Source organism: Parachlamydia acanthamoebae (genome assembly GCF_000875975.1).
Taxonomy (GTDB): domain Bacteria; phylum Chlamydiota; class Chlamydiia; order Chlamydiales; family Parachlamydiaceae; genus Parachlamydia; species Parachlamydia acanthamoebae.
In genome coordinates this window covers 1-57,671 of record NZ_BAWW01000005.1, presented here as the reverse complement: position 1 = coordinate 57,671, position 57,671 = coordinate 1, and the positions used below count along the sequence as shown (strand labels likewise).

Annotated in this window: 49 protein-coding genes and 1 pseudogene (1 of these 50 running past the window's edge); 32 read left to right on the top strand and 18 right to left on the bottom strand. The window is 36.9% G+C overall.

Going from position 1 to position 57,671, the window contains the following annotated elements; genetic code table 11:
* From miaA to AOM43_RS02675, 14 genes are all read left to right on the top strand, one after another.
* A protein-coding gene (gene miaA, locus AOM43_RS02745) for a tRNA (adenosine(37)-N6)-dimethylallyltransferase MiaA (RefSeq protein WP_006340845.1) crosses the window boundary here: on the top strand, positions 1-605 show its 3' portion. The gene continues 493 nt to the left of window position 1, outside the view; only the last 605 of its 1,098 coding nucleotides appear in the window; the start codon falls outside the window, past its left edge; the stop codon is at positions 603-605.
* Entirely contained in the window at positions 602-1,135 is a 534-nt protein-coding gene (locus AOM43_RS02740) for an NADPH-dependent FMN reductase (RefSeq protein WP_013924900.1), read from the top strand. The genes miaA and AOM43_RS02740 overlap by 4 nt, the downstream gene beginning before the upstream one ends.
* 258 nt (positions 1,136-1,393) lie before the next feature.
* A complete protein-coding gene (locus tag AOM43_RS02735; RefSeq protein WP_226987371.1) occupies positions 1,394-3,112 on the top strand; it encodes a hypothetical protein in 1,719 nt (572 codons plus the stop codon).
* 52 nt (positions 3,113-3,164) lie between these two features.
* Positions 3,165-3,869 carry an HAD family hydrolase gene (locus AOM43_RS02730; RefSeq protein WP_226987370.1) on the top strand — a complete coding sequence of 235 codons (705 nt, stop codon included), beginning with the start codon at positions 3,165-3,167 and terminating at the stop codon, positions 3,867-3,869.
* Between the two features lie 18 nt (positions 3,870-3,887).
* Positions 3,888-6,074: a glutamine synthetase III family protein gene (locus AOM43_RS02725; RefSeq protein WP_006340841.1), complete on the top strand. Its 2,187-nt coding sequence runs from the start codon at positions 3,888-3,890 to the stop codon at positions 6,072-6,074.
* A 3-nt stretch (positions 6,075-6,077) separates the two neighbouring features.
* Positions 6,078-6,695 (top strand): nicotinate-nucleotide adenylyltransferase, encoded by a 618-nt coding sequence (nadD, locus tag AOM43_RS02720; protein ID WP_059358930.1) that lies wholly within the window; start codon positions 6,078-6,080, stop codon positions 6,693-6,695.
* Between the two features lie 137 nt (positions 6,696-6,832).
* The gene (rsfS, locus tag AOM43_RS02715) at positions 6,833-7,204 is read left to right on the top strand and encodes a ribosome silencing factor (protein WP_006340839.1); all 372 of its coding nucleotides are present in this window, start codon (positions 6,833-6,835) and stop codon (positions 7,202-7,204) included.
* Between the two features lie 25 nt (positions 7,205-7,229).
* Positions 7,230-8,489: a beta-ketoacyl-ACP synthase II gene (gene fabF / locus AOM43_RS02710; RefSeq protein WP_006340838.1), complete on the top strand. Its 1,260-nt coding sequence runs from the start codon at positions 7,230-7,232 to the stop codon at positions 8,487-8,489.
* Positions 8,482-8,910 carry a bis(5'-nucleosyl)-tetraphosphatase gene (locus AOM43_RS02705; protein ID WP_006340837.1) on the top strand — a complete coding sequence of 143 codons (429 nt, stop codon included), beginning with the start codon at positions 8,482-8,484 and terminating at the stop codon, positions 8,908-8,910. The genes fabF and AOM43_RS02705 overlap by 8 nt, the downstream gene beginning before the upstream one ends.
* An 8-nt stretch (positions 8,911-8,918) precedes the next feature.
* Positions 8,919-10,082 carry an aminotransferase class I/II-fold pyridoxal phosphate-dependent enzyme gene (locus AOM43_RS02700; RefSeq protein WP_059358928.1) on the top strand — a complete coding sequence of 388 codons (1,164 nt, stop codon included), beginning with the start codon at positions 8,919-8,921 and terminating at the stop codon, positions 10,080-10,082.
* Complete coding sequence (locus AOM43_RS02695) at positions 10,061-10,813, top strand: methyltransferase domain-containing protein (RefSeq protein WP_006340835.1); 753 nt, start codon at positions 10,061-10,063, stop codon at positions 10,811-10,813. Before AOM43_RS02700 ends, AOM43_RS02695 begins: the two co-directional genes overlap by 22 nt.
* Positions 10,814-11,586: 773 nt before the next feature.
* On the top strand, positions 11,587-12,210 hold the full coding sequence (gene bioD, locus AOM43_RS02685; protein WP_006340833.1) for a dethiobiotin synthase: 624 nt from the start codon (positions 11,587-11,589) through the stop codon (positions 12,208-12,210).
* 9 nt (positions 12,211-12,219) lie between these two features.
* A complete protein-coding gene (bioA, locus tag AOM43_RS02680) occupies positions 12,220-13,509 on the top strand; it encodes an adenosylmethionine--8-amino-7-oxononanoate transaminase (protein ID WP_006340832.1) in 1,290 nt (429 codons plus the stop codon).
* Between the two features lie 153 nt (positions 13,510-13,662).
* Positions 13,663-14,229: a flavin reductase family protein gene (locus AOM43_RS02675; RefSeq protein WP_013924902.1), complete on the top strand. Its 567-nt coding sequence runs from the start codon at positions 13,663-13,665 to the stop codon at positions 14,227-14,229.
* A 68-nt stretch (positions 14,230-14,297) separates the two neighbouring features.
* On the opposite strand, the gene AOM43_RS02670 is transcribed toward AOM43_RS02675, so the two are convergent.
* Entirely contained in the window at positions 14,298-15,362 is a 1,065-nt protein-coding gene (locus AOM43_RS02670) for a hypothetical protein (RefSeq protein WP_006340830.1), read from the bottom strand.
* Positions 15,363-16,374: 1,012 nt separating this feature from the next.
* Between AOM43_RS02670 and AOM43_RS13630 the strand changes: the two genes are divergently transcribed.
* From AOM43_RS13630 to AOM43_RS02655, 3 genes are all read left to right on the top strand, one after another.
* Positions 16,375-17,415 (top strand): tetratricopeptide repeat protein, encoded by a 1,041-nt coding sequence (locus tag AOM43_RS13630; RefSeq protein WP_226987376.1) that lies wholly within the window; start codon positions 16,375-16,377, stop codon positions 17,413-17,415.
* 182 nt (positions 17,416-17,597) lie between these two features.
* The gene (gene rfaD, locus AOM43_RS02660) at positions 17,598-18,581 is read left to right on the top strand and encodes an ADP-glyceromanno-heptose 6-epimerase (protein ID WP_006340827.1); all 984 of its coding nucleotides are present in this window, start codon (positions 17,598-17,600) and stop codon (positions 18,579-18,581) included.
* Positions 18,575-19,888, top strand: a complete 1,314-nt coding sequence (locus AOM43_RS02655) for a bifunctional heptose 7-phosphate kinase/heptose 1-phosphate adenyltransferase (protein ID WP_059358924.1) — start codon at positions 18,575-18,577, stop codon at positions 19,886-19,888. The genes rfaD and AOM43_RS02655 overlap by 7 nt, the downstream gene beginning before the upstream one ends.
* 7 nt (positions 19,889-19,895) lie before the next feature.
* On the opposite strand, the gene AOM43_RS02650 is transcribed toward AOM43_RS02655, so the two are convergent.
* Entirely contained in the window at positions 19,896-21,485 is a 1,590-nt protein-coding gene (locus AOM43_RS02650) for a RasGEF domain-containing protein (protein WP_006340825.1), read from the bottom strand.
* A 170-nt stretch (positions 21,486-21,655) separates the two neighbouring features.
* Here AOM43_RS02650 and AOM43_RS02645 point away from each other — a divergent pair, with 170 nt between their 5' ends.
* The gene (locus AOM43_RS02645; protein ID WP_059358922.1) at positions 21,656-23,008 is read left to right on the top strand and encodes a hypothetical protein; all 1,353 of its coding nucleotides are present in this window, start codon (positions 21,656-21,658) and stop codon (positions 23,006-23,008) included.
* Positions 23,009-23,038: 30 nt separating this feature from the next.
* Here AOM43_RS02645 and AOM43_RS02640 read toward each other — a convergent pair whose 3' ends face one another.
* From AOM43_RS02640 to AOM43_RS02630, 3 genes are all read right to left on the bottom strand, one after another.
* Positions 23,039-24,073 carry a hypothetical protein gene (locus tag AOM43_RS02640; protein ID WP_013924905.1) on the bottom strand — a complete coding sequence of 345 codons (1,035 nt, stop codon included), beginning with the start codon at positions 24,071-24,073 and terminating at the stop codon, positions 23,039-23,041.
* Between the two features lie 104 nt (positions 24,074-24,177).
* Positions 24,178-26,100 (bottom strand): hypothetical protein, encoded by a 1,923-nt coding sequence (locus tag AOM43_RS02635; RefSeq protein WP_059358920.1) that lies wholly within the window; start codon positions 26,098-26,100, stop codon positions 24,178-24,180.
* Positions 26,101-26,112: 12 nt separating this feature from the next.
* Positions 26,113-26,304, bottom strand: coding sequence for a hypothetical protein (locus AOM43_RS02630; RefSeq protein ID WP_006340820.1), 192 nt, complete (start codon positions 26,302-26,304; stop codon positions 26,113-26,115).
* 166 nt (positions 26,305-26,470) lie between these two features.
* On the opposite strand from AOM43_RS02630, the gene AOM43_RS02625 reads away from it, so the two are divergent.
* The 4 genes from AOM43_RS02625 to AOM43_RS02610 all read left to right on the top strand — a co-directional run bounded on the left by AOM43_RS02625 (position 26,471) and on the right by AOM43_RS02610 (position 30,466).
* On the top strand, positions 26,471-27,262 hold the full coding sequence (locus AOM43_RS02625; RefSeq protein ID WP_006340818.1) for an alpha/beta hydrolase family protein: 792 nt from the start codon (positions 26,471-26,473) through the stop codon (positions 27,260-27,262).
* A gap of 19 nt (positions 27,263-27,281) precedes the next feature.
* Positions 27,282-28,976 carry a diphosphate--fructose-6-phosphate 1-phosphotransferase gene (locus AOM43_RS02620; RefSeq protein ID WP_059358918.1) on the top strand — a complete coding sequence of 565 codons (1,695 nt, stop codon included), beginning with the start codon at positions 27,282-27,284 and terminating at the stop codon, positions 28,974-28,976.
* A gap of 109 nt (positions 28,977-29,085) precedes the next feature.
* A complete protein-coding gene (locus AOM43_RS02615) occupies positions 29,086-29,697 on the top strand; it encodes a hypothetical protein (protein WP_059358916.1) in 612 nt (203 codons plus the stop codon).
* Between the two features lie 16 nt (positions 29,698-29,713).
* Positions 29,714-30,466, top strand: coding sequence for a hypothetical protein (locus AOM43_RS02610; RefSeq protein WP_059358914.1), 753 nt, complete (start codon positions 29,714-29,716; stop codon positions 30,464-30,466).
* Positions 30,467-30,987: 521 nt separating this feature from the next.
* Here AOM43_RS02610 and AOM43_RS02605 read toward each other — a convergent pair.
* From AOM43_RS02605 to AOM43_RS02580, 6 genes are all read right to left on the bottom strand, one after another.
* Entirely contained in the window at positions 30,988-32,007 is a 1,020-nt protein-coding gene (locus AOM43_RS02605) for a M48 family metallopeptidase (protein WP_059358912.1), read from the bottom strand.
* 15 nt (positions 32,008-32,022) lie between these two features.
* Complete coding sequence (locus tag AOM43_RS02600; RefSeq protein WP_006340812.1) at positions 32,023-32,619, bottom strand: LemA family protein; 597 nt, start codon at positions 32,617-32,619, stop codon at positions 32,023-32,025.
* Between the two features lie 67 nt (positions 32,620-32,686).
* Positions 32,687-33,946, bottom strand: a complete 1,260-nt coding sequence (nhaD, locus tag AOM43_RS02595) for a sodium:proton antiporter NhaD (RefSeq protein WP_059358910.1) — start codon at positions 33,944-33,946, stop codon at positions 32,687-32,689.
* A 151-nt stretch (positions 33,947-34,097) separates the two neighbouring features.
* Positions 34,098-34,952 carry an alpha-1,2-fucosyltransferase gene (locus AOM43_RS02590; RefSeq protein WP_059358908.1) on the bottom strand — a complete coding sequence of 285 codons (855 nt, stop codon included), beginning with the start codon at positions 34,950-34,952 and terminating at the stop codon, positions 34,098-34,100.
* Positions 34,949-36,091 carry a glycosyltransferase family 92 protein gene (locus AOM43_RS02585; protein WP_006340809.1) on the bottom strand — a complete coding sequence of 381 codons (1,143 nt, stop codon included), beginning with the start codon at positions 36,089-36,091 and terminating at the stop codon, positions 34,949-34,951. The genes AOM43_RS02590 and AOM43_RS02585 overlap by 4 nt, the downstream gene beginning before the upstream one ends.
* Before the next feature lie 11 nt (positions 36,092-36,102).
* Entirely contained in the window at positions 36,103-36,939 is an 837-nt protein-coding gene (locus AOM43_RS02580) for a putative sugar O-methyltransferase (RefSeq protein WP_006340808.1), read from the bottom strand.
* A gap of 305 nt (positions 36,940-37,244) precedes the next feature.
* Between AOM43_RS02580 and AOM43_RS02575 the strand changes: the two genes are divergently transcribed.
* Positions 37,245-37,718 (top strand): hypothetical protein, encoded by a 474-nt coding sequence (locus AOM43_RS02575; RefSeq protein WP_059358906.1) that lies wholly within the window; start codon positions 37,245-37,247, stop codon positions 37,716-37,718.
* Between the two features lie 329 nt (positions 37,719-38,047).
* Here AOM43_RS02575 and AOM43_RS02570 read toward each other — a convergent pair whose 3' ends face one another.
* The 4 genes from AOM43_RS02570 to AOM43_RS02555 all read right to left on the bottom strand — a co-directional run bounded on the left by AOM43_RS02570 (position 38,048) and on the right by AOM43_RS02555 (position 42,664).
* Positions 38,048-39,760 (bottom strand): hypothetical protein, encoded by a 1,713-nt coding sequence (locus tag AOM43_RS02570; protein ID WP_006340806.1) that lies wholly within the window; start codon positions 39,758-39,760, stop codon positions 38,048-38,050.
* Between the two features lie 191 nt (positions 39,761-39,951).
* A complete protein-coding gene (locus tag AOM43_RS02565) occupies positions 39,952-40,863 on the bottom strand; it encodes a hypothetical protein (RefSeq protein ID WP_006340805.1) in 912 nt (303 codons plus the stop codon).
* A 159-nt stretch (positions 40,864-41,022) separates the two neighbouring features.
* Entirely contained in the window at positions 41,023-41,946 is a 924-nt protein-coding gene (locus AOM43_RS02560; protein ID WP_059358904.1) for a hypothetical protein, read from the bottom strand.
* Positions 41,947-42,154: 208 nt separating this feature from the next.
* Entirely contained in the window at positions 42,155-42,664 is a 510-nt protein-coding gene (locus AOM43_RS02555) for a DUF192 domain-containing protein (protein ID WP_059358902.1), read from the bottom strand.
* Between the two features lie 239 nt (positions 42,665-42,903).
* On the opposite strand from AOM43_RS02555, the gene AOM43_RS02550 reads away from it, so the two are divergent.
* On the top strand, positions 42,904-45,012 hold the full coding sequence (locus AOM43_RS02550; protein ID WP_059358900.1) for a helix-turn-helix domain-containing protein: 2,109 nt from the start codon (positions 42,904-42,906) through the stop codon (positions 45,010-45,012).
* Positions 45,013-45,222: 210 nt separating this feature from the next.
* Here the strand turns inward: AOM43_RS02550 and AOM43_RS02545 are convergent, their stop codons facing one another.
* Together AOM43_RS02545 and AOM43_RS02540 are read right to left on the bottom strand one after the other, a co-directional pair.
* Positions 45,223-46,257, bottom strand: a complete 1,035-nt coding sequence (locus AOM43_RS02545) for a hypothetical protein (protein ID WP_059358898.1) — start codon at positions 46,255-46,257, stop codon at positions 45,223-45,225.
* A 113-nt stretch (positions 46,258-46,370) separates the two neighbouring features.
* Positions 46,371-46,589 (bottom strand): hypothetical protein, encoded by a 219-nt coding sequence (locus AOM43_RS02540; RefSeq protein ID WP_059358895.1) that lies wholly within the window; start codon positions 46,587-46,589, stop codon positions 46,371-46,373.
* 217 nt (positions 46,590-46,806) lie between these two features.
* Here AOM43_RS02540 and AOM43_RS02535 point away from each other — a divergent pair, with 217 nt between their 5' ends.
* Positions 46,807-47,451, top strand: a complete 645-nt coding sequence (locus AOM43_RS02535; protein ID WP_059358893.1) for a hypothetical protein — start codon at positions 46,807-46,809, stop codon at positions 47,449-47,451.
* Between the two features lie 52 nt (positions 47,452-47,503).
* Positions 47,504-47,850: pseudogene (locus AOM43_RS02530) on the top strand (DUF488 domain-containing protein).
* An 11-nt stretch (positions 47,851-47,861) separates the two neighbouring features.
* Here the strand turns inward: AOM43_RS02530 and AOM43_RS02525 are convergent.
* On the bottom strand, positions 47,862-48,929 hold the full coding sequence (locus AOM43_RS02525) for a ubiquitin-like protein (RefSeq protein ID WP_059358891.1): 1,068 nt from the start codon (positions 48,927-48,929) through the stop codon (positions 47,862-47,864).
* Positions 48,930-49,040: 111 nt separating this feature from the next.
* On the opposite strand from AOM43_RS02525, the gene AOM43_RS02520 reads away from it, so the two are divergent.
* The 6 genes from AOM43_RS02520 to AOM43_RS02495 all read left to right on the top strand — a co-directional run bounded on the left by AOM43_RS02520 (position 49,041) and on the right by AOM43_RS02495 (position 57,327).
* Positions 49,041-50,345: a YihY/virulence factor BrkB family protein gene (locus AOM43_RS02520; protein ID WP_226987369.1), complete on the top strand. Its 1,305-nt coding sequence runs from the start codon at positions 49,041-49,043 to the stop codon at positions 50,343-50,345.
* Between the two features lie 99 nt (positions 50,346-50,444).
* Positions 50,445-53,216 (top strand): hypothetical protein, encoded by a 2,772-nt coding sequence (locus AOM43_RS02515; RefSeq protein ID WP_059358889.1) that lies wholly within the window; start codon positions 50,445-50,447, stop codon positions 53,214-53,216.
* Between the two features lie 208 nt (positions 53,217-53,424).
* On the top strand, positions 53,425-54,015 hold the full coding sequence (locus AOM43_RS02510) for a tyrosine-type recombinase/integrase (RefSeq protein ID WP_013924920.1): 591 nt from the start codon (positions 53,425-53,427) through the stop codon (positions 54,013-54,015).
* Between the two features lie 41 nt (positions 54,016-54,056).
* A complete protein-coding gene (locus tag AOM43_RS02505) occupies positions 54,057-54,443 on the top strand; it encodes a VOC family protein (protein ID WP_013924921.1) in 387 nt (128 codons plus the stop codon).
* Between the two features lie 103 nt (positions 54,444-54,546).
* Complete coding sequence (locus AOM43_RS02500) at positions 54,547-54,759, top strand: helix-hairpin-helix domain-containing protein (protein ID WP_226987368.1); 213 nt, start codon at positions 54,547-54,549, stop codon at positions 54,757-54,759.
* An 852-nt stretch (positions 54,760-55,611) separates the two neighbouring features.
* A complete protein-coding gene (locus AOM43_RS02495; RefSeq protein WP_059358887.1) occupies positions 55,612-57,327 on the top strand; it encodes a hypothetical protein in 1,716 nt (571 codons plus the stop codon).
* Positions 57,328-57,671: the final 344 nt, after the last annotated feature.

Below are 57,671 nucleotides of genomic sequence, written 5' to 3'. Positions count from 1 at the left end.
CGCCAAGCGGACCTCCCTCTTTACCCGAATTACGCAAAGCTCTCGAAGCTGAACTTGAGCAGAAAGGTTCTGAATTTCTATACGAAAAGCTTAAACAGCTGGATTCTCAATATGCACACAGTATTACAAAACACGACAAACAAAAAATTATCCGGGCTTTGGAAATTCTCACTTTAACGGGTAAAAAAGTCAGCCGTCTCTCTTGGAAAGGAAGGCGCAAACCTAGAAATTACGATTTTCGCTGTTGGTTTCTTTACCGTCCTAAAGAGCATCTCTATCGTCGCATCGATCATCGCTGCGAAAAAATGGTGGAAGCTGGTCTTTTGGAAGAAGTAGAGAAATTGGAAAAAGAAGGGCTTCTTCAAAATCCGTCTGCTGCTCAAGCTATTGGATATCGCCAAGCTTTGGAATATTTTAAAACGCCCAAAACAAAAGAAGATTTCCAGAAATTTATGGATGACTTTAAAAAATCATCTAGACGCTATGCTAAAAGACAATTTACTTGGTTTAGGCAAGAGCCCTTGTTTCAATGGTTGGACTTAGATCTTCATGATTTGGAGGTTGCAGTTGAAATGGTTCGAAGAGACTATGAGATTGGCTTATGAAAATTATTGGAATCTGCGGAAGCCTACGTGTCCACTCTCGAACGAGCATGGCCCTAAAACTGGCTCTTGAAAAAGTCAAAAATTGGGAAGCGACTCCACACATTGTCGAATTACGCGATTTGAATCTTCCTTTTTGCAGCGGCGAGAAAGAATACGCAAACTACCCCGATGTCGAAACTCTACGCGATATGCTTAAAACAGCCGATGGAATCATTTTAGCCACACCTGAATACCACGGTAGTATGAGCGGATCCCTTAAAAATGCTCTCGATTTACTGCATAACGAAGATATTGAGGGGAAAGTGGTTGCTTTAATTAGTGTGCTCGGAGGAGAGATGAGTACGAACGCACTGCAAACAATGCGAATGGTTTGTCGTCATTTACATACTTGGGTAATCCCCGATCAACTCGCGATTTCCAATTCTTTTCAAGTCTTTGATTCTCAAGGAAATTTACTGGATAAGGGAATAGAAGCAAAACTTGAAATGCTTGTCCAAAATTTAGTGAAAGCCATTCATAAGTTGCGCTAAAATTATTTATTTATGCAAAAAATAATTTTTTATTTGAATAAGTTTTCATTTCTTCTCGAGTTGGTTCAGACATTTTCTTTACCTAAAAATGAGGATCTTCTATGATTTAGCCTGAAACCGGCCTACTGCGTAGTTTTGCAGGGTTTTTGGGTCAGGGGGCAATTGTTGACAATTCCTAAAAAAGAATTGTCAATCTTGAAGCGGAGAGTTTCCGCAAAATTGTGGTAATAATTAATGTCCAACAATAAAGATATCTCCATGAACCATTTTGAAAGTACAAATTTACGCGAAGAAGATCCAGAAAAAAGTCATGAACAATCACAGGATACTGATGGTCATCAAGAGACCGAACATTTAAATAAAAACGAACACCATACATCAAGTGATCCGAAAGAACATGATCTTGAATCTTCTCACGATGAAAGCGTAAGAAAACCTTCTCCAGCATTAGAGGCCTTTCAAGCCGAGCTTGCCAATTTCCCAGATGGAGAAGGAAAATTGCAGCATGCTATTTCTCGCATGGAAAACGCTTTAGCGCAATCTGGGAACCCAGATTTTCGTACTTTTTGGGATATTCGAAAAGTCTGCCTAGATTTGTTTAAAGAAAATTCGACGTCTCCCTTACGTCCACTTCTTTGGAATAAATACACTGAGCTATCAAAAGAAGCTCGTCGCTTAAAAGACATTTTGGATGAACAAAGTGCTTTTGCAGCTGAGCAAATTGAAATAGCGATTCAAGGAATTGAAAAAGAGATTATTGAGTTTGAGCAAGCCCTACAACAATTACCTCTTCCTCAATTTTCAATCGAAAATTCTATTTTTCAAGAAAAGCAAACATTCTATCAGCAAATTCAACGAGAACTGAATTTACTAAATGCGCAAGCTGCGAGAATTAATGCTTTACGAAAAGAATTGATTAAAACAGAAATGCGTGTTCGTCAAAAAAATAAATTCTTCCAACGTTTATCACAAGCGGGAGATAGTGTTTTTCCAAGACGCAAAAATTTAATTAAAGAAGTGAGCGATCATTTTCTTGAAGATGTAAATGCGTTCATTGAGGGACACTTTAAAGACGAAATTCACGAAAATTCGCTCTTCAATCTTCGTGAAGACATTAAGCTTTTACAAGGATTTGCAAAAGTTTTAACACTTAACACTTACGCCTTTACAACAAGCCGAACACGATTGAGTGCTTGCTGGGATGAAATTAAAAAGCTTGAAAAAGAACGTAAGAAAGAACGCTCGGTACAAAGAGAAGCATTTAAGCAAAACACAGAAAGTGTCTTGGCTAAGATTCAAGAATTGGATCAAGCTTTTCAAGAGGGCATGTCTCTCGCAGATGCACAAACAGGCATAGATGAAATCACTCACTATATGCGTGGTGTGGAGCTAGGAAGGCATGAAATTAAAACATTAAGAGATGAGCTTCAGATTGTTCGCAAGAAAATCCATGATAAGCAAAAAGCTGAAGAAGATGAGCGCTTAAACCGCGTAAAAGAAAAAGATCGTCAAAAACGTGATGCCTTGAATTTATTGAAGGGTGAGATCGAATCTTTGATGAAAAATTATGCGACAAAAAGTATACAGGAAATCGAAGCTGAACGAGATGTTCTTTTGCAAAAAATTACAGATGCGGCTCCATCAAAATTGGAAAAGCAAGAACTTGAACGTTTACTCAAACCTCTTCGCGATTATATCGCTGAGCTCCGTGAAAATGCTCTCCTTGCTTTATCCGATAACGATAAGCAAGCGATGCAGCAGCTCAAAGAAGTTTTGAAGCAAAAGCAAGAGCGTCGTCAAGAAATTAAAGCTCAGCTCGAAGTGTTACGTAAGGCAAGCAATGCTTCCGGATTCGACATTGAACAATCCTTGAACGTGAATTCCCGCCTAAATGCGGAAAAAGAACGTCTTGAAAAAATCAATGCGGGAATTGCAGAAATCGAAGCAAAGATTGCAGAATTAAAGAAAAAGATTTAGTCCTTTTTCTGGCACTATGCCCCCTCAGGCAAAAATTTGAGGGGGCGCAGTATTGGCGTTATCAACTTCAACATACTTAATTGGATGGATAGCCCATTTTATGATAAAAACACCCACTCATCTTAGTGTTTTTGATCTCGATCATACCCTTCTCACTCAAAACAGCAGTTTTAAATTCGGCGTCTACTTATACCAAACAGGAAAACTTGCCTGCTATAAAATGCTCCTACTCGTCGCGTGTTATGCATTTCACAAAATAGGCTTTTGTTCTTTTCGTAGATTACACATTCTCTGCCTAAAAATTTATTTTCAGTTCATCTCCTTTTCACAGCTGGAAAGCTGGATCGAAGAGTTTTTAGATTGTCATTTTGAAAAAATGATGAATCCCGTAGTTGTCACCAAGCTATTCGAAGCAAAAAAATCCAATCATTATACCATGATTTTGTCGACATCTCCTTGTTTCTTAGTTAAACACGTCGCTAAACGATTTCAAGTAGATTATTGGAACGGGACTTCCTATATTGTCGATAATGACAAGCTGGTAGGAATTGCTTCTGTTTTACTGGGAAGCGATAAAGCTAAGTATGTCAAATCTTTCTCAAACGAGAAAGGGTTGCCGATTCAGCAATGCACAGCTTATACCGATCATATTGCGGATCTTCCTTTGCTTGAAGCCGTTGGAAATGCGGTTGCTGTGAATCCAAGCAAAAAGCTACGCACATTGTGCCTACAAAATAACTGGACGATCCTAGATTAAAAAAACATGGAGACTAGTATGAATCCTCGTTTTAATGCTCTACAACTAACCGGCAAGCGTAATCGATCTCTCGGAAAAGAATTAACCTCCGTCAGTACCTCTGAAATTTTTGCAACACATGTCTTCAATCAACATGTTATGCAAAAAATGTTACCAAGAGAAATCTTTCGAAATGTTCAAGAAGCCATAGCGGGTCGAGAAAAAATCATTCCCGAATATGCTGATCCCATTGCTTCAGCGATGAAAGAGTGGGCTACCAAGCTTGGAGCTACTCATTACTGTCATTGGTTTCAACCCCTAACAGGGGCTGCAGCTGAAAAGCATGACGCCTTTATCGATTGGGAAACTGAAGACCAAGTCATTGAAAAGTTTAGTGGCAAACAACTTTTGCAAGGCGAACCAGATGCTTCTTCATTTCCTTCAGGGGGATTACGTACAACATTTGAGGCGCGTGGTTATACAGGCTGGGATCCGAGCTCTCCGGTCTTCATTTGGGAGGGAGGGGATGGTGTAACTTTATGCATTCCTTCTATTTTCTTTTCTTGGACAGGGGATGTTTTAGACAGTAAAATTCCTCTTTTACGCTCAGATCGAAAACTCAATGAGGAAGTTTTACGCCTTTTAAAGCTCACAGGGATTGAAGCAACCCGAGCTTATTCAACCTTAGGGCTTGAACAAGAATATTTCGTTGTGGATCGGGGTTTACGCAATTTACGACCAGACCTTGTGTTAGCTGGTAGAACAGTCTTCGGAGCACCCTCTCCAAAAGGTCAGGAGCTGCAAGATCATTATTTTGGATGTGTCAAAGATCGTATTTTGGCATATATGCGAGAATTTGAAGTGGCTGCATTCAAGTTGGGAATTCCTGTTAAAACACGGCATAACGAGGTTGCTCCAGCTCAGCATGAAGTGGCGCCTGTATTTGAAAAAGCCTCCGTGGCTGTTGATCACAATATCTTGTTGATGGAATTGATGCGACAGATAGCGCTAAAACATGACCTGTCGTGTTTATTGCACGAAAAGCCTTTCCAAGGATTGAATGGTTCAGGAAAGCATTGCAATTGGTCGATTAGCACGGATACAGGCATCAATCTTTTCGATCCTACCGATTCACCAGAAAACAATCTGCATTTTCTAATTCTATTAACGGCAACTCTATCGGCTGTTCATGAGCATTCGAGCCTGTTGCGTGCGGCTATTGGATCTGCCGGCAATGATTTTCGTTTAGGTGCTCACGAGGCTCCTCCAGCGATTATCTCCATTTATTTGGGAGATCAGTTAGAGTCGATTATCGAAGCGATCACGGCTCGAGGAACGATCTCTTCTTCCCCAAAGCACAAGTATGACCTTGGATTGCAAGTCATCCCAGATCTAACCAAAGATTATACAGATCGCAATCGCACCTCCCCCTTTGCCTTTACAGGGAATAAGTTTGAGTTTCGTGCATTGGGCTCGTCTGCAAATCCTTCTATGGCTGTAACTGTTTTGAATACAATTATGTCCAATAGTCTGCATCAAATCTTAAATGAAATTGAGCAAAATATTGGAGAAGATCGCTCCTATTCCAATAAAACACTTTTAGATGCTTCGATACCGATCATTCGTAAATATCTTCTGGCTTCACAAGCGATTCGCTTTTCAGGAGATAACTATAGTGAAAATTGGGAAAAGGAAGCCGCCAAACGCAATCTGCCTAACTTAAGAAAATCAATCGATGCCTTTGAAGCTTTTAAATTCCCCAGTTCTACCGAAGCATTTAAAGGGATTCTTTCTGGAAGCGAACTAACAAGTCGATATGAAGTACTTTTAGAGAATTATGCCCACACAGTGCGGATAGAAGCGAATTTAATGAAAGACATGTTTCAAACACAGATTTTACCCGTTGCCATCCGTCAGCAAAAAGAAATTGCTAAGACGATTTCTCTTTTGCAACAAATTAATTCAGGATTGGATAACACTCAGCAAAAAGAGTGGCTTTCTAAATTAAATCGATTGGTTGAAGAGGCGCTTCAAAATACCCATTTGCTCGATGAAGAGTGTCATGCTGCTGAAAAACTCTTTTTCAAAGACAAGGCACGCGCCTATTGCGATAAAGTGATTCCTGTTTGCCAAAAATTAAGGGAAATTGTGGATCAAATTGAACCTTTGGTCGATGATGGCCAATGGCCACTTCCGAAATATCGCGAATTGTTGTTCATGGTTTAGCCAATGATTGAAAAGATCGGTATTTATGGAGGGACATTTGATCCTATCCATTTTGGGCATCTCAATCTTGCTATTCAACTAATGGAGAAGCATGATCTAGCAGAAGTGTGGTTTTGTCCGGCTCGAATCAATCCGCACAAATTAGATAAGCAAGTAGTTGATAGTCAGCACCGCCTAGCGATGGTGGCTATGGCAATTGAGCCTATTTCAAAATTTAAGCTTTTAGATATTGAAACCAAAAAAGAAGGACCTTCTTATACAGTTGATACTTTGCGTTTTTTGCATGCACAGGAAATGCTAAGGTCTCACCCTCGCCAGCTCCATTTACTTATGGGGGATGATCATCTAGCCGCCTTTTTCAAATGGAAAGAACCGGAACAAATTGTACAGTTTGCCCCACCGTTGGTTGGTTGCCGGCAAGAGGGCTGTTGTTGGGAAGGAGGGGATGATCCGATTAGTCAGGCCATTTCAAAAGGAATGACGATTACCCCTGTTATGGAGATTTCCAGTACAGAAATTCGCGCAAGAATTGCCAAGGGTCTTTATTGTGGCCATTGGGTCCCTGAAAAAGTACTGGATTATATAGAGAAATATCAGCTATACTCTAAGGATACTTATTAATCTGAATTTTATGTTTGTCTCATTTTTATCAAACAATGTTTTCTGCTGTTTTTATTTTTACAGTTGAGAAATTAAAAAAGAGACTTTTTTAAAAACTCAGTTAACAAAATCCGAGTTTAGGGGCTTAAAATATCAAGATGAATGATTCGAATGAAAAAATTCTTAATGTCATTGCACAAGCAATTTTCGATAAAAAGGGAAGTAATATTTTAGCGTTAGATGTGAGAGACGTATCGACTTTGACAGATTATTTTGTCATTGCAGAGGGTACCGTTGATCGTCACGTGACGTCAATTGCTTCAACCATCCTTGATGCTGTCAAACCTTTAGGGCTAACTCCTTTGCATGTCGAAGGAAAAGATGGGGAATGGGTTATTATCGATTTCGGCGATATCCTTATTCATTTATTTGTTCCCGAACTTCGTGAAAAATATGCACTAGAATCTTTATTCGGCAAAGCGCGAATTGTGGATCTCGTAATCGATTCTAGTCGCAAAATACCAGGGTAAAGTATTAAAAAAAGGGTGAGACACGATGAGTAAAAAACGAATTGTTGTAACTGGAATGGGTCTTGTTTCATGTTTAGGGCATGAAGTCGATCTCTTTTATCAAAATTTATTGCAAGGTAAAAGCGGCATCACCCCCATTACTGGATTTCCTTGTGAAGAATATCCAACTCGTTTTGCTGGTGAAATTAAAGATTTTGATCCCGGTGAATACATCGATAAAAAACAAGCAAGACGTATTGATAAATTCATTGCTTACACTATTGTCGCAGGTAAAAAAGCCCTTGAATTGGCAGGATTAAACGCTCAAAAGCAAGAAGAATTAGACAAAGAGCGCTGCGGAATTATCATTGGCTCTGGCATGGGTGGAATGAAAACCTTCGTCGATGGAGTCCAAAATCTAATCGAAAAAGGTTACAAAAAAGTTTCTCCTTTCTTCGTTCCTTACATCATTACGAATATGGGCGGAGGCCTTTTAGCTAAAGAACTTGGCTTCATGGGACCAAACTATTCCATTTCAACAGCGTGTGCGACCGGTAATCACTCGATTATCGCGGCGGCTTCTCATATTCGCAGCGGTGAAGCTGATATTATGCTTTGCGGGGGAGCCGAGGCAACTGTTCTTCCTATTGGACTCGCAGGATTTAGTGCTTGTAAAGCACTATCAGAACGCAATGATGAACCGACAAAAGCTTCTCGCCCTTGGGACAAAGATCGCGACGGCTTTGTTTTGGGAGAGGGCGCTGGCGTTCTTGTTTTAGAAAGTCTTGAGCATGCTTTAGCACGAGGCGCAACAATTTATGCAGAGTATTTAGGCGGATCATCCTCATGCGATGCTCACCACATTACAGAGCCCCGACCTGACGGAAAAGGGGTTGCTTTATGTATTAAAAAAGCCTTAAAGGATGCGGGAATTTCTGCCGAAGATATCAACTACGTGAATGCGCATGCAACCTCAACTCCTGTTGGCGATATGGCCGAAGTCAATGCCTTAAAGCTGATTCTTCCAAACCCTTCAAAAGTTGTAATGAATGCAACAAAGTCTATTATTGGACATTGCTTGGGTGCTGCTGGAGGAGTAGAAGCGATTGTGACTGTAAAAGCAATTGCTGAAGGCAAAGTACATCCCACGTTAAATCTTGAAAATCCAGAACCTGGCTTGGATTTTCATGTTCCTCGAACAGCTGAAGAACTCACAATTAAAGCCGCTCTCTCGAATTCATTTGGATTTGGAGGGCACAATGCGACTCTCGTTTTTGCACCCTACAACCCGAATACTCATGACTGATTCTACTCAACTCGATTTAAGCTATGGTGTGATTCCCCTCCAAAAAAAGGATGGGGAATGGCACGTTTTTTTAATTCAAATGCTCGCGGGCTACTGGAGCTTTCCCAAAGGTCATCCTGATAAAGGGGAAACGGATATTCAAGCAGCTAAACGAGAACTTTTTGAAGAAACAGGGTTATCTATTTCTCAAATTCTCTTTCCTCAGCCACTTGAAGAACATTACGAATTTCAGCGATCCGGATGGCGAATACGAAAAAGTGTTTACTATTTTGTCGCGGAAGTAACTGGACAAGTTGCTTTACAACCAACAGAAATTCAGAACGGAAAGTGGGTTTTGCTGTCAGAAGCCATTCAGCATGTTACCTTTCCGGAAGGTAAAGCTCTCTGTAGGCAAATCATTCAGCTACTGTCTCAACGATAAGAATAAAAATGGCATGGGCAGACTTTTTTTTGGCACAACAAAAAAAACGAGAAGAAAGCCATCGGAATCGATCTATAAAAAAGTTTGAAAAAGCTGATGGAGCGATTCTTTCTTATGACACAAAAACTCTTATCAATTTTAGTTCGAATAATTATTTAGGCCTTTCCACCCATCCTCATGTGATTCAAAAATCTCAATTATTTTTGAAAACATATGGCGCTGGCGCCACGGCTTCGAGAATCGTGTGTGGCTCTTGGCCCTACCATCAGGAAACCGAACAAAAACTTGCAAAATCAATTGGAAAAGAAGATGCACTTCTTTTTTGCAGTGGTTTTCAGGCTAATCTGACGGTTTTGCCTGCTTTAGCGGACAGACAAACTCTTATCCTGTCTGATAGATATAATCACAATAGTCTCCTTCAAGGTGCCAAACTATCCCATGCAAAGTGCTTGCGCTACAATCACAACGATTTACAACATTTAAAGCGTTTGTTAACACAATATACCACAAGTTTTCAGCGTGTCCTAATTGTCTCTGAATCTTTTTTTGGAATGGATGGCGATCAAGCTGATTTAGATGGCCTAAGCCAGCTCGCTAAAGAATTTAAGGCATTGCTATACGTGGATGACTCCCATGCTTTTGGAGTATTAGGCCCAAATGGAATGGGGCTTGCTGCTAATAGAGAGGATGTCGATATAGTCATGGGAGCCTTTGGAAAAGCTGCAGGATGTTTTGGCGGTTTTATTGCGGGCTCACACATTCTTAAACAGCATCTTGTTAATCAATGTTCGGGTGTGATGTTTAGCACAGCTCTACCGCCCGCTATGGTAGGCGCTATTGCGGGGGCTTTAGACATGATTCCTAATTTAAATAAAGAAAGAGAAGTGATCCAAAATTTAAGTCTTTTCTTGCGTAATGAAATAAGAAAACTAGGATATGATGTTGGAATAGCTAAAAATCATGTGATTCCTGTCTTGATTGGGGAAGATGAAAAAGCGTGCTCTCTTTCTACATTTTTAGAAACTCAGGGGATATTAGCACTTCCCATAAGACCTCCTACAGTTCCAGAGGGCACTGCGCGTCTTCGGTTATCTCTATCATCGGCTCACACGACTTTCCACATTGAAAAACTCTTAGAGGCTCTTTGCGTATGGAAAACATTAAAAAATTGATCGCTCAAAATTTTTCAAAGGCAGCCATTCAATATGAACAAGAGGCTATTCTACAGAAAATGTGTGCGGAGCGACTTGCTCAGATAATAAAGAATTATCAGGCCATAATTGTGCCTGGAGCTGGTGCCGAAATTGGATGTGGAACCGGTTTTTTAACGAAACAGCTATTAACACTATTTCCAAGCAAACCGATGGATATTACAGATTTATCCGTTCAAATGGTGGAACAGTGCAAATCTAATTATTGCCATTCCAATTTAAGCTTTTCAGTGCAAGATGGAGAAAACTATCCCCAGAAGGCCTACGCATTTATCGCTTCTAATTTGGCTTTTCAATGGTTTAGTCGATTCAAAGAAAGCTTCTCTAAACTGCAAGATTCCCTAAAACGAGAAGGCATTCTCTTTTTTTCGACCCTCGTTGAGGGGAGCTTTGCTGAGTGGAAAAACATCTGTCAGGCTTATCATCTTCCTTATACAGCGAATCCTTTACCAAAAGTTGAAGACTTGGAAAGTATTTACCCTGAGGGAGTATTCGAAATACAAACCTATTCTCTATTTTATCCTTCAGCCCTTCATTTTTTTCGCCATTTGCAAAATATTGGGGCCTCAACCTCTGTGGGCAAACAACTTGCACCTCTAACCTTAAAACAATTGATTAAGGCCTGGAATCACGAGAGTCCTTCTGAAATTACGGTTTCTTATCGAGTGGTTTTTGGAGTAATAAAAGTTTAATAGAAAAACCCAATTGATATTTTGGGTGTTTTTATTAAATTAAGGCTAGGATATGAAACAGCCAACCCGCTTTGATGTCCTTCATTCTCTTCTATCTAAATTTTCCTTTACGGCTAAGGAAGCAAAAGCGCATGGCGTCTCTTCTGCAATTCTGGCTTATTAAATGGATATATTTTTTGCATTAAGTAAAGATTTTTCATTACGTTTTCTTCGCTAGTTCTATCCCCCAATTTTTTTTCTGCCTTTATGTTAGCTTTTCTCTCATTTTCATCTTTTTGAATTTGGCGAAATTCGGAATTATGGATTTCTTGGTTTTCGAAAAAATCTTAAAGCAAATTCATTAATGCTACTTTTTGTATATTGTCCGATCGTTAAATCAGCTTTTTGATCGTGTATTTTTTTTCCACCAGATTCAAATGAAATGACTTTACCTTATAATCCCTTCGAATACCATCTTCACCCAAAGCAATCACACGTCTATTATCAAAACGCACAAGATGTAAACATAAGGAAAATGAGAGATCCCCTTCCAATAGTGTAAAAGATGAATTTTGACCTTCGGCATCTCTATTAAAAAAATAGAAGGATCCATCCAATTTGATGAAACAGGATTTAAATCGCTTAAAAATTTATGGGTTGCTCATTTAAAAAATTTGGGAAAAATAGCGCTAGACCTTAAACTTCCCCAAGATATTCACGAAATTATTCAAGAAATCAACTCCTATTTGATTAAACAAAGGGTAATTTCGAAGAAATAACCATGGAGAATTCTCATGCACAATGCATTTCCTTCCCAATTTTTTGTGACTGGAACAGGAACGGATGTTGGAAAAACAGTCGTATCCGCCATTTTAACCTATGGATTAAAAGCGGCTTATTGGAAGCCTATCCAAACAGGTTCAGAATATGGAACGGATACCTTTTTTGTCAAAAAGGCAACTCAATTACCTGATCATCATTTTTTTTCAGAGGCCTATTGCTTTTCTAAACCACTTTCCCCACATGCTGCTGCAAAACTTGAAGGAGTGGAAATTGACTTAGATTTAATTAAAATTCCACAGACATCTCTGCCGCACCTGATTTTAGAGGGCGCGGGGGGAATACTCGTTCCACTCAATTCGGATCAAACTCTTTTAGATCTATTGCGTCTTTTGAACATACCCATATTAATTGTTGCTTCAACCACTCTTGGAACGATTAACCACACCCTAATGACCATTGAATGTTTACGAAATGCCGGTATTTCAATTTTAGGCGTGGTCATGAATGGTCCCAAAAATGATGTCAACGCGCATGCCATTTCTCACTATGGAAAGGTCACTATTTTAGCGGAAATCGAACCGCTTGCATCTGTCTCTCCTCAACATTTACTTCACGCATACCAAGCTTTTTGCTAAAGGTTCTCTATGAAAAATTCTCCGATTTGGCATCCCTTCACCCAAATGAAAAATACTTTATCTCCTTTGAAAGTTGTTAAAGGGGAAGGTCCATATTTAATAACAGATGAAGGTCAAAAGATTTTTGACTGCATTTCTAGTTGGTGGGTGAATATCCACGGACATGCACATCCTCGCATAGCTGAAGCCATTTATGCCCAAGCTTTACAATTGGAACATGTGATATTCGCCGGATTTACGCATGAACCTGCTGAGCAGGTAGCTGAAATGGTATTAGATGTTTTGCCCAATCATTTTTCAAAAGTGTTTTTTTCTGACAATGGTTCGACGGCAGTAGAAGTTGCTTTAAAGCTGGCCTATCAATATTGGCGCAATCAAGGGGAGAATGATAGACGGCTTTTCTTATGTTTTGAGGGAAGCTATCATGGCGACACTTTAGGTGCTATGTCAGTCGGTGAGCGTTCACTCTTTACATCACCGTTCCAGGATTTGTTATTCAAGGTTCATTTTGTACCCTACCCAACCACACATATCGATGATGAAGATATCGAAGATAAGGAAGCTAAAGCTTTAAAAGCTGTTGAAGACTGTTTTCTTTTAAATCCAGGTCAATACGCAGCTGTGATTATTGAACCCCTTGTTCAAGGAGCTGGTGGTATGCGGATGTGCCGGCCACAGTTTTTGGAAAAATTACAAAAACTAGTAAAAGATTATCAGACGTTGTTGATTTACGATGAAGTCATGACGGGTTTTGGAAGAACAGGGGAGTGGTTTGCTTGCCAAAAAGCTAAAACATCTCCCGATCTCATCTGCCTAGCAAAGGGACTAACGGGGGGATTTTTGCCTCTTTCTCTCACCGTTTGTACAGAGGAAATTTTTGCAGGCTTTCTGAGCGATGACCGAATGAAAACCTTCTTTCATGGACATTCTTATACAGCCAATCCTTTAGGATGTGCAGCTGCTTGTGCATCACTAAAACTTCTGCATGAATCAACAGCCATTTTTCAACAAATGGAAAGCCATCATAGAGGCCACTTGAAGCAATTACAAAAGCAGCATGCTACCGTTAAAAACATTCGAACTTGTGGAACAATCGCGGCCTTTGATGTTGTTACGAAACAGGCGGATGGCTATCTAAATGATATCGGTTTAAAATTACGTGAATCTTTTTTACGTGAAGGTCTTTTAATTCGACCATTAGGAAATACGGTTTATTTAATGCCACCTTATTGCACAACCCATATACATCTCAATCAGATTTATCAGACCATAAGTGAGGAATTAAAAAAAATCAGATAAAATCGATCGCAGTTTTTTAATTCTCCTATGGAATTTTCCTATTTGAGAGGATTTTAAGCATTTCAAGTTATATATTTTGATGTAAAAAATATGCCCGATTTCTCTAAAGTATGAAATAAATCAAATATTTTCTATTTAGAATGAGGGAGGGATATGAAAATTTATAAGAAATACAAGAAATACGATTTTCCGGTGGATGATATTAGGCGCTTTTTGGAGCCTGGCCCGATTGTCTTAGTTAGCTCCGCCTGGAAATCTGAGCAGAATATTATGACGATGGGATGGCATATGGTGATGGGATTTTCGCCATCTCTTATAGGTTGTTATATATGGACAGAGAATCATAGTTTTGAAATGATTTATAAAAGTAAAGAATGTGTATTTAACATTCCAACGGTTGATATGGCTGATACGATTGTGGGAATAGGAAATACGACAGGAGCTGAAATTGATAAGTTCAAAGAATTTGGTTTAACGGCAGCAAAAGGAGTAAAAGTTAGTGCTCCACTTATCCAAGAATGCTATGCAAATTTCGAATGTAAACTGATAGATTCCAGCCAAGTGAAGAAATATTCTCTTTTCATTTTTGAAGTTGTGAGGGCCTATGCGCCGCGTAGACCTAAATATCCAACAACCATTCATTATAGGGGAGATGGGCAGTTTATGGTTTCTGGAAAATCTCTTAATCTGCGTAAAAAATTCAAACCAGAAATGCTTTAATAAAATTTTCTTGGAGGATTTAGCTTGAATTTGAATAAAAACTTTTAAAGTGTTTCCCTTGGTAAAAATCACAATCCTAGTAATTCATTTAGTTCTTCCATATTGAATTTAACAGGTGGTATACTTTGGTTAATTTGATCGACTATTTGGAAGCATTTTAAAGATCGGAATGCAGTTACAAGAGGACGTAATACACAGAATTTATCTTCATCGTTAATAATTTTTTTGGCAGCCCGATGCACTCTATCTAATTGCTCTAATGAAGGAGATGCTTTTATGACATTTACGAGTGCAGTCCCTTTTTCTTTTCCAAGTTCTGAAAAAGAATCCACTAAGTCCAAAGCTTTATCTAACTCTTTTAAAGCTATCAGCTTATTGGAAACTTCTAATCTAAGATTATTTTTCTCATGCGCATCAAAAGGAAAAAAATTAGATTTTATAATTTCATCTAATACATTTAAATCTGAAGATTTAGTTATAATCTCGGAAATTGCACAACGTTTTCTAAAACAAACTATCCCTATAGTCTCGGACATTATTTTAGCCAGATTTAGAGCTTTTTCTGCATGATTTAACTTAAGATATTCTTGAATAAGCTCATGTTGGATTTTAGCTTTTTCTTCCTCATTAGTCATAGATAAACATTCAAAAGAAGATATCTCTAGATCTAAGAGAGCTAAAAAATCTTTAAATTCATGCGATCTAAAATCTTTAATATCAATATGTTTCGCATCTTCTTTTTTTAAGGACTGCAACATCGACAGAAGTTCAAATTTTTGCGTTTTTATGAATGCAATCAAATTAAAGGATAAATCTCGATTTTTGTAGTTCTCAGCAATTTGTAAGCATAAATTTGTTAATTTTTGCGAAATCTCTGGGTAGTGCTCATGTACTTGACATTTTATGCAATCGATTAGTTCTAAAATTTTGCGCTTTTCTCTCTGTTCGCAAGCTGATGTAGCAAGTAACTTCCATGTTCGATTTATAAGAAATATAGGCGGAAGATCTTCTCTATTAAGGAAAGATAAGGTGTGCATGATTAATTCAGGGGGAATGTTTGTAAAAACCCCTAATGCTGGTTCTTCAAAAGTTTGATAAATATTAGTAGTTTCTGAAGGCTTTTGGACGAACATAAAATTCTTCTCTTGGATTTACTAATTTAATAACTTTTCAATACTAAACTATGATAATACATTTAATTGAATATAAAGCGATATGATTTTTTTAATTAAAATATCTATTAGCGTAAATACAAGAATGTTGCAGGTTATTTATGAGCACTTTGATAGGTAGGTATTTCAATGGGTTGTGGCTTTTCATCTATATGATCTAAAAAAAATGAGCAATATTTTTTTTAACATTCATTTACTTACATTCATTTTATTGATTTATATTCATTGAATTACTATCGTCTTGCCAGAATATTTGTCAAGGAGCATGCAAGTGGCCGTACCCCTATGTAAAACTGAAGCAAGTTATCGAGCTCACTTAAGCAAATTGGAGAAAAAAAGCGATCTACCTCAAGCTTGCCTAAATACAAAATGGGGAATTTCATCAAAACCAGATAGTATTGTTGTTGGTTGGCTAAAATGGTTTATTTCTCTTCTTCCGAAAGTTCATTTAGCTCAGACAAATTCCTTAAAGGTTGCTAAAAGCATTGAAAAATTTGCTCATAAAAATGCATTTTTTTTTACAGATCTTGATCAATTACAACTTGTAGAAATTGTCAAAAAACTTAAAAAAAAGAACCTGAAAAAAAATAAAAAAGCATTTAATAAAATCATTGATCGCATCAATGCAATAAAAACCACTCAAACATTTAAGCATGTTTCGGATTTCCCTCCCGAAGTACTTTTGCCTATTTTCGACTATTTAGGAAAGGATTGGAGAAATGCCACTCTGGTCAATTCTCGGCTGCGAGAAATCGCAATAAGCAATCGTATTAGAGATGAATCCCTACTAATTAACAAATTACATGATTTTTTAGTTGAGCATATTCAATCGCAAGAAAATTTAGAAGATGCGCTAGGGAAATCGAGAAAGGATTATATTCAGGAAGTTAAAAAAAATTTTGATTTTTCTGAGGTTACAACGCTTTCTCAATTAAAAATTTCCATTTTTAAAGAAAGATTAAAAATTTGGTATTTGATTAAAAATTTTACGGAAGAAGAATTAAAAAGCCTGCAAGAATCTTCTAAAAATCTGAGGATGCCTTTTTTATTTGACGATATTTTTGAGCAAGAAGAATCTTTAGAAAAAAATCTAGCAATAACTGAAGATTTTATTAAGAATAGTTTATACACTGAAATAAGTCATTATTTAGATGAAATTTTTAAGGATGATTCATACAACCTTCAAAGAATTTGTTTAAAATTAACTCGTCATGAAGAGCTTGATTTTGCCTTAGCTATGGCGAATACAATACCTAAAGCAAGTTATGGCAATGTTTTTAAAATGCTATCAAAAAGCTTGATAAAAAAAGGCCGAATTGATGAGGCTGTGGAACTAATGGATAAAATTTACGATCCACTTATACTTCGTGATATAGCAGTTAAGCTGGCAAAAAAACAGCAATTCGATCAGGTAAGGAAACTACTGAAAAAAATTTCAAACCCTACAGATACACTTCGTAGAATAGCAGTTGAATTTGCAAAAAAACAGCAATTCGACCATGCAATGCAAATGATATGTGAAATTTCAAATCCGTATGACCAAAATAGAACTAAAAAAGATATTTGCAAAATCTTTATGCAAAATAAGGATTTTACAAATGCCAAAAATTGTGCTCTTTCAATTTCGAACGTAGCTTTTAAAAACATTGTTTTAAATGATGCGATTAATTTTTGCTTAGATAAGAATTTAATTGAAGAGGCTCTGGATTTTGCTTTTGAAGTTCCACGCAACGGTTTTAAAAAACCAACACTTCGTAGAATTTGTCAAATTTTTGTAAATGAGGGCCTTTTTGAAAAGGCCTTGAATTTTATGAAGGTGTTTCCAGACGACGAAGATCAAAGCTTTTTTGAGATGTTTGCAAAAGAACTGATTGGAGAAAAAAATCAATTACAAAAAATTAAAGAATTGGCTTTTTCGATTTCCGATGAAAAAATGAAATCACTCAAAAAAAATGAAGTCACACAATTGCGAGCTTTGAGAAAAATTTTGAGTCTTATGGAAAAAAAATTTTAGGATTACTAAAAGTTGGCGATCATGCCGTTTTCGTTAACTAAATGGCTTGGACAAAAAGTATGTAGAGGAGATTGATCTTGCATAAAACAAACGATTTGGATCAATTTAGCTTTTTGATACAATTCGCATTCACTTCGTATAAATAGAATGCTTGCCAATTTTTAGCTTAGTTCTGAGGAAAAATGAAAATATATGACGATCAACTAATTGTTGTCACTGGTGGGGCTGGTTTTATTGGCTCTGGGGTGATACACCATTTAAACGACAAGGGACTTCGCAATATTGTCGTTGTGGATGATCTCGGAACAAGTGATAAATGGAAAAATCTAGTCGGCAAGCAATTCATTGATATCATATCCAAACATCATCTTTTTGAATGGCTTAAAGGAAAAGAGCATCTTATCGACGCTTTTATTCACTTAGGGGCTTGCAGCAGCACGGTGGAAAAAGATGCTAACTACCTCTTGGAGAATAACTATCGCTTTACTGTCCATCTCGCCGAATATGCGATCAAAAATAATCACCGGTTTATCTATGCTTCCTCTGCTGCGACGTATGGTGACGGATCCGATGGATTTCAAGATAGCCACAATGAGCTTCAAAAATTAGCCCCACTCAACATGTATGGATACTCTAAGCATCTTTTTGATCTATGGGCTTCTCAACAAGAAATCTTAGATAAAATCGTAGGCTTAAAATATTTTAATGTTTTCGGACCAAATGAGTGGCACAAAGGACGTATGGCTTCTGCCATAATGCACGTGGTTCCTATGGCCTTGAAAGAAGGGAAAATCCGTTTATTCAAATCAAATGATCCTCATTTTTCAAACGGGGGGCAACAACGAGATTTTATCTATGTGAAAGATGTGGCTCGCATGACCTGTTCCTTTTTAGATAATGATGTAACGGGAATTTTTAATATAGGAACAGGGATAGCTGAAACGTGGAATGATCTTGCCAAGGCTATTTTTAAAGCGTTAAATCTTCCAGAAAACATTGAGTATATTGACATGCCACCTGATTTATTAGGCAAGTATCAAAACTATACATGTGCAGACATGTCTAGAACATGGGGTGTTTTAGGCGATCTAGCAAAATGTACTCCTCTCGAAGAATCTGTAAAAGATTATGTTCAAAATTATTTGCTTCCGGAGAAAAGATGGTAAGACTGACGGGCTCAATTAGCCAACTTTCTAATCAAAAAGTAATGGTCATTGGAGATTTCCTCCTTGATACGTATACAATAGGAAAAGCGCGTCGGATTTCACCCGAAGCACCAGTCGCTGTGATCCAAGTCGAACGGGAAGAACATCGTCCTGGAGGTGCTGGAAACGTTGTGTTAAATTTACTTTCTCTTGGTGCTCATGTCATTGCTGTTGGGCGTATTGGAGAAGATTTATCAGGTAAATTGCTTGCAGAGACACTCCAAGATGAAGGGATTTCTACTGCGGGGCTAATGATTCAAGCCGGTTACCCAACACCTGTTAAAAATCGCGTGATTGCCGAAAATCAACAAATTGTACGGGTGGATCATGAACGTATCTTGCCTATTCCAGAGATGCTAGAACAACAAGTGATAGAAAAACTCTCTTCGCTTTTGGAAGACGTGAAAGTTGTGGCTATTTCAGATTATGGCAAAGGCTTTTTATCTCCCACATTGCTGAGTGGATTAATGGCTGAAACGAAAAAAAGAGGCATTCCTGTTATTACAGACCCTAAAGGAATTGATTTTACTAAATATCAAGGTTCCACGGTCATCAAACCAAACCTCAAAGAAGCTTATGAAGCCGTGAACCTACCCTTCGAAACTTCTTTGGATGAAGTGGCTAAACGGGTTCTTAAATTGACACAAGCCGAAGTTTTAATGATTACACGTTCAGAATGTGGAATTTCTTTGTTTTATCCCAATGGGAAACGAGACGATTTTCCTGTGGCTGTTCGGGAGGTCAAAGATGTGACAGGAGCTGGGGATACAGTCTTGGCCATACTCGCATGTTCTGTTGCTTCAGGTTTATCCTTAGGGGAAGCAGCACAACTTTCCAATGTAGCTGCGGGCATTGCCATTGAACGTTTTGGTTGTGCTCGGGTGACTATATCTGACCTAGCCCATCGATTATTAGAATTAGATGTGGATAATAAAGTTTTTAATGAAAATCATTTCTTCGCCCTTCAAGAAGTTTTACGAGGAAAATTTCTAGCAATCATTGGCTTATCGAGTAAAGATGGGTTTAGTGCGGCGCTTTTTGATGCCATTCAGCAATTGAGACAAAGAGAAAACTGGAATGTTTTGGTGAACGTATTAGACCGAGAACCTCTTCCTGCTTTTATTCAAATGCTGGCTTCCCTGCATACGATTGATTTTATCAGCCAGCAAGACAACATGGAAAAGCTGACTTCTATCATGCAACCCAATGAAGTCTATTTAGCTGCTTCAAATGGGTTGCAAAAGATCGAGCCTATAGTTATCTTTTAAATAGGGATTACTTTCTTGGTTCTCTTTTTAAAGAAAGTGACTGTAAATAATCTTTAATGTGTTCATCCCTAGTTTTAACTGTGGCTTGTTGCATTCCGAATTCTTTTGCCTGTGCTTCCAATTTTTTAATATTTTCTTTGATAAATCCATTAAATTCTTTCGTATCTTCAAAAGAAAACATTTTTAGAATTGTCGCATTTCTAGGTATTGGTGGCGTCGATTCAGTTTCTTTTATTGCAACCAAAGGCTTGAGAATCTTTTCAAAAACTTCACCAAGATTTTCTGCTTTATTTTCTGATCCACCAATAATAATCGCTCGAGATAAAACACCTGGAGCAGGGAGTGGGGTGAGTCCTTTTTCTTTAAATTTATTTTCAGCAGTCCGTAAGTTTTTAAAATTTTCACCTGGATCGAAAACATTTTTCAAATACTCATTTGCATCTTTTCCATCTTGTGACAATACATTAGCAGTCTGTTTTAGCCTGTCAATCGAGGTACTGCTTAAGGTTGAGTAGATAGCCATTCCTGTGCAAAAATCGCCCATTTCACATGCATCTTTCCCAACTTGGGCGTAAAAAGAAAGAAGAGCAGCTCTTTTACCAACATTTTTTTCTCCGAGTATTTCTTTGCCTACAGAAAAAGAAATATTTTGTGAAAAATTAGCCAAAGCATCGTAAGAAGGAACTTCCCCTTTTTTATCAATTTTTTTTGTTGCTAATCCATGTAAGTCTAGATTTTTAAAATAAGCATCTGCTTCCCTTCGCAAAGTTGAAGCAATTTCTTTAGTTAGCTCTTTATTAACAGGCTGTTTTTTTGCCAAATCAGATAATTTACTTACAGATTTGGATGAAACAGCGTCAATCTCCGATTTAGGGGTGAATTGAGGTGGCACGGCTTTTTTAGTTTCTTCTTTTGGGGCAATGTTATCTAATTTCATATTATGTAGGCCTTGAAGTTGCTCACCTTTAGCCATACGATGACTTGCAATAGCCTTTCCGATGGGGCTTCTTTCAAGAATTTGCGTAATTTTTGGCGTGGGAGGCAGGGGTTTAGCACGCTGAGTTAAAATATCGGGTGCTGAGTGTCGAACGGATGACGGAGCTGGAGATGCAGCTCTTCTCTGCGGAAAAGACTGTCTTTCAGTGACTTGACCAGTTTGACTTGCTTCTACAGGTTTTCTTTGCGGAAAAGACTGCCGTTCAGTTACTTTACTTGAAGGTTGACTAGGGGGAGCAGGCGGTGGCTTTCTTGTAGCAAGCGACTCACGCGAAGTCATGATTAATTGATCTGTACTAGGAGCGCTTCTAGAAGGAAGGGACTGGCGCCTATCCACAAGAGGAGGCTTTGGAGCTGTTGGAAGAGGGGGTGGTGTTTTGACTGCTGGCATTTGTTTTAAAGATTGTGATAAACCCTTAATTTTATCTGTCACTTGAGCCAAGCTATCGCCCGGTTGCGATTCGACAAATTTACGACCTGAACTTTTAGCTTCCATCGCAGGTTTTTTTTCAAGAGAAGCTTTATCGCTACCAGAAGAGACTGCACCCGGGGGTACAAAGGGCTGAACCAAACTGCGATTTGGAATTTGCATATTTTCCATAGACGATACCTCAGATTCTTATAATTATACCGAGTTAAACATCCTACTTTCTATTTTATTACTATAAATTTATATTGTCAAATAGAGGGAAAATTAAATTGCTATTGAAATTTTGAGCTTATTTAATTAATGTTCAAATTAAATGCCAAAATCAAGCAAAGAGGTAAATTATGTCTGAGCCATTTCATTGGCAATGCCATCCCAAAGCCGAAGCCTTGGTTCTTGAAATTGTTGAGCATGCTACTCATTTAAACCCTTTTATCGAGCAACTAAACCTCCATTTGCTTCAGCAGACAAGCACACGTCTTTTTGACTGGGTTGATCATGTTGTGATTGGCTATTCTCCTTTAATTGAAAATCAGCTCAATGAAGCAGGATTTACAGCAGAGTTTGCCGCCCCGACTTATCGTGTATTTTCCCATCCCGGAGCCCAACTCCCTCGCGTGATTTTAAAAGATCAGGAACAAGAGGAAATTGGAATCGCCTTAAAAGTTGAAAATATTGCAGACTTTTTAATGGTTCATACAATTTCGGGTTGGATTGAAGGAAGTCCTTATAGTGGATTTCGTCGATGCCTAATTTCTACACAAAATCATTGTAAACTGTGGGTGGTTGAAAGGCGGGGAACATTGACCATGGAACCTACTTATCCTCCAGAAACTGATCAAATCAATTACATAGATGCCGTCGAAAAATGGCAAAGTAGGCCGCGTGTTTTGGACGATGAAAATCAAGCAATGCAGAGAGCTCTTTTGCTTGCTGAAGAAATTGTCGAATTGGTGGGGCGCGATTTAGCCGCTTGGATTGTTTTAGAGGTTGAAAGAAAGTATTGGCAGCTGAAAAATACGGCAGGGCAAATTCAAAAAAATCGGCAAGATCGTCTTGGATTTGGGTGGGCTAATCACGACCACCACACATTCCGATCTTCAAGAGAAAGATTTCATTCCCTTGTGCGTCTTTTTGAAATCTTAGGATTTCACTGTCGAGAACGCTTTTATGCTGGTCAAGAAGCTGGCTGGGGAGCCCAAGTAATGGAAAATTCTCGCTGCGGCCTTGTTCTTTTTTTAGATGTCGATCTTTCGGCTGAAGAGTTAGAATTCGATTTTTCTCACCATCCTTTGCTCCCTAAAAAGCATCTGGGAACGGTGGGGTTATGGTGTGCTCTGCATGGAGATTCCATTTTACAATCGGGTATGCATCATCTAGAAGCTCAGTTTATGTTTGATCAGTTAGCACATGATTTAAATTCGCAAGGGATCAAGATGATGGATCCATTCAGTTCCTTTCCCTATTTGAGGCAAGCTTTTACTGCCGGTGAAAGATGGCACGTTAATCCTCATCGTATTCAAAGACTTGTTGAAGAAGGGAAGATTTCACATGAAGAAGCCGACAAGTTTTCCAAAGAAGGGGCTATTGGAAGTCATCTGGAAAATCTTCAAAGGCGAGAAGGTTACAAAGGTTTTAATCAAAAGAATGTGAGTTATATTATCAAAAAGACAGATCCTAGAACGATTCAATTGTGAGAGCTACTTTTAAAGTAGCTCTCATCTAGGTTATGATGAAATGCTAAAGGCGGGTGCTTTGAAATATTTTGGCTGGGACCAAAGTTGTGTTAACGTTTTAGAAGCAGGGGGTTCACCTTTGCGATCGACGATAACTATTCTGCTATAGGTTAATTCTTCATGAAGAGCATTCATCGCATCCTGAAGATCGGTTAAATTTTCAGTCAGTTCAGAAATCAACATTTCTTTATGCTTTTTAATCGTCACATGAGCTTCTAAATAGATTTCCTGAACTTTATCTCGAGTGTCCTTGTCATATGCATCTAATTCTAATGTAAAGGGAGTCTCAATTTCTTCATTCAATTTTTTAATGAGATTGTTATTATCTATGAAAATTTTTTCTACACGATCAAATAAATAGTTATAACTGATGGCATATTCACCTTCTTCCATAAATTTTCTTCCCGTTTCTAAGATCGCAAATTTTTTTTCAGCCTTTTCTTTAGGAAGCGTTTCTGTTCTATAGTCATGAATTTTTGTTTGGAATAACTTTACATCCTCTATTAAAGAAGAAATTGATTTAAGATTATATAATTGAATCCCAATAGATCTCGTATGCCAATTTGCAAATTCAAGCTTGGCAAGAACACTCTTAGTGAGCAAATTGCGGGCATAGTGCTTAATAAGCGTATTTAGTGAAGAATAGATATAGGCATTTCGATGATTGAGCCTCTCATAAATATCACCCTGACGGTTGATGTCGAACACATTTAATTCATTGATGTGTTCCTGTAATTTTTTGCTGAATTTTTCAATATTCAATGTTGTGCGATGTCGTTTGTGATCTTCCTGAATTTCATGCGTTTGAGAGCTTATACAGCCATTTTTCAGAAGAATTTCTGAAATTTTATTCATCGTTTCTTCGGCATTCACAATACCTTGAGAGTGCTTAGAAACATACTTAGCTATTTTTTTCAAAGCTTTTGGATGATCACTATGGGTGGATGTTTCAGTCGCGGTAGATACCTCGACTGAAACATCTTGATAAATTGGATGTGTTGTAGTCGAAAATGATGTAGCTTGCATTGCAATCCTCCTTGTATTAGTTTGCAAAAGGGCTATCAACTTTCAATTATTTCTAAGCAAACATCCGATTTGAATATTTTTGCAATCATAAAATTTAAAATCTATTAAAAATTAGGTCCATTATGTTGGAGCAAAGCTTTCCAATGGGCAAGCATTTCGGGTGATAATAATTTGAAAAATCGTTTATAAAATACGGGCCAAACATGGTGATGTTCGGTGTCGACAAAAGCTAAACGACCGTCCTTGGCCCAAGGAATGTTGTTGTAATAAAGAGAGTCTTTTAAGCCCACTTTTGTCACAACTTTATAGATTGCATTCAGATGCGCTTTTGTCATTTTTTTTCGAAATAATTGCTTGTTTTTATCTCTTTCAACAAGCTTCATATCTTCTGAAAGTAGAACAAAATTTTTTCTTTTCTTGCATCCAGGACCTGGTGATGGATATGTAGGGAGGGGATAGATATACTTTTTGGGAACTTTTAAAAGTGATTGACAACCAAACTCATTAATGGCTTTTTGCGTGTCTTGTGCTCCTTGAATACGATGCACCCAATTTTTCCAATCTTCATTTTCCTGTGCATCTGTCATAATTTTGATGAAGTACCCTTTAATTTTTTTATGCCTAGTTGGATAAATCGGACTATAACTTCCTTTTTTGGTCCAATAAAAACCGGCTTTTTTTAAAGATCTTGTATCAGCTAAGGCTCTTGATTTAGAAAAAATACGATCTAGAGAACCTCTTAAGGGGTGATTTTCAGGAAGCAAATAGGGAGAGACTGTTTGCCAAACCTGATCTGAAATATGCGGTGGCTTCTGATATTTTGCACCTTGTTTAGACTTTTCGAAAGCTATGTCTGAGAGGGCGTCAAAGCTTGAATGTAAATTCTTTCGATCAAGAACTCCATTATGGTTATCAACTTGCAAAAGTGTTCTGGGATGGTACATTCCAAAATCGTAAACACGGACAATTTCTGAAGGAACTGCATAAGTACCGTCTCGTTCAGCAATAATACGGTAAAAGGCATACTTCGGATTGATTTCTGTTGAGCATTGATCTGACACAAAGAATGTATAATCGATATCTTGCTCTGTCTGACCATAAATCGGAGGAAGAAAATCCAAGGCATTAGATCCAAAAATCCAGTAACTAGTTGAAGGATTCTGATCAGCTTCCCAACTTAACTCATAGCGATCTTCATCAATTTTAGAAAACTCAATATTTCGGACCTGTTGAGGTTTGATGACTTGAAAGGTAAATGGGATGCTCCATTCACACCAAGAACCATTTTGAAGACCTTTTACCCGAATGAAATATTCTTGATTAGAATTTAAGAAGGTCTGACAAATTGGATCGAGCTGAATGGTTTCATTGGATAGTTGAACCTGATTTAGGTTGGGTATTAAGGCGTCGAAATTTTTATCAGACGTTATTTGCCACCAAATCGCTTCGCAATCATTTGTTGAAAGCAAAAAAAGTTTGTCGAAATCAATAATTTCCACAGAAGAAGGAGATGAGCTGTTTTCTAGTCCTTCCAATGAAGCTAAATTAACTTTCTCCCATCCATCTGGAAGACAAGGCCAATCATGATGTTCAATGATTTTGAAATGGGCGAGATTATTCCATGAATCCGCAAGATTAAAAAACGCAAAGGGCCCTCCAACTTTGGTTCGAAGCATGATGAAGGGGTCATCTGCAATTTCGTCGAACGATGCCATAGACTCATTATCCAACTGGAGATAATAAGTATCGTGCCAAGTGTCTAAGAGATTCCAATTGTCATTGTAAAAATATTGAAAGACGGTGGATGATTGGTGGGTCGGAATTCGTTCAAAAGGGCAATCGAGTTCGGCAGCCTTTTTTGCTAAAAAAAATGTTTTTTCTTCAGGGGATAACTTAGAATGTGAACTAAGCTGCTCAAACGTCTTTTTTAGTTGTAATCCAACCCCTGCATCTTCCGCAAATAATTGTGGACCGGATAAGCAAAGTAGGCATAAAATGACTTTTGCAAAAGTACCAAATTTTTTCATATTTCATTTCCTTTATCTTTTTAAAGCAAGAAATAACCATCGTACAAGGACATAGCTGAACCAAAATAAGAAAGCTGCCAGTAAAGCTGCGAACAGACTTTTCCAAAAGAGCTGCGTGTCGTTGTAAAATAAATAAAAACTAAAAATCAACATGATTCCAGCAAAGATATAGCTTGTTTGATTAATGAGGGGGCTATCGTCCATTTAAATCCTTATGAGAATGGCTAAAATTTACATGCGTGTAGGCATATATGATCTTTTTGACAAATTTGAATTTTGGCAACTAAAAAATGACATAGAGACAAGTATTCTTGCTGTAAACCTTCTAGCGTGCTAAAACTGATTCAATCAATGTAAGTCATGGGATTCTATGAAAAAGACAGAAACACGCGAAGCTGTTGTCCTAACAAATGATGAAAATAAGTTATTTGGCATCTTGCACCGCCCTTTAATCTCTCCACCGTATCCAGCGATTCTTATTTGCCATGGATTTGGCGGCGATAAACTTGGCCGCAATCATCTCTACCTCATTTTAGCACAGCTTTTAGCAAAGGAAGGTATCGCTACTCTTCGTATCGATTTTCGAGGCTGCGGAGATAGTGAGGGGAATTTTAATGAAGTCACTTTTGAAAATTTGTTGAGCGACGCAAAGGCTTCCCTGGATTTTTTACAGCAAGATACATGTATTGATCAGAATCGATTAGGTGTGCTTGGAAGATCATTAGGAGGAGCCCTTGCAGTCCTATTAGCCAGCCATACTAACGCTTTCAAAACAATTTGTTTATGGGCCCCCTTGTTTACTGCTGAAGATTGGAAAGAGAAATGGAAAATTTTACAAAAAGTAAAGGATCCTCACCAAAAAGAAGAACTTATGCGTGTCAATGGGAAAAAGGCTAGCTTTACTTTTTATGAACAATTGTTTCAAATGTGTTTGGATAAAGAGCTTTTAAATCTTAATCAGGTTCCTTTAATGCATATTCAAGGGAAAAACGATGTGATTATTGCGGATTCCCATGCGCAAGGCTATCGTAAAAATCGGGAAAATATCCAAGCTGAATCAAAATTTATTGAACTTCCAAATAGTGATCATGATTTTTCACATACTGAAGAGCAGCGTTTGGCAATCGAAGAGACGCTGACATGGTTTAAACGAACCCTTTAACTTTGCCGAGGTGTTTTTAATGCGGATTCATAGCTCATTACAAAAACGACGTTTAGCTTATTTGCCTAGATTGCCAGAAATTTTGCGTTCTTTAACGCGTCTTGTTCCTCTTTTTGAAGCCGAAAACCATGAAAATGAACTTCCTCTTCCCGTCGTTCAACTTTTTTCCAAGACAATTGATCAACAACTACTGCGATTTGTAGAAGGGGAGAATAAAACTCATCGACCCCTTAACGTCGGGGTTGTATTTTCTGGCGGTCAAGCTTCTGGAGGACACAATGTCATTAGCGGTCTATTTGATGCATTAAAACTGCTAAATCCTGAAAGCAAGGTTTTTGGCTTTTTAAATGGTCCAGCAGGAATTATCAATAATCAATCCATGGAAATTACAGCCGAAATTTTGAAAAACTTCAGAAATTTGGGTGGATTTGATCTCATAGGATCCGGACGTACCAAAATCGAATCGCCTGATCAATTCCAAGCAGCTCTGAAAGCCGTGCAAGGATTACATCTCGATGGACTGCTTATCATTGGAGGGGATGATTCCAACACAAATGCAGCCTTTTTAGCTGAATATTTTTTAGCTAAAGGATGTAAAACATGTGTTGTAGGCGTTCCTAAAACAATCGATGGAGACCTAAAAAATGAATCAATTGAAGTCTCTTTTGGATTTGATACTGCTTGTAAAACCTTTTCACAGACAATTGGAAGTATTCTCACAGATTGCTTATCCGCTAAAAAGTATTACTTTTTCATTAAGTTGATGGGAAGATCTGCTTCTCACATTACCTTGGAGTGTGCTCTTCAAACGCATCCTAATTTGACATTTATAGGTGAAGAGATCGCTGCGCAGCAAAAAACATTGAAGGATATTGTTCGACAAATTACCGATATGATTTGTCTGCGAGCAGAAAAAAAGAAAAATTACGGAGTGATTTTAATTCCTGAGGGATTGATTGAATTTATTCCAGAAGTTAAGACACTGATTCAAGAACTAAATACTCTTTTAGCTAGCTCTTTGCCTCATTTAAAAGAAATCGAAGCTAGACCAAAAGCAAGCGATAAAATTGAATACATCATCAAAAAATTGAGCATTCCTTCTCAAGAGTGTTTTTCTCTATTAACACAAGATATTCAACTTCAATTACTGATGGGACGCGATCCCCACGGCAATGTGCAAGTGGCGAAAATTGAAACTGAAAGATTATTAATTGCCCTTGTGAGTCAAGCCTTAGCTCAACGCAAAAAAACTGGCACATATGTCGGAAACTTCAGTGCACAACCGCTTTTTTATGGCTATGAAGGTCGATCATGTTTGCCTTCCAATTTTGATAGCCAATATTGTTATGCATTAGGACATGTCGCAGCTTTACTTGTGAATGCCAAACTAACGGGTTATATGAGTTGTGTAACCGATTTAAGCTTACCCGTTGAGCAATGGGGAATTGGAGCAACGCCCTTGATTAAAATGATGGGGATGGAAGAAAGAAACGGGGAGTTAAAACCTGTGATTCAAAAATCCCTTGTTAACTTGCAGGGCAAACCGTTTGCAATTTTTTCTCAAGAAAGGGATAAGTGGATTTTAGAAGATTTATATTGCGATCCAGGGCCTATTCAGTTTTTTGGGGCTAGAGATGAAACAGATCAAATTCCTTTGACTTTAGAATATGAATATTCAAGACATACACATTTAAGTTTTTCTCATACAAGCTAACTTTTAAAGGAATGCCCGAGATTTTTATTGTATAAATACGTGAGTGTATCTATATAAAAATTTAACTAAGTGTAAATGTTATCCGATTGGTCAACTTAAGGAAATACAAATGTCAAGAATGATCTTTTTACTGGTAATTCTAGCTGCTGTCGCAATGACGTATCTTTTTGTGGATTATGCTAAAGATTCTTACAAAATTCTTCCTGTTACAAAAGAAGTTAGCGCTGCTGGGCCAAAAACGCCTTGGTTGAATTTTAGATCACCTTCAGGGAAGTTTGAAGTCAAGTTTCCTAAACAACCTCAACATGCCACTGAGAAATTAGTCGACCCAAAAACGAAAGAAGTTCGTGAATATGACATGTACGTCGCCGAAAATGAAATCGGCGACGTTTACATGATTAGCCTAATCACTTTTAATGAAGTGGATACTCCCGATGAACAAGCTTCGTTACTCACCTCAGTCATGAATAACATGGTAAATGCAAGTACAAAAAACGTCTTAAAGACTATGGAAAATGGTTTTTTTCAAGATCGACAGTCTTTAGATTTTACGATTCAAAATGGCGAAGCTGAGATCCAAGCTAAAGCATTTATTGTAGATAAAATACTTTATGTTTTAACCTGCGTATCAAAAAAATTGAGCAATGCGCCAACAGAATTTGATTATTTCGTTCACTCTTTTCAGTTATTGAACGAAAAAAAAACCTTAGACAATAAGTGAAACATACGGACGATTCATGATAAATCAAAAATCTTTTGTTTACGCCACCTTTCTACTTACAACTTTGGTTGGAAGTTTTGCCTATGGTGCGACAAGCTCGTCAGCACCAGGGTCTTCTTCTTCGGGTAGTTCTTTTGGAAACACCAGCTCTTTCCCAAACCCTCCGACACCGGGTGGTACACCAGGTAAACCCGCAACAACTCCACCAAAGCAAACTCCTTTTAAAAGAGTTCAAGAAAAACCTCCAGCTAAACCCATGGGGACAAGTGATATTCTCTACACTTCACCTGGTGTTATTGCTTTGAAAGATGGAGTATGGGCCGGAAGCGACCACTTATACAATTTAACTGATAAAATTGGGATTTCAATTGAAGTTATAAAACCAGCAAACTTTACCGCTGCGGTTTCTGAAGAGTCTCTTAAAAAGATTGTTGCCGAAATTTTTGAGAAAGGGAATTTAGCTCCCATTATGCGTCCTGGAGAAACCTCAAATCCGCTTCCCTTTTTCCATATTCTGGTGATGCTTTATCCCCATGAAGGAGCTCTTGCTGTTTTTTGTGAAGGGCGCTTGTTTGAAAATGTTCAAATTACTCGAGTTTTTCTAGATAAAGATACCCAGCTACAAGCAATTACTTGGGAAAAGCAAAGTATTGTCATTATTCCTTTGTTTGATGCTCAGGCCCAAGTATCTAAAGCCGTTGCAAATATTGCGACAGCTTTTGTCGATCGCTATAAGTATTTTGAACATGTGAAAATTCAAAGACAATAAAAACAATCGGAAGAAGTAAAAGAATTCATTCTTTTACTTCTTCCGATTTTATGTTCTCTCATCTCCTGATTACCATCCAAATTTAATTAATTTATTTGTAGTAATATTTCTAATTAGAAGCGCTTTATATCTTGCGACATAATCTTTTATAAATTCAAATACATGCAAGGATTACAACGCTTCTACAATTTGATAGACTTCTAGAAAATATCCCTCCTAAATCTTACCAGGTATGTATTTAATCAATTCAAAATGAAACTCAAATCGCAGCTAATTCTTATTTGGTCTCTACTTGAATTTTTCAAGCTAACAATAAGTACTCTAAATATTTGATCTTTATGCAATGATCCAAAATGGCCGAGAATCACCTTATCTTGCTAAAGATAATGAGTTTAAGTAATATGCTTTGGTCCTTCTTAGGTGAAGGGCGCTGAAAAAACAAAAAAAAGCATTTATTGCGATTTTTAAAAATGAATGAAAAGAAATTCTAGAGGGTCGCAAGTTTGTATGCCTGCCACCAATTAGCTCTTTGAAGCCAAATGTGCTTTTTTGTTTGCGGTATCTAAATCTTCCTTCCATTCTTCTGGCATGTAAGTACGTCCTTCGATTGCTTCAATTCTTTTTTCAAGAGGGGGATGGGTTGCAAAAAGGGAGCTTAATCCGGCGTGATTGTCTAAATAAAGATGGGAATAGGCCATTCCTCGTTCTGGCATGGCCGTATACTGTTCACTCATGATTTTTTTTAAGGCATTTGAAATTCCGTCTGGATTTCGAGTGAACTGGACAGCGCAAGCATCAGCTAGATATTCCCTTTCACGGCTAACAGCGGCCTTTAAAATGGAACCAAATATCCATGTAAAAATTCCAGCAAAAAGAAAAATGATGGCGGCTATCGCGATGGGATTACCACCTCTTCCATCCCCATTTCTTTCTCTCGGATTTATACTTCCAGAAAGATATAGCAAGCGCATGCCTATATATAAGACAAAGAAAAATCCCATGACCATGGCTGCAAGGCGTAAGCTAATTTTCATATCGCCATTATAGATATGACCAAATTCATGGGCGATGACGCCCTGAATTTCATCACGGTGCAGCGTTTGAAGCGCACCATCTGTAATCGTAATAGCAGAGTTGTCGGAGGTTAGTCCTGCAGCAAATGCATTAATGGGTTTGGCATGTAAAACATAGACGGCAGGAATTGGCAGAGAGGCTGCTAAAGCCATCTCTTCAACAATATTTAAGAGTTGTCTTTCTTTAGGATTGTTTGTTTTAGGATCAATGCGCCAGGCTCCCATGGATTCGGCCACATAGCCTCCACCAAAGCTTTTAAACATGAGATATTGATAGCCTGCTACACTGAAGGTAACAAGTATAAAAAGCAGTCCCAATATCGGAACAGAAGAGTCGTATGTTTCGGGAGAAAACGTACGAAAAGCCCATTCACTTAATGCTGCAACAATGAGTGTTAAAGCCACAAATATTGCAACATAAAGCGATGTTCTAGATTTAGCGCGACGTTGTGCTTCCCAGAAATTCATCTTTAAATCCCCTTATTAGAAAGAGACTTTAACTGCTTTTTTCGCTTCAGCATCTTGAACTTCATAAAGTTCAGCAGGGTGGTGTCCAAAAATTGCAGCAAAAAGCACTGCAGGAAATTCTTGCTGTGTTGTGTTGTAAAGCATGGCTTGATCGTTATAAGACTGTCTAGCGAAGGCAACTTTATTTTCTGTAGAGCTTAGTTCTTCTTGAAGTTGTTGCATATTTTCGCTAGCGCGAAGTTGTGGATAGTTTTCAGCTAAGGCAAAGAAATTTCCCAGAGCTCCTTTTAAAGCTGTTTCGGCCCCGAGAAGTTGCTTAATTGAACCACCCCCGGTAGGACCGCCACTTTTTTCAACAGCTTCTCTAGCCGCCGCTGCTGTGTTACGCGCTTGAATCACTGACTCTAGAGTTCCTTTTTCGTAACCCATATAGCCTTTGACACTTTCAACTAGGTTTGGAATGAGGTCATATCGACGTTGCAATTGAACATCTATTTGACTCCAAGCATTTTTTACTTGGTTACGCAAGCCTACTAGGCGGTTGTAGATTCCGATACCCCATAGAGCTAAAAATGCTATAATGGCAAGAATGACAATAAGTGCTGTACCCATAAATCACCTCTTACTTGTTAATTGATTTTATAATTTTAATTTAACAAATTTAAAATTAATAGTACATTTAAGAAATTAAAAAGTAAGTAAAAATGCCAGATATATATCCGATAAACGCAGGTATCGTTATATATTTTAAATAAGAGGAAAAACTTACCCGTTCCATTGCCATTAAGATAACACCAGCTGCTGAGCCAATAATGAGCAAACTTCCTCCTGTTCCAGCACAATAGGCAATGAGTTGCCAAAATGAAGAATCCATAGGATACTGAGCCATGTCGTACATTCCCATAGTGGCTGCAACTAAGGGGATATTATCAACTAATGAAGAGGCGATCCCGATTAAAGTAGCAATAATTGCTGTCGAATGAAAATAGCTGTCTAGCCAATGAGCTAATGAAGTCAGAAGATGAGATGTTTCTAGGGCATTTACAGTTAGTAGTATACCTAAAAAAAATAAAGGACCAGATAAGTCGATTTTTGAAGCAATCTCGACAGCTTTTAAAGGATGATTCTGTTCTTTGCGATAAATGAAATCAGTAAAAGTCCATAATAGACTCAGTCCAAAAATCATTCCCATAAAAGGTGGTAAGCCTGTGACAACTTTAAAAATGGGAACGAGAACTAAACTCCCAAGTCCTAAAATTAAAACAGCAAGAGAGAGGGACGTCATCTGCTTATTTTCAATAGAAGGAGGCTGTTCAATATTTCCTTTTACAAAGAAAGTTAAACAAAGGAAAGACATGATAAATGAAATAAAACTAGGAACAAAAAGAGTTTGAATTGTTTGCACTGTCGAAATTTGACCACCAATCCAAAGCATTGTCGTTGTTACATCTCCAATAGGAGTCCATACGCCTCCAGTATTGGCCGCAATTACAATTCCACCACCAATTAAAAGACGGTCTTTTGGATCCCGAATTAGCTTTTGTAGGATGGACACCATGACAATTGTTGCTGTCAAATTGTCTAAAATCGAGGAAAGAAAAAATGTAACGAGACCAATTCCCCATAATATTTTGCGTTTGGAAAGGGTTCGAAAAAACCGTAAAAGAATGTCAAATCCTTGATGTGCATTTAAAATTTCGACGATGATGAGCGCACCAAGTAAGAAAACAATCACTTGGCTAATATCGGAAAGATGTAAACCTAAATACTGCATATTTTCTTCTGGAGTAAAAGCAGCATTTGCAAATTGAAAAATCCAACAAATCACACCCATCATAAGGGCTGTGGTCGCTTTATTCAATCCAATGGGATGTTCAAAAATAATAAATAAATATCCAATAATAAAAACAATCGCCATGCAGGTTGTTGGATTATCCATTTTTTTCCTTAAAATTAAAAATGATTGTTATTTTTGCATAGAGTTTAACAAAAAACCTAAACAAAGATAAAGGTAAATAATGGAAAATGAGAAATAGATAAATTAAGAAGAAATGCGGAAGAAATAGCCATCTCTTCCGCAAGCAGCAGGTCTAATAGTCAATTGTGATCCAGCTATTTGGAATCAAATCGCGTGTATCATGGCCGACTCGAGGTGTAAACCACTTTTTAGGTGCGATGACAACCTTATAAGGATTTTGATTTAAGTAAGCTGACCACCAAGAAAAACTAGAATTTGAAATAATATTGTGTTTGCAAAATGACATTAAATAAAAATCATTAATGTGGGATTCGCCTTCTATGAAACGTAAATTTGGGCGAATTCCAGCTAATTCTTTTTTACACCACTCAATATTATCCGAGAAAACGACGCAATAAGCATCTTCGGGAAAGAAAGACAGTGCTTCTTCAACATAGGCCCTTCCATTTAAATAATAATAGAGATGTTTTGGATCGCTATCCATATAAGTTCGAATATGAATCGAGATCGAGCAAGGATGATCCACTACATCTGTATAGCGGTTTTTTAAATCATTTTCGATTGTTTCCATCGGGGCAAACAATTTGATAATTTCATCTTTGTGCTTTTCAAAGTACTTTTCGGATTGAAAATAACCGTTGAGCTTCATATTCGGCTTATAGGGAATCGGAGCATAAGCAAAGCTAGCCTCTGTAAAAGACGTTAGGGCAACTTTGGGCTCTGTTGTGTCAATCCTCCATAAGACTAATTGACGATTTGTCGGGATTCCCCAGGTTTTTAAATTTTTCAGATCTGGGACTGTAACTTTTGCGTTATGATCAAGGGCTAAGCTTGTTGCTGCAGCGATTTGAAATAATTGATTGCCAAGCTGCCCTGTCATAACGGGGACTATGTAAGGGGTTGCCGCTTGAAGGCAAAATGAGCAAAAAATACTCCCAAGTAAAAACAGTTGTTTAAGGATATTCATAAAGCCTCTTTAAGTTTAGGAATAAAACGTTGAATGCTAAAGTCTTGTTCTGATTGACCCATTTTTAAAAGCCATTCCACCATTTCCGGGGGATATTTTTCTCCCACACCTTGACGTCTTCCAACTTTTACGTCGTAGAAGAAATCCAACGTCCTAAACCAATAATGATTTAGTTGAATGTTTTCGACATGGATTTCAGGAACTGTCGTATTGGGGGAAACAATCTGCTTTAAACCATTTACTGTTAAGTAATTAGGTTTTAAATTGTAATAGTGGGAACTTGTTACGGGAAATGCAACATGAGAAGGTTTTACAATAGCCTTAACATATTGATTTCCATTCCACTTTTGATCCACAAAGTCTGTAGGAAATTTATAGGTTAAATGCTCTGTCAATAAAGCATTTTTTGGAAGAGATTGAATGTTAGAAGTTCCAAAAAGTTGCCAATTGATTAAGATTTGGCTAAATTGATCAAACTCTCCTAAAAATTCCTGCATGGAGGTGTGCTGATGAGGAACTAAAAATTCATCCACATCAATTAGTGCCAACCACTCTGTTTGATCTTGAGCTTGCTTAATGCAATCCTCATAGGCTGTTAATTGGCACGCAGGATATTTTTTTACTGTCCACTCAATTAATTCAACTTCTCCAGAACGGATGTAGGGTTCAAGAACATCTAGATAATGGTCTGTGCTTAAATGATTATAAATCCAAAAGTGCTGAACACCCAATAGTTTATGGTATTCGATCCACTCTTTTAAATAGCTTGCCTCGTTTTGAATGATCGCGCCCACGCTCAAGAAATAACTTTGAGAGGGCGTGTTTTTTAAACTTCGAGACGTGTACACCCATTCTAGTTCAGAGGGTGTAGTCACTACTTTTTTTCCGCAAAACAGGGGAAGAGGATGATCCACAATCCATTGATTTAAATAGCCAAGTTCTTGATCACTTAGCTTAATTAGTCCTGCCTTCGAAAGGTCGGATGGTTCCATCCTTTTCTCAAGCCCTGCTACGAGAGGCAGAGGGATGTACTGGGGAATCATTTTAGATGTTTTTTTTATCCCAGCAATCAAAAATGCAAACAAAAAAATATAAAAACATATTTTAACAAGCTTTTTTGGAAAAAGCATTTTCAGCATAGCTACCCCTGTTATTTAGTCCAAGTAATGAGAATATTGCGATTTGCAGTGCAAGGTTCTTCTGGATAAAATCTGACTTTATAACCCTTCATCTTTAGTTGGGTATATATCTCCATAATTGAAAAGGATTTCGGTTCCATAATTTCCCGATAATTATTGTGAATCATATAACCGGCGGATGATTTTAAAATATATTTTTCTAAATATTCAGCTTGCATACTTCTCTGGCATTCTGAAAAGGCATAGTTACTAATAAATAAATCACATTCTTCTTCTTGTATTTCTGTAGGAGGAACAAGTCTGACATGGTTAACTCCTAAATTTGACAAATATTTTTTAGTCAACTGCAGAGGTTCTGGAAGATCAACAATCACATATTCATTAAAGGCAAACTGATCCGAGATAATTTTGCACTGGCCCCCATATCCTCCACCTATTTCAATAATTTTTTTATTCGATAAATCCCCAAAAAGAGACCGAATTTCACCCAAAATTTTCACATAACGTAGCGTACTGGGAGAAACATTTCCTAATTCAGGGTAATAGCAAACAATAGGGGATCCAATTAGATCATTTGTTGAAAACTTATCCCAATTAAGGAGGAGATCAGGATAGCGTTCCTGAATAATTTTTAAATATTCAATTCCCAATTCGTAGGAGACGTGTTCCAGTACACCCCGATAAACAGGCTCTCGCTTAAACGACTGAAAAACCTCGTCATCTGTAGCTGCTAAATAACAAAAATCGCGATAAGAAGATGTATCTGTAACACTCGTGGGATTTTCTGAAGCAAAAGCTGAGCAATAGGAAAATAGAAAAAGAAAAGTGGCAAAAATTTTATGCATCATGTGGCTCCATATGGACATTTCGATAGCCTGGTATTTTTTATTAAATTCAGATGATTATCAAGAAAAAAATGCACTCGGAAAGCATAAATTTAAATAATTAGCTTATCAGTAATATGTTCCCGAGAGATAAGTATAGGTTTTAAATACTTACTTAATAAGCTGATTATTTCATTAACATATTTTTTTGTAATAAATTTAAGTTTCAGAACATTTTTTATTTGATTCTTTAAACAAATCGATACCTGCTAAAAAAATCTTGATAAATATTTAAAAATAGTTGAATTTTTTAAAAAAAAGGAGATCACATGATAGAACCTTATATCACAATTTTAAACGACAGAGCCTACCGTAATATCGTTGGGAGTAAATCCCACTTTTTGCATGAGAACAAAGATCTACACCGAGCTCTTTTGAAAGGCTCTTCATTTAAGATTTATCGCGGTATGATTGCAAAACTTCTATCTTTGCTAGGCTTTGCAACAAAGCTGGAGTATAGGGGTTGCGAAGCAGGAAAAAAAAATGTGTATGTAAATAATAAAAGTCTTGCTAACTATCTTGTACGGTATGTTTTGGCAATACAATCTCCATGCGATACAGCTGAAATTGCACATAGACAAAATAATCTCTATTCTAATCCAACAGAAGAGATACAAAAGATTCAGATGTTTGCACAAAAAAAATGGGATGAATTCAAAAAAACGACTAGAACAAGGGATTTTGAATTTCTCACGGTAGAACTGGAATTGAATATTGAATCTGAGCTCGAAAGAAGCAAGTAGAATAACAGCTTGAATTTTTTAAATAAAATCAATTTTAATTTTTATTTTTCACGGAGCTTCCAATGTCTTTTTTGTTTATTTCACAATAGAGCTTATCTGAATATACCCCAAAATGAGGTACTAATTATGATAAGTATTTTCATCAATATGAAAATATAAAAAAACCTATCTTAAAAAGTGCTTCATTTAAACCTCATATAGGAATTTTGGCGAAATTTCTACCAAGGATTGAAATTGCTGCTAAATTTGAATGTCAAATAAAAGGCGAAGGAAGGGCGATTACAGCATCATACAACGGTCGAAAAAATAGAACACTATTTTTAACATATTTAAGCATTGATAAATTCTTGAAAATCGAGTTGATGATTTGGTTGCCCTTTTATCTGAAAAATCCCTGGAGTATCGGGCTCTTCATAAAGGGCTAAGAGCTTATGAAATTGCTGAATCGTATGTTCAGGGTCTTTACATCGAATTTGATAGCCATTAGGATCTAAAAGATATCCTTCTTGTTCATTAATTTTTATATAAGTAAGAGCATGGGCTCCATCACCCGTAAAAAAATTGACTGAATAAGTCCCAGCCTTTAATTTCGAGATATTCCGAAGATACGAATCATCGGTTGCATGCATCGTGCGATGACCCAAAACGTCTCTTAAAGATTTTAATTTTAGCCCCCTTGCTTGAGCCACTAAATGGTATTTGGCATCATCGGAACGATCGGCATTGACCATTTCCATGGTTCTTCTTATGAAAGGGTCTGATATCGTAAAATACTGAGGGATTGCTTGTGGTTTTGCGGTGCCAAATATTTCAATGGCTTTATTTTGAAGAGATTTCCACCATTTTGTGAGTTTTTGAATGGGAGAAGATGATGTCGTATTTTGTTGTTTTAACTCAATTAAAAGGCCCTGCTTATACTCCAAAAATGAAGTAACCCACTTAAGTTCAGCAATATCTTTTTCTCTTTTTTTGTTTAAATCAGCTATTTCTAAAGGATGGGCTCCCTCCAGTTTTTGTTGATAGTCCGCATTAATTTTATTTAAAACAGCCTGCTGAAATTCCAAAGGTTTTTGGATCGTCCAAGGAGAATCGGGCCCATTTCGGCGGTCCACCCACTCCGTTTGGGACTTTCCTTCATCTTCGTTGCGGCGCGCCTGTTGAATGGCTTCATCAACAATAGCTCTGATTAATTTTGCAAACTCCTGATTTGTCTGTGGATTTTCTTCTTGCAAATCTTGCGAATGGATTGCTACATATTCAAAAGGTTCATTTGAATAGCGCAAGTCCTGATCTGCTTGGAGTAAAGCAAATTCAACCGCTTGAAAATCGACCTGAAAAAGAGGATCTCCAATACCACTTTTAGAAGCATTCCTTAAATCATCGAACAAGTTGGTAATTGCCGCAGAAAATTTGTTTTCATCGCTGACTAATTGGTAAATCGCTTGATTTGCCGCAGCTTCCGCTGTAGCTCCTTTTTGATTACTTTCTATGATGTCTGCTAAATTTTCCCTTTTAATTAAAAGCCTTTCTGCAATGTCTAGGCGAATTCCTGCACAAATTCCATCAGAAATGGATGCTTCAGGGTTTTTAGTGGGATCGATTTTAATATTTCTTATGGATTCATTCTGAACGAGGGATTTGCACTGATCAAGCAGCACATTAGCCGCTTTAAAATCTTCTTTTTTTGCTAAAACTTTGCGGTCTCCGATATTACGAGAATGCCCGATCAAATCTTTTCCAAAGTAATGTTTCGCCCAAATTTCCGCCATATCATAAACCGAATGAACTGCCTTGGCTTTAAAAGCTTTTGATGTCTCGCCTACGGTCACTTTGTGAGCTAGCATGAATCCTATCGTTTTTAAAAAAGGACGAATGGATGCTGAATCGGCTAGAACAACTTTAACTTGAGCTACCTTGGAGTGCTTGGGGATTTTGAGACTTCCTTGTTTATCTGATTGATCAATCTGATTGGAGAGAATTCTTTGAGAGGGGAAGGCCGAAATCCATTTGTGGTCTTCACCACTTGGTTCGTTTATTTGCATTTATGTCACCTAATGAAAATAATTAATTATTTTTATTGATGTCACTATGTATATTTTAACACACCATCACATTTGGCAATGTATTTTTTTATAAAATATTAAAAAATAATTGTTGGATTTATTTTATAGGAAACAGATAGAAAAAATGAAAATTCTGAGGGGGTAATGTTGAAAAGGAGGCGATATCCCGATTAAGCGAGAACACCTATAAAAACGCCCAAGCTGCACATGGCATTCGAAGCCAAATTAAAGTCCTCTTTATAGAGTTTTTTTGCCCAGGTATTGCATAAAAGAAGCGTGCCCACAGAAAAACATGGAAAAAGCATGCTTTTTTCAAACGGAAGTGCAAATTTTGTTGCCAAAAGAAGAAGGCATGTAGAAGAAAAATTAGCGATTCCGCTTAAAAAGCCATATGTTAATTCTGGTTTACTCAATCTTCTTTTTTCCGTTAAAAAAAACACAGATTGCAATAAAAAGGCCACTCCAAATTGTGCAGGCATAAACCATTTGTCATCATTTTCATTAACAGCAAAAGCTGAAAGAAATCCTCCGATCTTATCACAATCGAATAGCACACAGCGTCCTTGAATTAAAGTTAGAGCACACATTTGGATAGCAAAGCAGCCAATTGCATAAACAAACCATTTAGGAGAAGTTTTAGAGGAATCTGAGGATTCTTTTTTTGCTCCGAGGAAAAGACCACAGATCACAAAAAACATTCCGATAAGCTGCAGAGGAGTACAAGAAAATCCATAGACGGGATCAAACATCAAAAAAAGTAAAAGCCCTGGAAAAACAGCGCTAGTATTTTGGAATGCAAACGTTAAACCGGCAGGCCCATGTTTTAATGCGCGTGATGTTACATGCATTAATGCGATATTTAACATTCCTACGCAGCCACCAATAAAGACAACAATAAAATTTATATCGCTAAGTAAAACTGAAGGATTGATAACAATCGAAGTAACAAAAGAAATGAAATAAAATAAAACTAAAAATCCACTAGAACTTGCATAAGGAGAATGCAAAGTGTTTTTTCGGAAAAATAAATTTGATAATGCCGCAAATGCAGCTGCGGCAAATGAAATAGCTAGAGCATTCATCAATTATCCTTTTCCTATTTTTTGAAGAATATTATATAACATTAAGGAATAAGATAAAATCCAAAATAGTTGTGATCTTGCAATTATCCTTTATTTTCCACTTCAGAAATGACGTATTGGAAGTTGGCAAATATCGTTTGCCAAGGATATCCTTGAAGCTTAAATAAAGGCCATACTGTTTTTTTGGCCTTTGACATTATCTCCAATTGAAAGCGACAACCCCATTTCTTTAGCTTTTAATAATGTGTAAGTGTTTTCTATCCTGACAGCTTCTCCGTGAGCAAAAGAAAAATCTTCACCATCAGTAGAGACTAGGTCATCAAAATCTTTTCCACGATCCCATTTGAGCGATAATATTTCTGAAAGTTCACGTAAACGAACAACGGCTTTCTCCTCGCCAGTTAAACTTTTATAATTTTCCCAACTACCAAGACTGTTTAATCTTTCAGAATGCTTCCGTATGGCTTCATCTTGAAAGAGCGCATTTAAGTTGGCTACATGACGCAAAAAGCTGGCCTCTTTTTTAGGAGACAGACTTGAAGCTTTTGCTAAATTTTGCAATTTGCGCAAAATTTTATATTCCATTCTTGCTTGAGTATTATTCAGCGCATCAATGTGAAAAACAAGTTTAGCCAGAATCATATCTTGGAGAGTTGAACAATATTTTCTTTCAATTTCTCTAATACTGAGATCAGAAAGCAGAGTTTGCACAACTTTTAAAAGAGCTTCAGGCTTGTATTGCTTGAAATAATTATTTTTATAACAACAGTGAATCAAAAGCAGCGCTGTTTGAGAAAAATTAAAAATCTGAATATGGTGTGTATTACAATGAAGAGATGCAAAAAAGTAATGGCTCCAAACGATTTCGCTGATTTCATCTTTTGTCAAATCTATTTGAAAGTCACTAGTCTCAAAAAAGTCGATATAACCCTTTATTTCATCCAAAGAGGGTAACTCTAGAGATGAAAAACTCTGAATGTGCTCATTTAGGTTATCTTGATTAAAAAACCATTCGGAAAACGACCCTTTTTCTTTGGAGAGAAGTAAAAAATCTAATGCTTTCAAAGTGAGAGAATTGGCCATTTCTTTTGCTTTTGCTAAGAGGTAAATATTTTTAATTTCGACATATAGATAATCTATTTTTTCCTTCGAAATCTAATTGAATATTTTCTAGTGTAAGATTTTTTGAAAAAATGATCATCCATTTTATTTGTTAAAAAGGAAAATTTTAACAAAGAATTACTTATCTAGCAAGGTTAGAATCCCAATAGTTGAATTACTTTAAGCAATCTCATTTTCCTTTTTTAAACAACTCTACATAGGCGTGTGAAGAATTTAAATTCCAAACGATTCTATCACCAGGTTTAACTCCATGCTTTGCAAACCAACCTTTGTTCATTTCTATCACATATAGCGTCCCAGGGGGAAAGCTCTTACTTTTTTGTAAGAAAAAGGCATAGATCTTGTCATTAGGAGGATATTTCTTCATATCACTTAATCTTTTTACAGGTCTGTTGGGATCCATCATTTCGGGATAAGACTTTAGCTCTACTATTTCAAGAATGATTCCTTGATCATCTAAAAAAGCAGCTGAAAGATCGATCAATGTATTAAACATCCAAAGACTTTTTGGAAAATAAAAAATCATTCCTCGGTTTTCAGGCAAGTAATCACGTTGCATGAGTCCCCATGCACGCTGTTCACTTGTAAGCGCGACCTCTATTTCAATAGGAATCCTAAGGGCAGATAAAGGAATAAATATGCTGATTGTAGAGAGAAGAAAACTGCAAAATATACGCATACTTGAACTCTTTAAAAAAGGCCTATAGATATTGGAAGAGTTATAAAGCGATGAAATCCGGAAAGAATGAGAAAGAATCTCTTCGCTTCTATCATTACATCTAATTTTTTTAATATTTTCAGTTTCGAAAATCAGAATGCTAATTTACTCTAAAAACTTCTCATTTGTCTAAATGGATTTCTATTTTAGTTAAATAAAAAAAAAGTTATTTTTAGGCTAAAAAAATCCGGGGAGATAAAATGGGTCTGAATATTTCACATCCACAAATAGGTGTTGATCCTTATTTTTTAGCAAAAGATGCTTTAAAAAAAGATCGCGTTATTCTAGATGATGAGAAAGAAAATACCACTTCTTCTCTTAGAAATTTCACATTTTCAGATTTTAATACCCCTCATCAAAAAAGGCAGCTAGCCGATCGACAATTTCGGGTAGAAAGATCGATCTTCATCTTGGAACAACATATTGAAAAAAAAGTCATGAGTATTTTTTTTCAGGCGATTGTTTGTTTTTTAACAAAAAATGTTTTTCGTGAAGGCCATACGATCCATCAAGGATATACTGCGAAATCCTTGCATGGAGTCAAATTTCAAGCTGCTCACTCAGCTACTCTTCCTTGTCTATTTGCAAAGCAAGGAGACACCGAAATCGTTTATCTTTACCGTTCTGGATATTATGACGAAAGTAATGCAACTTTAGATGTTATTAAAGCAATCAACGACGCAGATCGATCTATTGAGGAAAAAACAAAGGATAGTTTGCTAAGACAAAAGGCAATTGCTTTGTTGAATTTGACTTCTGTAGGGAAAATTACCCCTGAAGAAGTTGTAACGCATTTTGTCAATCATTTGATTGAAGAAATAGACAAAGCCCTAACTCGTGAAATTCAATCAGCTAAAGGAGAAATTGATGTTGCAAAACGAGAAAGAATACTCGAAATTATAGATGTTTTGCATTTTTACCGAAAGAAAGCTGCCTCTTTAATTCCTTTTGTCAATCAGCCTGAAAATATCGATCTTTGGTTAAATTTGAATATGAAGGATCCTTTATTTGAAGAAGCTTCGCAAATGATTGTTCAAATAAAGGACAATCATGCGGTAGATAGAAATCAAACCGCTCTGCTCATTAAAAAAAAGATTGAGGAAATTCCTGTCATTATTCGTCATGAGCGCCATAAAAGTTACAATGAATCTCGCATCCCAAACCATTTTTATGATTTATATTACAATGCTGTTTTAAATCGTTTTACAGGGAAAGATTTAATTGTTGTAGAGGAAGCAACTGGCATAAAACAAAGCGAATTGAATGATAAAGTTACGCACTTCAAGCGAATAGCAGTGACTCAATCCATTCTAACTGAAAATCTCAAAAAAATTGATGGTCTCATTCAAACTGTTTTTCCACTTATTTATCGCTTACAAGGGCGAGAGCTTCTTGAAAATCAAAGGATTGAGCTTTCTAGCCAAAAAATGGCCTGCTTAAGGCCTGCAATTTATAAGCTCCGCTATAAAATCATTCGAATAGATCAAGAAGTTCAAAGTGTGATTAAGGTTGTGCTAGAAAACACCTTTAATAGCATTAAAAAAAATTTAAAATTAAACAATCTTAAATCTTTCTTCTACTATATGATTTTTGAGCAACTCAATAATTCAATGCGCACTTTTTTTTGCAAGTTATTAAATATTTCAAGTTTCCAAACAAACCGTAAAGTTCGTGAATTGAAAGTGAATCAAAGGGCCCACAGTTCATTGGAAGGCATAGCCAGCGCTATAAATCAACTTTCAAATCAGATACATCAAGCCGCAATTAATCCTACAAGCAAGTATGAGGATCTCCAAAAAAAAATTAGCGCTCAGTTACCTTCTAGGAAGAGCTATAAGATACTCTTTTTAAAGCGTTTATTTGAACAAGCTCAATCGCAAATTGATAAAAATTTGATAGCCAAATTAAGTGGAAATACAGAAGATCAAATTAATAGCCAAATCGATGCGACAATTGCGAATAAATATAAAAAAACGCTTTCCATAGATCAGAAAATTAACCGCCATCATGCAAAACTAATAGATGATGCGTTAAATGTAGCTAAAAGAGAAATTGTCAAACTTCAGAAAGAAACAGAAAAATTTCAAGGCCAACTCATGATGGAGCTTCGGACATCACATGGGATGACACAAAAAATTTTTCAGTCTCTTTATAAGAAAAAAAATCCTGGCTATCCGATGAGTGATGGAACTTTAAGTAATCTCGAAAACGGGATAAAAACTATGAGTCGTGAAACTATTCGACAAGTTTCAGAGATTTTCGGGGTGAGTGAAGCTCTTTTTTATCCTTCACATTTTGCTGAAGTTTAATAAATTAAATGATCTGTGATCAGATAAAAGGCTTTAAAAAGTCCCTTAACACAACATAACATGCATTATCAGACGTTATATGGAAAACACAAATAAACTAAGTTTAAAGCCCCCCTCTTCCGATTCCGATTACATTATGTTTGAACTTGACACATCCGGGCGAGATGAGACCTATTAACTGTTCTGTTACAACTATTTACATTAAATCTATCAATGAAAGTCAACTCTGTTATCTCGAAAAAGTTGCTCTAACCTCAATGTTGCCTCAAATAGTCGAAGTCTAAATAGTCGGCTTTTTTCCAACAAGTATGTCGGATCAAAATCATCGTATTTAATGCACACAAATTTCGGAAAATCCAGATCGCTTCTTGAATCGCTATTACGCATAGCCACATTAATTGTAAAAGGAATGCGAAACTCATCAAAAACAGAACGCATAGCCTCTATTTGTTTTTTTCGTTCCATATCAGTATGGTAGCCATCATTAAAATCGACCACAAGCGTGCCAGCCTTTTTTAGGATTCGTGCTGCATTAAAGAAAATCCCGGCATTTCTTAAAGTGGAAGCCGGGTAAATCCGCTCTAAATAGATATCATCTACACTTTCATCAGGAAAATAAGCCATCTGTTCTAGATTAGTTATCGAAGCTTTGAAATCAGGAAGAACATCAGAATCGGCATCAACAGTAAAGGGATGGTAGGACTTGTTCATACCAGCCTCTAGCACATAACGTCGGCCATTTAATTTAGGAGTGCAGGCATTAATCAGAGTTCCTCTACCAATTAAAAGGTCAACAGGTTCCCCTTGTTCCTCTCGCTCTTGTCGGTAGATAGAAAAAGAAGAATATATTGGTCTGCTTATAATCGTTTCTGGTTGAATATGAGAAACTGGACGGGAATTGCTAGTCTGGCGCTGCAATTTAGGTTGCAATGGTTGAAGAGTTGGTGGTTGATGATCCGCTTGAAAATTTAAGCCAGGATTTACGTTTTGATCTTTGAAAGTTTCTTGATAGTCTCCCATCTTTTTGATCGCTCTGTTAACAACAAATTTTTTGTAATCAATGCAGACGGCTTTTAGCAGAATAGCAAGAGATCTTTCAAAAATATTTATTGAAACAACGGCTAATTTCGTATCACTTTTTACAAGATTAATGCGGTATGCATGATAAAATCGACCTTGCTGGATTTGTAGATGCAATTTCGAATTAACGCTTTCCCTTTTGTCAATTAACGCTAATATTTTCATAATACGACTTCACCTGCATAATTTTAATTAAACATTTTACAACAAATTAAAAGTTACTGTAAATAATAAATTTATTATAAAAAAATGATAAAAAAGTGACCTTCGTGCATACATTAATTAAGCTTTGCCAACTTAACAACATCCTTCACTTCTAGAGTTTTAGGATAGCCCTTGCTAACTGCATTAATCATAGCTTGTCCCACTTCCTGCAAGTACAAAAGCCCGATGGATAAAGTTTCCGACCAATAGGATAGAGCCAAGCAAAAAACTTGTAATAACTCCTCACATTTTTCTGGCAAGGCGTGGCTTTCATAAAAATGGAATAAGATCATCCTTCAAATTACTACGCAACTTATCAAAGGTAAAGGCATTAATGTTTTTTATTTAAAATTTTATTGACGCTATTAAGTTCTTGTTTTAGGTTGAATTTAACTATGTTTAGTCTTGAATTAGGTCTAAAGCATAAAAAGACTTAACTCCTCTCGTCGCTCTGATCTAATAAGACTAACTCAGATCTGAGTTTATCAATCACTATCAAAAGGATTTAGTATGAGCACAAAAGTCGAACAAAAAGGCGCTTCAAGTCAACGCTTAAAAGATGAACTAAAAGAACTTAAGTCAAAAAAAGGCAAGAATCAGGAAAGCAGTCGCATTCATGAAATAGCAAAACAGTTGGCTGCAGAAAAAGACTGGGGCTCCGCAATTGAAGCAATCCAGCTAATAACTGATGAAAAAGAAAGAAATATCTTAATTTCGGATACAATTGAAGGCTATCTTCTACCTGCAAAAGAGATCGATCAAGCTAAAAAATTTGCCAAGTTGCTAACACCAACTCCCGAAATGGAACCTTTTGTATGGATAAGAATCGCTCTTGCTAGCAAGGATCCAGAGCAAGCTCTGAAACTAGCAAAGCAACTTCCTTCCCCGATCTCAAGAAATTTTGCCTTTATTCATATCATGGAGTATTACCTTTCTAATAAAGAGAAAAGCAAAATTGATGAACTACGCAAGCAAATGCTTGAAAATCTAAAGACAATCTATGACCACAAAAGTAGATCTTTCATTCTAAGGGAGTTAGCTATTAGCTTGTTTTATGCCTATGGTGAAAAAGAACAAGCAAAAGAAATAGCCAAATTAATTCCCGATGAAGATATGCGTTCAAAGGTTCTGAAAAAAGTTGAAGCGACCAAATAAAACTTTATATGTATGCTGCAATCTCTAGTTGCAGCATACAAAAGTGATGCATATGGAAATCAAACTCAAAAGAGTCTACGATCCTGTTTCTAAAGATGATGGATTGCGCATTTTAGTGGAACGTCTTTGGCCAAGAGGCATCAAAAAGACAATCTTGTCTATGACCTTTGGTTAAAAGAAATAGCTCCCAGCAGCAACCTTCGAAAATGGTTTTCTCATGATCCTTCAAAGTGGGATGAATTCCAAAACAAATACGCCCAAGAATTGAATGGCAATCCAAAAGCTATTCAGAAAATCAAAGATTTACATGCCAAAACAATTACTCTTCTTTATAGCTCTAAAGACACAGAGCACAATAATGCGTTGTATCTTAAGCGCTATTTAGAAAGTAAACTTTAAGCTTTCGTTGGTTAGAACCATAAGTTAATATCTTTAAATTGATTGATCTTTAGATTTGCCGTACCCATTATTCCAATTTCTTCTCTTAATGAAAAACATAGGTTATTTCCATTACAGTTCTTCTTATTCACCTTTAGATGAAAGCCATGGTTGATTTTGAAGTAGTCCAAATTGAGCTTGATTCGAAAATCATTTTCAATTTGTTCGATAAAATGCGTTATTTTTCCTGAAGCATAAAATATAGGTAAGCTTAAACCATTTTCCATAAAACATTCTATCTGAGCAAAAAAAGATTCTCGTAGCATCTGCTCGATGTACTCCTGAATGAAACATAAAAATTCCATGCGTGAAGGAATTTTTTGTTTTTTTGAATGCATAAGATGATGAATGATTTCACTCTGCATAATGCCATTTTTTCTCACGTTTTGAGAGAAACAGGATTGAATGAACAATATTTTTTCTGCAAAAAACGAACTGATTAGTTCGAATTGTGCTCTGTTTATTAAACTAAGTTTATTTTTAACATCTTCGTACCTTCGAATATTTCGATATTTTAATTTAACCGAAACTTTTTTCCCTTTTTCAAAATTGTATGAAAATAAATCTTTATTCAAGTTTTTAAGACAATATCCTTTGTAAAGTAATTTAAAGTGATGCGGAGAAACGTCAATTTTAATACCTATTATTTTTTTTAGAATTTCAACTGTTTCGGAAGGAAAAATTTTGATTTTTAAGATTTTATTTTCTGGCAATTTCACCTTTACCTTACAGGTAAAATCCAATCTAATGACATAATTGAACAGACCTTTCACAATATTGGAAGGGAATTTCTCAAAACCAATACTTTGATCACTTAATGTTATACACATTAAATTTTCATATAAATTTTTGTCGCAATTTAGTAGCCTATCTATTTTATTTATTTTTTGTGTTTCAATTTTTTGGGTTACGACGTAATGAAAAAAATCATTGAGTAAGGAGCCGGAAATTTTTTTATAGGGAATAATGGCTTGGTCCGATTTGGTTTGTGATGTAATTAAATGATTGAAGCAAAGATTTTTAAGAGAGGTTACATGCATAAAAAAAGCCTTATTCGGTTTTGCTGGTTCAGTAAAGCGGATGATTGAAATTCAATCGATTGGTGTCAATTATTTTTGAGTATCTTTACACTTGTAAGAAAAACAGGCATAATGAAGACAATACAAGGAATTATTCTTATGGATGTGTCGTCGTTATTCTCACAGTGGAAACCATCAAAACTTCTCAAAAAAATCGTTCGCATTTCAAAAGCCGCTGTGTGGGGATTTATCGAGCATGATTGTTACGCGAAAAGTGCTTCTCTAGCGTTTTACACCCTTTTGTCAATTGTCCCTGTTTTAGCTGTAGCCTTTGGGATTGCTAAAGGATTTGGATTTCAAGATGCGCTTGAATCATCCATTTTGGAAAAATTTCAGGAAAATAAAGAGATTACCCGCCAAATTTTAGAATTCGCCAATAATACCCTTCACCATGCCGAAAGCAGTGTGATTGCGGGATTTGGAGTTTTGATTCTCTTTTGGTCTGTTTTCAGCTTGCTGGGAAGTATTGAAACATCGTTAAATGTCATCTGGCATATCAAAATAGCCCGTTCCATTGGCAAAAAAATCACACATTACCTCACTCTTATTATTTTAAGTCCTTTATTATTAGCAATTGGGAGTAGTGCGATTGTTTTTTTAGCGGCGCAAATCCGCATCGCCACTCAAGCCGCTATTGGCACAGCAGTCATTCACCCTGTAATGGTTGTCATTGTTAACTTTTTCTCTTTAGTAGTGAGCTGGATCTTATTTAGCGCTATTTATTTGCTTATTCCTAATACACAGGTCCAACTGCGTTATGGGGTTTTTGCAGGAATTATTGCTGGCACTTTTTATCAAATAGTGCAGTGGATATATATTCACATTCAAATCTATCTTTCAAGTTATGGTGCAGTTTATGGTAGCTTGGCCGCGATTCCGTTGTTTTTTATTTGGCTGCAAATTAGCTGGTTGATTGTTTTAATGGGAGCTGAACTCGCCTTTAATGCTGAAAGTGATGCGCTTCAATATAGTTTTGCGTCTGATAAACCTGAAATGGTCTCTAAAAATTCCGCGGCTTTGCTAATTGTAAAAAAGTGCATGGAATCCTTGATTGAAGGACGTTCCCCTCTCTCCATTTTAACTTTGACGCGTGAGCTAGGAATCCCTTTAGAAAACACGCTTGATCTCACCGATTCTTTAACCGAAGGCGGAATCCTTTTAAAAATTCAATCAGATAGCTGTTATCAAGGTTTTCAACCAGCTTTACCTTTGCGCGAACTAACCTATCAACGCGTTTTGCAAGCAATTGAAAAGGGCTCTATTGAACAAATTGCTATACGTCCAAGCTTATATTTGGATGAGATACGTGATAATCTAAAAAAGCTAGATGAAGCACATGCAAATCTAACCATTCCCCTTTTGCCAATACAATTTTAAATCTTTCCGTCTGAATTATCTTGAAAAAGCCACTTCTTTTTCAGATACTTCAACCAACATCTTGTCGAGTAAAACTTACCCGCGAATAAAAGGATCTTTATGAAAAAATTCTCTCGGATACTCCTTTGGGGTTTATGCCTCCTAATAGCGTTTAGTGCCATTTTTATGATTTCTCTCCCCTCTATTGTATCGACAGAATGGGCTAAGAACAATTTTTTAGAAGATTTTAATAAGAGAATTCAAGGTCATTTATCGATAGATCGAATGCAATTCGGCTGGTTGGGTTCACAGGAAATCTCTGGACTAAAACTTTATGATGCACAAGGTGAAAAAGTTTTATCCATTGATTACATCTCTCTTCCAACCTCTCCCATAAAACTGTTATGGCAAAGGCAGCTAGATTTCGGTGTTAGCAATTTGAATGCTAAAATCGAGTGGCTTAACCCTCATGAAACGAATTTTCATGAGATTTTTGATCTGCGAAGTCCAACTTCTGAGAACCTTAAACCCATTGCGACCACCATTTTAGAGAACGTAAATGCCAGCTTATCGACAAGAAATCGAGAGGCTTATGCCACAGGCTCCATTAAGACAGGAAAACATTCGATAGGACAATTTCAATTCAATGCAAATTTATCTCCCGAATTGCATATTTCAGCAGATATCAAAAACCTTCCCGTTGGGCTTTTAGAATTATTGATCAAACCAGAAATGGAACTCCAGAAAATCATCGGTCAAACAGTTGATCTTGCGATTAAGCAAAAAAGTGTTGGTGAAACATCAGAAATTCAGGCTCTTTTTCAATCTAAACAAGCTGGAGGTAAAATAGACGGAGTTGTACAAGATTCTAACTTTATTTTATCTGCCCCGGCTTTAATCACTTTGCAATCGACGCAAGAATTGAATCAATTTTTATTCGAAGATCGGTTTACTTTTAATCTGTCCGATAAAATTCAGCTCACGATCAACCGCTTGAATCTTTCTTTTGCTGAACCGCACAAGGCTGAAATGGAAGCAAAAGTTCAATTACCCAGTTTAAAAAGCGCAAGTGAAAACACATTCCAGTTTGAGGATGTTAAGCTTAGTCTTTCACACAATTTTGAGAAAGAGACCACACCCTATCATCTAGAGGGCCTGATGCAACCCTCGCGACAAGGAAACCTTCTACCCAAATTATACTTTACCTGTGCAGGTGAAGCTTATTATGAAAAAAGCCTCACACTGCTCATTCCCTATCATTTTGAAGGGTTTCAATCAGCGGAGAAAGACTCCCCTATACTTAAGTTGGATGGAACTTGGAGTTCTGACATCCATAAGAAAAAACAATTTACGGCGAAAGGAACCGCTTACAATTTTCCACTAGTGTATCTTAACTTGTGGGATCTTCACCCCGCATTACCTGTGGTTTTAGGTCCAACACTCAATTCTGATTTTTCTTTGACTGTAGATGATGTGGCAAAACGAAAAGGAAACTTGCAATTCCATGCTCAAGGAAGTGATTGGCAAGGTGAGGGAACCTTAGTATTAGACGATCAGGTTAAAATTCTTGCGCCCTTAAAAGGCAATTTCGTTCTAAACCCAAATGATTTTGATCAATTACAGAAGCTTTTGCTCCCTCAAAGCACACAAAAATATGCCCTTTTGCAACCATGTACAATTCAATTTAAGCTGAATAAAAGCGCTTTTTCTCTTTTAAATGGAGAAAACTGGCAGACTAAATTGAGCAACAGTCATTTTGATCTTAATTTTTTTACAACTCCAATCCAAATTGTCAATCTTTCGTCAAAAAAGCAGATGAATTTTTCGACCTTAAATTTTGACACATCGTCTGATAATCTTTTAAGTGAAATTAAATTTTCTTTGAACGTAGCTGAAGATAGTCAACAAACAGCTCTTATTGCAAAGGGTTCTGCTAAAGGGATTTTTCAAGATGAAAAAATTAATCTAAATGCTGCAAATCTTGATCTAGATGTCAAGATGCAGAAGTTCTCTTTACCTCTTTTTACAAAATTAGTGGCATCTGAGCAACTTTCAAAAAAAATAGAGGCTCTTATAGGAGCAGAGGTCTCCGCCAATATATCAGCTAAACTTGAGAATCTACAGGGTCCTTTGAATGTTTCAATTTCAGGTGAAAACGGAAAGCTATCTCTTGATGGTCAGTTGGAAAATGGACACTTAACTCTTTCAAATCCTTTAACTGTCCAAGTAAAAGCCACTCCTGAATTTGGAAATGAAATCTTGGAGGATATTCTTCCCCCCTTTAGTCAGGTCATTAAATCGGATGAAATGCTCCAAATTATTCTCGATGCAAAAGGTTTTTCTCTTACTTTAAGTCCTTTTGATATCAAATCTGTCCAAATTGCAAAAGGTACACTTGTGCTAGGAAAGATGACCTTCATTAACAATGGCATCATTCGCACACTTCTAACGTTTCTTAAAGGAAATAACAACCCGGAAATTACAGCTTGGTTTACACCTCTTTATTTTAGCATGCAGGATGGTAATTTGAAACTGCAGCGGATGGATATGCTTTTTGCAGAGCACTATCCTCTTGCTTTATGGGGAAATGTCTCCATTCCGAAAGATAAAGTTGACCTTGTGGTTGGGATTACAAAACCAGCGATTAATCATGCCTTCGGAATTGAGGATTTATCAGCAGATTATGTTATGCAAATTCCTATAACGGGCACACTTGATAAAGCAAATGTGAACATTACACAAGCTGCGGGGAAAATAAGTGCCTTAATTGCGAGAAATCAAACGAATTCAACTAGCCAAATTGTAGGAACGCTTTTAGATGTGGTAAGTGGAAAGTTAAATGAAGAAAAAGTCCCTCCGCCAACTACGACGCCTTTCCCATGGGAGAAATAATTGTATAAGCATTGGTTCAAATCCGAGGTTTAGAAATCATGGGGTCATTTTTACGATAGTGCCTGATATTGGAGTTATTGAAGGAATTGACGCTTCTCGGAATATTCTTATCCGCCAGCTCGCCAGCTGGTTTACGAGAAATCAACGTTTTAGCCGCGATTCATGCTTTTGCTGAATTTGTCGGTCTTAATAGCCCAGAACATGTTGAATGGCGTCGACAGATCAAGGAAAGCGTGATTATGCCCTTTTATTATTTTTGTTCAATACCGGTACTCGTGCAGATGAAGCTGCTCAATTGAAAATTAAGGATCTTGATATCGCTTACAATGCAAAAAAGAACTTTTCCATCGTCTTTATTAGAGGAAAGGGTGATAAATTACGCCGCTGTCCTCTTTGGCATGATACAGTTAATGAACTAACCTCTCTTATGGATGGAAGAGGACCGAATGAACATGTATTTCTTAACCGTCGTAAAGAGCCAATCACCCGATTTGGTATTCACACATTAGTCAAGAGGCACGTTAAGACAGCGCTTATTGTCCCTTCTTTAGAAAAGAAACGTATCAGTCCTCATACAATTCGACATACTACTGCAACTCATCTTCTTCACGCTGGTGTAGATATCAATACTATTCGGGCTTGGCTCGGACATGTTTCTATCAACACAACGAATATTTACGTTGAAGTTGACCTTGAGATGAAGGCTAAAGCTTTAGCATGCTGTGAGGTATCGAGCAAAAAGATAAAAAAGCATTGGCGTGACGACAAGAACTTAATGGATTTTTTGGATTCTTTATGAGACAATTGCCTACAATATTTACGTATATCATGGAGTATAACATGCATCTAGGCTACATTATCATCTACGTCTTAGACGTATCTGCGACTATTTCTTTCTATGAAAAAGCATTTGGACTCAAACTTCGATTTATGCATGAGAGTAATCAATACGCAGAAATGGAAACAGGCCAAACAACTCTGGCATTTGCTAATGAAAATTTTGCAATGGCTTCTCTTCAATTCCGACCAAATCGACAAAAAGAACAAGCTGCTGGTGCCGAAATTGCGTTTGTAGTTGAGAGCGTAGAGGAAAAATTCAAACATGCAGTAAATTTCGGAGCTGTAGAAGTTGCTAAACCTGTTCAAAAACCGTGGGGCCAAATAGTCTCGTATGTTCGAGACAATAATGGCTTTTTAGTCGAACTTTGCAGTGCAATAAATGGGTAGAGGATGTCAGTCAAAAAGAATCTATCAGATTTAAAAAATGTTGGAAAAGCAACGCTAAGGGACCTAGATATTCTAGGTATTCATTCAGTAGATGAGCTAGTACATGGATGCTACACACTTATTTGAACAGTTAGAGAAATTAACAGGAAAGCGTCATGACCCCTGTATGTGGGATGTATTTGCCGCCATTATACACGAGGCTAAAACTGGAGAACCTACTTCATGGTGGGCATGGACAGCACAGCGAAAAATTCTGCAGAAGACAGGAAAACTAACTCATTCAAGTTTTGGAGGGAGAATTTTAAAGTTTATGTAATTTCTAGGGTGTGTCGCGCCAACTACTCTAATGGCTTTCTCTAGTGGATAGAGTTTATGCTCATCCGTTATTTTTTCTGATGTATTCCTAATTAACTGCTCATTCTTAAATTTCGGCAAAATGAGAGGAATAGAAAAGAGTTTTGTTAATGCCAAAAACTCCAGAAATTCTTTGAATCATTCTAGGAGAAAACTTCATTTTTAAACTCGGATGCTTTGCTTTAAAAAAGTTTATAAAACTTTCATTTTTCATTTTAAATATTTTACGTAATGTCTTAAATAATTGACCTTGAAATTTTCTTGTTTCATTTTCTAGTTTTTCTCTTTCTTCAATTTTAACTAGGTAGACGGTTTGTGGGTGTTATATTCCTATCAAATATTAGAAGCTGGGTATGACAATCATTGGTTCGGAAACTTGTGCTAAGACAAAAAGTTGTTATTTTTGTTAAAACTTTGTGTCAAAAGAAAAAATACATGAACCCGCCAACAAAGTAATTTTTTCAGTCCCTCCCCTCAGATAGGGGTAGATCCAACATTCATGTCACCAGCCGCCACTTGAATTAATGAAGCGATATTCTCATATTAAGGTGCTAAAAGGATCAGCAGAAGCTGATTAATACGAATATAGGGAATACTACTCCGGCAATTCAAATGATTGTTGGAACCCGAGTCTAACCCAATTCTTAAGATGCATGTGGTGCATACGTTCAAAATCCCGGCCAGCCCTTTATTCAAGTGTTTGATGATGTTCACGAATATAATTATAATATGGAATTTTTCAATAATAAAATAAATCGTGACTTTTATATTATTTTTATGTAAAATTTAAAATAAAAATTATTTGGTAAATAAAATGAATACAATTCAATCTTTAGATTGTTCTCGTCTTGCTGATAAATTCATCGATTACGCAACCAAGGGGACGAACGAGTTTGAAGGCAAACCGGGGTTTTCAGAAAAAGTGAAAGAAATTATCCGTGCAGCTGCGGAGTTAAAAATCGGACGTACACTTTTGCCAGAATTGTTGGAATCAGGAAAATCCATAACTATTTTAGAGGGCAAAAATGATGATCTTATTGGTGGAAATATGTTAAATCCCATCACTTCAAGCATTTCATTAAATTTTGCCAAAAAAATATTTTATACAAGTATTAATGAAGACGGCGAACGACAAATAGTAGAAGCTCCTTTTGTCTACAGTTTTCTCCATGAAGCGACACATTTCAAGCACTGGATCATGGACCCTCAAGCATTGCAGAGGCGGTTACATGCAGACTCGTCAATCCCCGATATGGATAACCAAGAGGAAGAATTGACAATCACAGGAAGCATCGTAGGCGCGGATGAGAGAGATCCTTTCAATGATAATGCCGTTCTCGCAGAGTTAAAATTGCCTCCTAGAATAGATCATCAGAGTTATATTCTAGAATCACCGGTCGAAGCCATTCAGGAAATAATCTTAAGTAGAGCTATAGGAAGTCTAAGAAAAATATTAGCTTCACCAGAAGGTCAAAAAGAGGTGGTTGACTCCGCGGAGATACTGCTTCCATTCATAGTGGAAATTATCCTTAAATGCAAGTCCTCCTCTATGTTGACAGAATATGCAGCAATCATAAACCTCCTCATCAGTAAGGGCTGTAAGTCTGATAATGCTCTTGAGTCTTTGGTGAGACTAATTGGGGAGGTAAAAGATCTGACTATCCGCAAACAATATTTAGAGGTCATTCAACAGTTAATTACTGCAGGGTGCAAGTCTGATAATGCTCTTGAGCCTTTGGTGAGACTAATCGAGGAGGTAAAAGATCTGACTATCCGCAAACAATATTTAGAGGTCATTCAACAGTTAATTACTGCAGGATGCAAGTCTGATAATGCTCTGAAAGATGCCACACGACAAGCAAGTATGGAGATTGATCCGATAAGGCAAAAGGAATGGTTTGGGATCATTGGTCAACTTATTCAAGTAGGATGCAAGGCTCCTAATGTTCTTGAAAATATTGTGGGTATCATACAACAACGCACAGATGATCGGATGATGCAACAAAATTGGGCAATACTTATTAAACCATTAATCGATGAGACCCTAGACGTTATTGAATCTAAGATGGTGCAAGAGTTTTGCAAGAACATGAATGAGTTAATTAGCGCAGGATATGCGGCCATCGGGTTGGAGTTCTTCAATGTTGATCATGAATTTCACCCTAATCGAGAACTCTTCGTGCAGCAATCGCAGGAATTACAAAATCAAATAGAAATTATTAATAGTTTCATTGAAGCAGAGTGTAGCTTAGAAGATATGGCGACGATTTTAAAATCAGATTGTAGTTTGATGTCAAATATAAAAAAATTTTTGCACCTTGATTCGTTAATTAATGGCACTCTTCATGTTGCTCTATGTGGAAAGACATTTGTCCAAGGGCTACCAGGAGAATTCCTCATACCACAATTCAAGCGAATTGGAGAAGCTTGTGAGTCGATTATTAGATTACATAGGCAAAAACAGGACCAAACTAAGAAGACTTTGAAATTGTTAGTAAATTTATGTCTTCTGGATAACATACATGTTTAAACCTTAAATTATAGTCTAAAGAATATTTACCTTTCCCTCGGCTTTCCCTCGGCTTTCCCTCGGCTTTCCCTCATTTGAATGAAGTGGAGAGGTCGAGGAGATTTGACTTCTTTACTCGCTTCAATCATTTGCCGAGCCATTACAATTGATTGGGCTGGAGTTGATTTCTTGGGGTCAGCTCAGAATTCGGATTATAAAGCACGTTAAGGATTTCAACCTTTTTGGTCATTGCCCTAAGATCATTATAAATATTAGAGTGTCAACAATATATGAGTATCAACAATAATAGACCGTTTTTTCGCGATTCCATCACAGATGGTTGGACAAAAAAAGATTGGGCTTTA

Coding starts and splice junctions, on each gene's coding strand:
- AOM43_RS02740 (WP_013924900.1), top strand. CDS start 602: ATGAAAATTATTGGAATCTGCGGAAGCCTACGTGTCCACTCTCGAACG.
- AOM43_RS02735 (WP_226987371.1), top strand. CDS start 1,394: ATGAACCATTTTGAAAGTACAAATTTACGCGAAGAAGATCCAGAAAAA.
- AOM43_RS02725 (WP_006340841.1), top strand. CDS start 3,888: ATGAATCCTCGTTTTAATGCTCTACAACTAACCGGCAAGCGTAATCGA.
- nadD (WP_059358930.1), top strand. CDS start 6,078: ATGATTGAAAAGATCGGTATTTATGGAGGGACATTTGATCCTATCCAT.
- rsfS (WP_006340839.1), top strand. CDS start 6,833: ATGAATGATTCGAATGAAAAAATTCTTAATGTCATTGCACAAGCAATT.
- fabF (WP_006340838.1), top strand. CDS start 7,230: ATGAGTAAAAAACGAATTGTTGTAACTGGAATGGGTCTTGTTTCATGT.
- AOM43_RS02705 (WP_006340837.1), top strand. CDS start 8,482: ATGACTGATTCTACTCAACTCGATTTAAGCTATGGTGTGATTCCCCTC.
- AOM43_RS02700 (WP_059358928.1), top strand. CDS start 8,919: ATGGCATGGGCAGACTTTTTTTTGGCACAACAAAAAAAACGAGAAGAA.
- AOM43_RS02695 (WP_006340835.1), top strand. CDS start 10,061: ATGGAAAACATTAAAAAATTGATCGCTCAAAATTTTTCAAAGGCAGCC.
- bioD (WP_006340833.1), top strand. CDS start 11,587: ATGCACAATGCATTTCCTTCCCAATTTTTTGTGACTGGAACAGGAACG.
- bioA (WP_006340832.1), top strand. CDS start 12,220: ATGAAAAATTCTCCGATTTGGCATCCCTTCACCCAAATGAAAAATACT.
- AOM43_RS02675 (WP_013924902.1), top strand. CDS start 13,663: ATGAAAATTTATAAGAAATACAAGAAATACGATTTTCCGGTGGATGAT.
- AOM43_RS02670 (WP_006340830.1), bottom strand. CDS start 15,362: ATGTTCGTCCAAAAGCCTTCAGAAACTACTAATATTTATCAAACTTTT.
- rfaD (WP_006340827.1), top strand. CDS start 17,598: ATGAAAATATATGACGATCAACTAATTGTTGTCACTGGTGGGGCTGGT.
- AOM43_RS02655 (WP_059358924.1), top strand. CDS start 18,575: ATGGTAAGACTGACGGGCTCAATTAGCCAACTTTCTAATCAAAAAGTA.
- AOM43_RS02650 (WP_006340825.1), bottom strand. CDS start 21,485: ATGGAAAATATGCAAATTCCAAATCGCAGTTTGGTTCAGCCCTTTGTA.
- AOM43_RS02645 (WP_059358922.1), top strand. CDS start 21,656: ATGTCTGAGCCATTTCATTGGCAATGCCATCCCAAAGCCGAAGCCTTG.
- AOM43_RS02640 (WP_013924905.1), bottom strand. CDS start 24,073: ATGCAAGCTACATCATTTTCGACTACAACACATCCAATTTATCAAGAT.
- AOM43_RS02635 (WP_059358920.1), bottom strand. CDS start 26,100: ATGAAAAAATTTGGTACTTTTGCAAAAGTCATTTTATGCCTACTTTGC.
- AOM43_RS02630 (WP_006340820.1), bottom strand. CDS start 26,304: ATGGACGATAGCCCCCTCATTAATCAAACAAGCTATATCTTTGCTGGA.
- AOM43_RS02625 (WP_006340818.1), top strand. CDS start 26,471: ATGAAAAAGACAGAAACACGCGAAGCTGTTGTCCTAACAAATGATGAA.
- AOM43_RS02620 (WP_059358918.1), top strand. CDS start 27,282: ATGCGGATTCATAGCTCATTACAAAAACGACGTTTAGCTTATTTGCCT.
- AOM43_RS02615 (WP_059358916.1), top strand. CDS start 29,086: ATGTCAAGAATGATCTTTTTACTGGTAATTCTAGCTGCTGTCGCAATG.
- AOM43_RS02610 (WP_059358914.1), top strand. CDS start 29,714: ATGATAAATCAAAAATCTTTTGTTTACGCCACCTTTCTACTTACAACT.
- AOM43_RS02605 (WP_059358912.1), bottom strand. CDS start 32,007: ATGAATTTCTGGGAAGCACAACGTCGCGCTAAATCTAGAACATCGCTT.
- AOM43_RS02600 (WP_006340812.1), bottom strand. CDS start 32,619: ATGGGTACAGCACTTATTGTCATTCTTGCCATTATAGCATTTTTAGCT.
- nhaD (WP_059358910.1), bottom strand. CDS start 33,946: ATGGATAATCCAACAACCTGCATGGCGATTGTTTTTATTATTGGATAT.
- AOM43_RS02590 (WP_059358908.1), bottom strand. CDS start 34,952: ATGAATATCCTTAAACAACTGTTTTTACTTGGGAGTATTTTTTGCTCA.
- AOM43_RS02585 (WP_006340809.1), bottom strand. CDS start 36,091: ATGCTGAAAATGCTTTTTCCAAAAAAGCTTGTTAAAATATGTTTTTAT.
- AOM43_RS02580 (WP_006340808.1), bottom strand. CDS start 36,939: ATGATGCATAAAATTTTTGCCACTTTTCTTTTTCTATTTTCCTATTGC.
- AOM43_RS02575 (WP_059358906.1), top strand. CDS start 37,245: ATGATAGAACCTTATATCACAATTTTAAACGACAGAGCCTACCGTAAT.
- AOM43_RS02570 (WP_006340806.1), bottom strand. CDS start 39,760: ATGCAAATAAACGAACCAAGTGGTGAAGACCACAAATGGATTTCGGCC.
- AOM43_RS02565 (WP_006340805.1), bottom strand. CDS start 40,863: ATGAATGCTCTAGCTATTTCATTTGCCGCAGCTGCATTTGCGGCATTA.
- AOM43_RS02560 (WP_059358904.1), bottom strand. CDS start 41,946: ATGGCCAATTCTCTCACTTTGAAAGCATTAGATTTTTTACTTCTCTCC.
- AOM43_RS02555 (WP_059358902.1), bottom strand. CDS start 42,664: ATGCGTATATTTTGCAGTTTTCTTCTCTCTACAATCAGCATATTTATT.
- AOM43_RS02550 (WP_059358900.1), top strand. CDS start 42,904: ATGGGTCTGAATATTTCACATCCACAAATAGGTGTTGATCCTTATTTT.
- AOM43_RS02545 (WP_059358898.1), bottom strand. CDS start 46,257: ATGAAAATATTAGCGTTAATTGACAAAAGGGAAAGCGTTAATTCGAAA.
- AOM43_RS02540 (WP_059358895.1), bottom strand. CDS start 46,589: ATGATCTTATTCCATTTTTATGAAAGCCACGCCTTGCCAGAAAAATGT.
- AOM43_RS02535 (WP_059358893.1), top strand. CDS start 46,807: ATGAGCACAAAAGTCGAACAAAAAGGCGCTTCAAGTCAACGCTTAAAA.
- AOM43_RS02525 (WP_059358891.1), bottom strand. CDS start 48,929: ATGCATGTAACCTCTCTTAAAAATCTTTGCTTCAATCATTTAATTACA.
- AOM43_RS02520 (WP_226987369.1), top strand. CDS start 49,041: ATGAAGACAATACAAGGAATTATTCTTATGGATGTGTCGTCGTTATTC.
- AOM43_RS02515 (WP_059358889.1), top strand. CDS start 50,445: ATGAAAAAATTCTCTCGGATACTCCTTTGGGGTTTATGCCTCCTAATA.
- AOM43_RS02510 (WP_013924920.1), top strand. CDS start 53,425: ATGGCGTCGACAGATCAAGGAAAGCGTGATTATGCCCTTTTATTATTT.
- AOM43_RS02505 (WP_013924921.1), top strand. CDS start 54,057: ATGCATCTAGGCTACATTATCATCTACGTCTTAGACGTATCTGCGACT.
- AOM43_RS02500 (WP_226987368.1), top strand. CDS start 54,547: ATGGATGCTACACACTTATTTGAACAGTTAGAGAAATTAACAGGAAAG.
- AOM43_RS02495 (WP_059358887.1), top strand. CDS start 55,612: ATGAATACAATTCAATCTTTAGATTGTTCTCGTCTTGCTGATAAATTC.